The organism is Rhizobium sp. 57MFTsu3.2 (genome assembly GCF_012932765.1).
Taxonomy (GTDB): domain Bacteria; phylum Pseudomonadota; class Alphaproteobacteria; order Rhizobiales; family Rhizobiaceae; genus Rhizobium; species Rhizobium altiplani.
Genome location: NZ_JDWI01000005.1, coordinates 1 through 57,671, shown reverse-complemented (window position 1 = coordinate 57,671; position 57,671 = coordinate 1). Strand labels below are relative to the sequence as shown.

Here is a 57,671-nt window from a genome sequence, read left to right as displayed (position 1 = left end):
AGTGCGTAATCCGCACACTGTGAACCCGTGGCAGCCTAACGCAAACAATTGTCTTCGGGCAGCAAGATTTTGACCGGTCGAAAACGGTACTGGTTTTGCGCGGAGACGAAGTAATTGAGTGTCAATGCACGGCAATGCGACCGGAGGGCTGGGATCTGGTTGCATTGCCGGTCGTACTGTGGCCGGATGGGTGCTTCCGTTCAATCAAAGTGCAACTTGCAAAAGTGCCCCCGTGCAGAACGGCTGACGGTCGAGGATGCGGCCAATGTGCTGCCCCGAGGAGACCGGGAAGTCTCGCCATCGCGCCCGCCCGCAAAAACGCCTCTGGAGGAGGAACTGATGTCAGCGAGAACGCTGCGGGAAGAATTCGAGCACCTGTCGCGCTTCGTGTGGGTGTCGTGGAACAACAGCGGTCGCGAGCAGGCTCTGCTCGTGGCCCGCAGCTTCGCCGCCGACTTCCCCTCGGTCGGCACGGCCGAAGACTTCATGCGCCGCGCCGAAGCAATGCGACAGGAGCCCGGCAGGCTGACCCAAAGCTCGACGCAGCCGCCCTCCACGCTGTCCGCCATCTGCGCGAAAGCAACGGAATAGCTGGGCCATTGCGCAAGCAGATCAGATGGCGACGTCGGCGCCATGCGACAACGGCACGTCACAAGGGCCGACTGGCATGTCGCGCGTATGTCACCGGGATGAATGAGCCTGACAGGAACGAGAGGTGCGGTCCGAGTTTGCGTATAAAAAGAAGAGCATCATGCTGTTGCTTCGACTGTCGGGATTTGGACAGGAGCGCGCCGAAATTCAAGCGGGCTCTTGCCTGTCCAACGGCGGCAAGCGTGACTGAAGGAGCTCGGATGGTGAAACCCCAACAACCAGGCAATCTGGGACGCCTGAAGATCGTCTTCGAGGTAACGCATCGCAAGCTCACGGCGCATTTGATCCAGGACCTCACTGAAGCTTAGGCCCTCGGCCGCCAATTTACGAGCAAATGTCCTCTCGCTCAAACCAAGTCGTTTTGCAACGGTTCCTATGGACGCCTCGGCATGCGGCAACAGAGGCGCAATATTGTTTTCCACGATCGTTCGGAACCGGCTGGTATTGGCCATGCGGGTTGTCATCGCCTCGTCGCACATCTTCAGTATCAGTTCGTTGAGAAATGGGTCGTCTCCAACGACCGGGAGCTCCAGCGTTCCGGCGTTGAAAATGATTTCATCCGTTTCTGCTCCGAATTCAACCTCACATCCAAATACTCGCCGGATATAGGTCAGGTCGCCAGTTCTATGATGAACAAATCTCACCTTGTGCGGCGAAAGATCCCGTCCGACGAGTTTGCGGCAGAGGCGCACAAGGGCAAATAAAAGCAACTCCATGTTGTGCTGGTCGCGATGCCTCTGCACCCCCGTGTAGGAGACTTCGACAGAACATGCGGGCTTCTCCTTAAGCCGCACGACGAGTGCCTCGTTTCCAAGGCGGACATATCTTCCAAGGCGCGTGAAAGCGTCATTCAGATCGTGTGACGAGGCCATCACGTAGTAAAGCATCCCCATTTCACGCAAGTCGCATTCCTTGGCCAAGGCAAGACCCATCCAAGTATTCTTCGAAACATGCGCGACCAACTGCAGGAAATGCATTTGCGCGGTGACATGAATTCGCCGGCGCTCTGCGATCGCTGCGCTTGAAAGGCCAGACCGCGACAGCAAAGGCGCAACCTCAATTCCAACTCGTTCCAGATGCTGAACTGCCAGGCGCGTGGCCAGTCCCCATGAAGTTGGTCCATTGATCAGGTTTTGAATGTCAGGTTCGCGTTGCCCGGCCATGAGCGGTGTCCCCCGGAAGCTGTAATGCTACCATTGTTTGTTCTTGTTCGCAAACTTCAACCGGTGGCATTTCCGTTTTCTCGCACCTGAGAAATGTGGCAGCTGCCCGCAAATTAATGTCACCAGATCACAAGTCGAACGCTTCTCAACGCAATATAACCGCCGACAACGGGTAAATGTCGATCGCACGATTGAAACGCCGCCTCACAGTCGAGGGGTACCGGTTTCGTGCGCTGCTCGTGGGTTGGATTGATAGATGCATCTGGCAGTCCATCAGTTTTCCCGGCGGACCAGGTGGGGGGTATGGTCGCCGCCGGGATGTCGCCGCCGCTCGTGTCGTCATCGCAGCGTCCACGGTGAGGCGTTCTGGGAGGAACGCGCAGACCGAGTGGCGGCGGCTCCGAAGCACCCCCCAATCGACCGCGAAGCGCCCGACAGCATCCATTTTCGTCCGCAAACAAACGGCAAAGTGCGATTACGCGACCGCCTTCGCACCAGTAATTTTAACGAGCGACCCGCACATGAAAGCTGCTTCTTCCGAAGCCAGGAAGGCAACCAGCGCCGCTAGAGGCGATCCGTGAGCGCAACGTCGAACTTGCCGATGAGCTTGCGCATGCGCACACCCGTCAGTTCCAGCAGAATTTCATCAACTTCATGCGCGAGAACTACACGACCGACGTGGCACTGGGGCCGCTCAAAGCTGCTGAGTGATCACGACGATCTCAAGCATAGCGGCTATCGGACCGGGTCATAATATGACGCATCCGCCGGCATCATGTGTTCGGAGCCCGCAAGCCCCAGGAGCTTGTCAGCACAGCCCCATGTCATGGCGTGACCTGTTTGCCATAGAGCCTGCTTGCCCGCAGCAGACGCTGCGAATACGGATGCTCGACCGCACCTTGCCGCAAGCGCTCGATCTCGACCTGTTCAACAATTTCGCCAGCTTCCATGATTGCGACCCTGCTGCACATGTGGGAGACGACAGCCAGGTCATGGCTGACGAGCAGATAGGTCAGGCCGCGATCTTTCCGCAGATCGTCCAGAAGATTGAGAATTTCCGCCTGGACCGAGACATCAAGCGCCGAGGTCGGCTCGTCGAGAAGCAGAACGGCCGGGTCAAGAACCAAGGCGCGGGCAATCGCAACACGCTGGCGTTGCCCACCAGAGAGCTGATGTGGGAATCTGTAGCTGAGTGACGGGTCGAGCCCAACCGAGCGGAGAACTGCATCGACATCAATCGAATTGGTGGCAAGCCCCTGATTGCGGAGCGGCTCCTTGATCTGTGAGCGGATCGTCTTGCGGGGATGGAGTGATCCGTAAGGATCCTGAAACACCATCTGGACGCGCCGGAAAAATGGCCGGTCGCGCCGGCGGTCCAGCGTTTCGCCGTCCAGTCTTATCCGTCCCTCGTATTGTGGATTGAGGCCGGACATGGCGCGTAGAACCGTTGATTTTCCACAGCCAGATTCGCCAACGAGCCCAAACGCGGCGCCCTTTCCAACAGCCAGGCTGAGATTTTTGACGACCGGCCTTAGGCTGGCGCCGAAGCGGACTGTGAGGTTGCTGATTTCAATCACTGCGGCAACTCCAGCACGTTGTCATTTAACCAAGCCGGGTCACGCTTCAGGATCGGCAAGCGGGTGGGNGGGTTGTCGATCGAGGGCAGAGATGCAAGCAGACCCTGCGTATAAGGATGTTTTGCGGATTCCAGTTCGCGGGCCTTGAGGACCTCGACGACCCTGCCGGCATACATGATAAGGACACGGTCGCAGAAATTTCGAACGAGGTTCAAATCGTGGCTGATGAAAATCAGACCGAGGTTACGGCGCGCAACGAGCTCATCCAGCAATGCCAGGATTTCAAGCCGCACCGTGACATCAAGCGCCGAGGTTGGCTCGTCTGCGATTAAAACCTCGGGCTCGGCAATCAGCATCATGGCGATCATCACGCGCTGGCCCATGCCGCCCGATATTTCGTGCGGATAGAGGCGAGCCACCTTTTCAACATCTCGGATCTTGACCGCATCCAGCATCGCGAGCATCTGCTCGAAGGCCTGTTTCGCCGTGGCTTTGGGATAGTGAAAGCGATAGGTTTCGGCGATCTGCTCGCCCACCCGCATGACCGGGTTCAACGAATATTTCGGGTCCTGCAAGATCAACCCGATCCGCCGTCCTCTGATCGTCATCATCGCGCGCTCGTCGGCCTTGAGCAGATCCACGCCTTGAAAGGTCATCTGCTGAGCGCTGACGATTGCGGTCGGTGGCAACAGTTTCATTATCGCGCGACCAACCGTGGACTTTCCCGATCCGGACTCGCCAACGATGCCGAGTTTTTCCTGTTCGAGTGAAAAGGTGACGCCGCGCACGGCCCTCACTGTTCCGTGCCCGAAGGCGATCTCGAGATTGCGAATATCGATAAGTGACGTACTCATTGCGAACCTCTCGGATCAAGAACGTCGCGAAGCGCGTCGCCGACGAGGTTGAACGCAAGGCTGACGAGCGCGATTGCAATGCCGGGTGCTGCAATGACCCATGGGCTGTCGAGCATGAATTCGCGGCCGGTCGCCGCCATTGCGCCCCACTCGGGCCAGGGGGGCTGCGCGCCAAGGCCAAGAAAGCCGAGGCCGGCTGCCGTAATGATGATGCCCGCCATATTCAGTGTCACGCGCACAATGACGGAGGGAATGCACATCGGCAGGATGTGACGGGTGATGATCGTTGCAGGCGTTGCTCCCTGGAGCCGCACGGCGGCGATGAAGTCGGCCTTTCGCAGGCTGAGCGTTTCTGCGCGCGCAAGGCGTGCAATCGGTGGCCAGGCCGTGAGCGAGATCGCGATGATGGCATTGGTAATGCCCGGACCAAGTGCTGCCGCAAACCCGAGCGCCAGCACCAACCCCGGAAATGACAGGAAGATGTCGGTGATGCGCATCAGCACTTCATCGACAATTCCGCCGAAATAGCCCGAGCAGGTACCGATTAAAAGTCCCATTGGAGCGACGATGACGGAGACGAGAATGATGATATAGAGCGTCGTGCGGGCGCCGTAGACAATACGGGCGAAGACATCCCGGCCGAAATTGTCGGTCCCGAGCCAGTGCTCCGCGGATGGTGGCGAAAGGCGTCCGGCCATGTCCTGGACGATCGGATCGTAAGCCGTCAGGAGTGGCGCGGCGAGCGCAACAAGGATCAAAAGGACAATGATTGCCAACCCTGCCAGGCCGAGCGGGTGAAGGCGAAATTTCAGCCAGCCCTGATGGAATTGCTGCGCGCTCGATTGAAACCAGCCCTGGGGTTCGGGCGCGCGCAGCCATTTGCGAAAGCGGCTGCCGTCGATGCGGTCGGCTTGTTCTGTGGACATCGTCATCGGCGTCACCGTGTTCGCGGATCAAGGATGCGGTAAAGCACATCCGAAAGGATGTTGATCGTCAGGAAGACGGCGCCGATTGTCAGCACTGCTCCCATCACGACGTTCATGTCATTCATCTGAAGCCCACGCGTCAGATACTGGCCAAGTCCCGGCCATCCGAAAACGGTCTCTATGAGCACTGCGCCTTCCAGAAGGCCCCCGAAAGTCAACGCCATGATCGTCAACAGCTGCACGCGAATGTTCCTGAAGGCGTGGCGCCAGACGACCTTGCGGCGCCCGAGCCCCTTTGCCCTGGCCGTGACGATGTATTCCTGACTGAGCTGCTCGAGCATGAAGCTGCGCGACATGCGGCTGATATAGGCCACTGAATAGTAGCCAAGGATGGCGCCGGGAAGGATGATGTGACCAAGCGCACTCTGGAACACGTCCCACTGCCCCTCGACCGCAGAGTCGATCAAAAGAAAGCCGGTTATAGGTGTGACGAGCCCCTCATAGAATACGTCGACGCGTCCCGATGCGCCGACAAGCTGAAGCTTTGCATAAAAGACGAAAAGCGCCATCAGGCCGGTCCAGAAGATCGGAATGGAATGACCGGCCAGCGCAACGATCCGTGCAACGTGATCAATGACGGTGCCGCGCCTGACGGCAGCGGTGATGCCGAGTGGTACACCGACGAGCGCTCCGACGATCATGGCGATGACTGCAAGCTCGATTGTCGCAGGAAAGATCGCCAATAGGTCGGTGAGGATCGGCTGTCCGGTCGTTGCCGATGTTCCAAGGTCGCCTGTCGCGACCCTTCCGACATAGCTCAGGAATTGCACGAGGATCGGCTGCCCTAGTCCCAGCTCGTTGTAGACACGATCATAGACCTCCTTGCTGACCTCCGGCCCGGTGATGGCAAGCACCGGGTCGGCGGGAAGCAACCGCCCCATCGAAAAGGTAAGAAAGAGCAGGCCGAGCAGCGTGGTCACGATCGCCACCACGCGCCCTGCCAAACGTCTTAGAATGATTGCGAGTGGATGCGGCGCGACATAGGCCACTTCTTCTTCGCTAAAAGTGGTGTCGGAATTTCGCTTGGATACTAGATCGGCATTCGCCACGACCCCTTACTCCTTGGTTACGTCGTGCCAGCGCGTCGACCAGGTCGTGTGGCCGTGGTAACCCTTGACTGCGGAACGCATGACATAAGGGTCCGTCCGCTGGAAGAAGATGACGAGCGGGGCATCCATTCCGGAATAAACGCTATCCATCTTCTTGAAGATTTCCGTGCGTTTGCCGGTGTCGCGTTCCTTCATCGACTGATCGACGAGCGTGTTAAGTTCGTCCACCTTCATTCCGGCCCGCCATAGATAGTAACTCCCAAGACGTGCCTCATCGCTGTTGTCGGGATTGTAGGCGTACTGGGTGGCAACAGCGAAGGGGTCGGGAAGACGGGCTCCCGAGTTTCCGAGCAGGACTTCGTATTTCCGCTCCCTGAACGCTGGCGTGAATTCGCCAGGCACGAGATCAAGGTCAAGTCCGGCGACGCGCGCACTCGCCTGCAGCGCCTCGGCAAACGGCAAGGTTGCCGCTCCGGACGGATTGAGGACCTTCTTCAATCCATTGGGATACCCTGCCTCTGCAAGCAGTTGCTTGGCTTTGGCGGGATCGTAGTCATAGCGGGACGCCGCTTCATCGGGAGCGCCAATCATCCCGCGCGGGATCATCGACTGCCACGGGAAGCCCGTGTAGCGCATGATATTGCCGGAAATCGCCTTCCAGTCGAACGCATGTTGGAAGGCCTCGCGAACCTTGGGCTTTTGAAGATCCGGATCTTTCTGATTGAGGGCAATGTAGTAGAAGCCGAGGCCCGGAACGTTGTCGATCACCATCTCCTTGTTGTTGGACAAGGCATCGAGATCGCCGCTTGCCAGATATTGCCCGACATCGACGTCACCTGCTTCAAGCTGCAGTCTGAGATTGCCGGATTCGGGAATATGACGTGCAACAACTCGCGCCATGGCCGGGGCACCACCCCAATAGGCCTTCTGCGCGTTGAAGATCGCAACATCGTTTGGACGCCATTGAGCAAGCGCAAACGGCCCGCTTCCCGCCGAGTTGGCCGACAGCCAAGCGCCCCCAAGGTCGCCGTTCGCCTCGTGCGACAGTACCGTCTTCTTGTCGACGATGCCGATCGACGATCCGGCAAGGGAATAGAGTACCAGATCCGTATTGACGGGTCGTGGAAGTTCAATCTCGAGCGTGCGTTCGTCCTTGGCTCGTACAAGCTTCTCGACGTTGTCAGGCGTAAAGCCCCATAGCGCGATATCGGTCGAACCGACCTGACCCATCTTGATGACGCGTTGGATCGACCAGGCAGCATCTTCTGCCGTGACAGGATTGCCACTTTGGAAGACAGCGTCGTCGCGCAACGTCAGGCTGATGACCTTGGCGTCGTCCGACACGCTCCATTTCGTCGCGAGCATCGGCTTCAACGTTTTCAGATCGTCCGGCGACAACTGCACGAGATTATCGTAGAGGTTGGAGATCAGTTCGGAGACTGTCCGCGCATTGTTCTGCGCCGGATCAAGCGTTCTGATGCCGGTCAAATTGGTACCGATCACCAGCATGTTCGGCGGGGATGCCGCAAGTGAAGGTTGCGCGACAATCAATGCGCTGGCCATTGCGGCCGTTGCCAACAGGTTCCTCAGCATTTCAAGACCTCCCAATCTTGGGGCGTCAAATCGCCCTGGCTAAATAGATGAATGTCGAACTCAGCCCGCCGCCCTCGCGTCGACCGGCGCTTCATGCCGCTGGATGTCGCCGGCAGCCTCCCACGCGCGAAGCAGGCGAAACAGTTCTTCACGATCGCTCTCGTCCAGCATCGGCAATCCCGGCACGCGAACCGGACCGACGTTCAGGCCGGAATGGGTTACCGCCTCCTTGACGACCGTCACATTCGCACCGTTGCGGTATTTCGTGCGCATGCGTTCGAACGGCTCGAGCTTGTTGAGGATGGCGCGAGCACCGTCGTAATCACCGCTGGCAAGCGCTTCGTGCACTGCAAGCGAGAGCTTTGGCGCAACGTTGACGAGTCCGGAGGTAAAGCCCCGTGCGCCGGCAGCGGTAAACGACAGAGCCCAGCTTTCAGCGAGGCCGCAGACAAAGAGGGCGCCTGCGGGATCGGAGGCTGAAATCGCCCGCGATAGCAGCATTAGATCCGGTGTTGCGAACTTGATGCCGGCGATGTTTTCATGGCGGGCAAGGCGGACCATGTCTTCGACATTAAAACCGTCGGCTCGCACATAGGCAATCATTGGCAGGGGCGAAGCATCCGCCAACTTGCAGAAATAGTCGATCTGCGCCGATGGTGCCGCAAAGGGATCGACGGGCTGATGCGCCATGACGGCAGATGCGCCGATCGCAGCTGCGTCCCTTGCCATTCGGACTGCCTCGCGCAGTGATCTGCCGATCGCGGCCGTCACCGGCGCCTTGCCATCGACACCTGTGACCGCAGCCTCGTGTACGCTGCGGATCTCCTCCACGGTCAAGGCATAGAACTCGCCGGTGTTTCCAGCCGCGACGATGTTGTGGATGCCAGCCATCGCCACCCGGCGATAAATGATTGCAGTCGAACGGGGTTCGACCTCACCGTTTTTGTCATAGGCCGTCACGGGAACGCCGGACACGCCCGTCAGGGCCTGGCGCATGGTTGCGATGCTCATTTTCTCTCCCCTACCTGTCGATCAATTCGTAAAGCGGATAGGCGCCAGGCGCTCGCCATCAACATCAAGAGCAGTGGCGGCACCGGCCTCGAAACAGCCACTGCGGTCAGTCGGCTCATCAATCGACTCCCTGGAACATTCGAGCGCGTGCGTTCAGGATGTGGCGCTTCATCGCGTCGTGGGCCTCGGCTTCGTTCCGCGCAAGGATCGCCGCCACGATCACCGCGTGCTCATCCTGGACGCTGCGTATCTGCGCAGGCGTGCGCTTGAGACTAAGACTTCGCGTCACGGAATGACCGACAGCAAAATGTGGCCTGAACCACTCGCGGACCGTGATGTGGAACTGGTTTCCGGTGGCAATGGCGATCGCGTCATGCAGCGCCTCATCCTCATCGGCCCCGAGCTCGCCATTGCGCAAGCATTCCTCGATTGCCTGCAGTGCGGCCATGATCCGCTCCTTGTCCTCCGGCTGCCAGTTGCGGGCGGCAAGCTCGGCTGCCTCCGCTTCGAGACCTGCGCGAAATTCGAAGAAGCGCTGAACGTCGGCGAGCGATCCGACCGGCACCATCTTCAGCATTGATGAGTCCGGCCGCTGTCGGACATAGGAGCCGGAACCCTTGCGTGAGACGACAAGGCCATCGGTCCTCAATCGTTCAAGTGCTTCGCGCACGACCGGTCTCGAAGCACCGAACATGGCGGCAAGCTTCGATTCCGGCGGCAACCGTTCGTTCACCGGAAAGTTTCCGTCTGCGATCATCCCGACGATCTTCTCGTAGATGATGTCGCTCAAGCGGGTTGCACCCTTGCTAGGCTCCATGGCGGCGGAAAGTTTCGTCATCGTCCCTTTTCTTTCCTCCAGACCGCAAATTCCGCAGCGGTGCCCTCGTTGGGCGGATAGAGACCAAATATCCCCTGCCCGGCGCGCACCCGTTCCTCGACAAAATCCTCGAAAACGGTTTGCTCGAAAGCCTCGTTGGCGACCTCTTCTGCCATCGCTGCCGGGATGACGACCACGCCTTCATCGTCGCCAACCATGAGATCGCCCGGATAGACGGGCACATCACCGCAGCCAATCGGCTGATTGATATCGAGGGCATGGTGGCGCACCAGGTTCGTCGGCGCCGAGGGTGCTGCGTGATAGGCTGCAAACGGCAGGGAGGCAATGCCTGGCGTGTCGCGAAAACCCCCATCGGTAACAACGCCTGCCGCACCGCGCTTGAAGAGACGCGTAATCAGGATTCCACCGGCAGAAGCGGCCGAATGATCCTTGCGGCTATCGATAACAAGCACGGCGCCTTGCGGGCATTCTTCGATGGCGCGGCGCTGCGGGTGATTCAAATCGCTAAAGACGCCGAGATGATCGATGTCTTCCCGCGCAGGAATGTAGCGCAGCGTGAAGGCAGGCCCGACCAGGCGAGGCGCTTGCGGATTGATCTTGTGGATGCCGCGGATGAAGACATTTCTCAAGCCGCGCTTCATCAACACCGTCGTCAGCGTTGCGGTCGAGACCGCTCTCAATTTGGTTCGCACAGCATCTGACAGATTCATATCCCCATGCCTTCCTGGGCGGTCGTTTAGAGATGACAGCAGGCGTTTCCTCATCACCATCGCTACAAAATCTGTAATTATCTGTCAACTCTTGTAATTATTTGAAACCATGCCTATCGTCAGCGCCGGCGCCAGGGAGAGCGCTTTGAGGCGGGGCCGGAGCTCGTCCTGCCGTCCGCCTTTTGGGCAATGTGGGAGGAAGTGATGCGGAATCAGTCTGCGCGACATCGCATGCCGGAGTTTGCCACCTTGACGGACATGCCTAGGGATCAGACGGGAAAGCGCTGCATGTTCGTCGAGGTCACGAAGGAGACAAGGGCTGCAGCGCCGCTGTTTGGCGTCGGACAATCAATCCCATCAGAGCGCGCCTCGATCCGCGACAGCGGGATCGCTTGCGGCATTTTCGCTGCATCTAACAGACATCTGAGGCACTGGAGTTTCTTACAATGAAGATTACCGGGATCAGAACCTTTCTCATGCATGCCGGCCAGCCCGATCCCTCCAAATGGGCTTCCGATGAACGGTCAGGCGATGGCGCCTCCAGGCTGCCAGGCACAAGAAACTGGCTGTTTTTGAAAATCGACACGGACGAAGGCATAACAGGTATCGGCGAATGCTCCGGATGGCCGCGTGTCATCGAGACCGCGATCCACGATCTTGCGCCGCTCCTCATCGGCGAGGACCCGGCCCATATCGAGCGGCTATGGCAGAAGATGCATGTCGCCATGATGGGTCACGGCATGTTGGGAACGGTTGGCGCCGGCGCCATGACCGGCATAGACATGGCACTGTGGGACATCAAGGGAAAGTCGCTCGGTGTGCCAATCTGGATGCTGCTTGGCGGCAAGGTTCGTGACCGGATTCCGATCTACTCCCATGCAAACACGCCCGAGCGGGCACTTGCCGTCAAGGAACGCGGGATAAAGGCGATCAAATGCGGCGGGGTTGCCGACCCGGTGCGCAAGGTTGCCGCATTGCGCGAAGCAGTCGGCAACGAGATCGACATTGCAATCGATCTTCATGGCCCGCCCTGGCTAACACCGGCCGATGCCTGCCGACTGGTCAGGGCGCTTGAGCCTTACGAACTCTTCTGGGTCGAGGATCCGATCGCACCGGAAAACATCGATGGCTACCGACGCATTCGCGATGCCGCCCACGTTCCCTTGGCAGCCGGCGAACGTTCGGCGACGATTTTTGGGGAGCGCGAACTGATCGAAAACGAACTGGTCGACATCATCCAGCCCGATACCGGCCGGGCCGGTGGCATTACGCAGATGAAGAAGATCGCGGCCATGGCCGAGGCCCATCACATCCAGATGGCGCCGCATTCAGGCTCGCTCGGTCCTGTCGCCGAATACGCTGCGTTGCACGTGCTGGCGGCTATTCCGAACGCGCTCATCCTCGAACGCATCGATGACGATTGGGACGGTCGAAAGCTGACGATTTTGCCCCATCCACAACAGGTCGGCGGATCGATTGCCGTCCCGGACGCGCCGGGTCTTGGTTGTGATATCGATGAAGCATTCGTGGCGCGCTTTCCAAGCGGCGGCAATGTCTCCGTGCCGGTGCCCGAGAGTGCCGGCTCCTACAATCCCGGAACTTATAACGAGCATCTTTACGTCCAGACGCGCCTGTCGCGTCACCGCTATTTCAATCGCTAGAAGGAAAGAGAAATGAAGATCGACCGCATGCGGGTGTTCATGACCCGCGACAAGGACCGTCCCCGCGTCATCGTCGCACTCGACACCGACGACGGTCTGACGGGCTGGGGCGAATGCTACAACCACGGTCCCGACAAGGCGCTCCCTCCCCTCCTCGACTACCTCTATGGTTTTCTGTCCGGTCAGGATCCAACGCGTGTCGACTATCTGGTCAATCTGTTGATCCAGCAAAGCCGGTTCCCACCGGGCGCCCTTGGGTTGGCTGCGATCTCGGCGCTTGATCACTGCCTTTGGGACCTCGCCGCAAAGGCTGCCAACCTTCCCGTCTACAAGCTGCTTGGCGGTGAAGTTCGCGATCGTGTCAAGGTCTATGCCGGCGTCTATACAGCACCCGATGCACCAGCTGCGCGCGATGAGTTCGATCGGCTGAATGAAGAATGGGGCTTTACCGCATTCAAGCTCAGCCCCTGGCGCATCGACATGCACGCACATCGCTGGGGCAACGTGGTCAAGGCGTCGGCGGATTATTTCCGCTCTCTGCGGGAGACCGTGCGGGACGAGTACGAGATCGCATTTGACGCACATGCAAAGATCTTCGAGCCTGTCGCCGCACGCCAGCTCGGCAATGCGCTTGCTCCCTACGATCCGCTGTTTTACGAGGAGCCCCTTCGCCCCGAAAACATCGAGGCCTGGGGCGATCTCAAGCAGGGGCTGAACTGCGTGCTCGCAACAGGTGAATCGCTGTACAATCGAAACGAGTTCCTGCGCCTTCTGCAGGTCAAGGGCGCCGACTTGATCCAGCCCGACATCTGCGTGGTCGGCGGCATCAGCGAGATGCGGCGCATCGCAACACTTGCCGAAGCGCATTTCGTCGGCGTGGCGCCCCACAATCCCATGGGACCACTCGCCACGGCCGTGAATGTTCACTTCTCCGCCGCCGCACAGAATTTTCGTATTCTGGAGTATCGGCTGCCTAAGGGGCAGGCGTATGTCTACGGCGGCCTTGATATTGAGAGCCGACAGGGCGAAACGCGTTACGTCATCGATCCCTATTTGCCCAAGGGCGGCTATCTCGAGCTGAGGCCGGACAGGCCAGGCTGGGGCGTTGAGATGGACGAAGAAGCAATGGTTCATGAAGGCTATGTGCACTGGCAACGCCGCGTTCCCAAACGGCCGGACGGCTCTTACGCTTTTGCGTAAGTGCTCATCGAGCGCCGTCCAGCCCTGAAGGGCAGACTGTCAATGGCATCGGCGGTATTTGACGCCGCCGATGAAAGCGGTCAGCCAATCGATAGTGGATTGGTTGTGTAAAGTTTGAGTTGGCCGTCGTCGGATGCTGCGACTGAATGATGCTGTTATCCGCGAAGCAATGCCCGACTTGAAAGGAAAGGAAAGAAGAGCAACGCATCCCACGTGTCAGGAGAACCGATGCTCCTTTCCGTTGACAGGGGACGCGAAGAGGCTCTCGCCGACCGAAATTTGCCGGTCGCCGTCCGTGCGTACGACGAGCACCTGCAATTCCGGTACATCAAGATGGATGACCGTATCCGCGCCGAGCCGCTCGATATGACGCACTTTGCCTTGCCATTTTCCTTCCGTGGATGAGAGCGCGATATGTTCGGGCCGGATACCATAGATCCGGCAGCCTTCCCGCGCGGCAATCTCCGCTTCAAACAGGTTCATCTTCGGCGAGCCGATAAAGCCCGCGACAAACGGAGTGGCCGGATTGTTGTAGAGCGCCATCGGTGTCCCGACCTGCTCGATGGCCCCGCCGTTCAAAACGACGATCTTGTCGGCCATTGTCATCGCCTCCACCTGATCGTGCGTGACGTAGATCATAGTGGCGCCGAGCTTGGCATGAAGTTCGGTCAGTTCGATGCGCATCTGCGAGCGGAGCGACGCGTCGAGGTTTGACAGGGGTTCGTCGAACAGGAAGACTTTCGGGTTGCGCACGATGGCACGGCCGATCGCGACGCGTTGGCGCTGGCCCCCGGAGAGCGCCTTTGGCTTGCGGTCGAGCAGATGCGAGAGCTGCAAGATATCGGCAGTCTGCTTCACCCGTTCGGCGATTTCCGCCTTGGGCCGCCTGGCAAGCGAGAGGCCGAAGCCGATGTTTTCTGCGACCGTCAGATGCGGATAAAGCGCGTAGGATTGAAACACCATAGCAATGCCGCGCTTGGAGGGTTCGGCATCTGTGACATCCTTGCTGTCGATGAAGACCTTGCCCGATGTCTGTGTCTCCAGTCCGGAAATGATGCGCAGCAACGTCGACTTCCCGCAACCGGACGGACCGACAAAGACGCAGAATTCGCCGGCATCAACGGTGAGATCGACACCCTTCATCACCTCCAGGCTGCCAAAGCTCTTGCGGACTTTTTCGAGAACAACGCTTGTCATGGCTTATCCCTTGACTGCACCGGCGGTCATCCCTGCAACGATCTGCCGGTTGAAGAAAATGAAGACGATCAGGGGCGGAATGGTCACGAGAACGATATTCATGAACAGCAGGTTGAACTGCGTCTGGAACTGTCCCTGAAAGTTATAGAGAGTCAGCTGTACCGTGACGTTTTCGCGGCCCGGCAGATAATAGAGCGGGTTGGTGAAATCGTTGAAGATGGCGATTGACTGGACGACGATGACCGTAACGGTGACCGGCTTCAGCAGCGGCAGGATGACGCGAAAGAAGATCTGTAACGGTTTTGCACCGTCAATGATTGCAGCCTCGTCGAGATCCCGAGGAATGGTTGCGATGAAACTGCGAAACAGCAAAACCGTGAAGCCAAGGCCATAGGCAATCTGGATCAGAACCATGCCAGATAGCGTCTTGAAGAGACCGAGCATCTGCAACACCCAGATGGTCGGGACAACGGCCGGGGGGATCATCAGGCCGGCTAGCACGCAGCCGTAGATGACCGCGTTCCAGCGTGAGGGGCGGCGCTGCAGCACATAGCCGACCATGGCGCCGAAGAGCACCAGCAATGTGACGGCGGCCACAGTGATGACGGTCGAATTGAAATAGGCAAGCAGCAGCATGTAGTTGCGCGTCTGGACGACCTCCATGAAGTTCTGCCAGAGCTGCCAGTCGGCCGGCCAGCTGAATTTCAGCGTTGCCGCATCCTGTTTCGTCTTGGCGGCCGTGATGAAGATAAACATGAATGGCAGCACGAAGATCACGCCGCAAGCAGCCAAGGCCGCAATCCCGGTATAGATCTGGCGGCGGTTCATAGATCCACCTCCTTGCGATTGAACCAGGCCGTCAGCGGCAGGACGATCAGCCCGATGAGGAGGAAGAGGATCACGTTACCGGCAGTCGAGAGACCGTAGAAACCCGCCTGATATTGCTTGTAGATGACACTTGCCAGCACATCCGACGAAAAGCCCGGACCGCCGCGCGTCATCGCCCAGACAAGATCGAAGCTTCTTAGCCCGCCGATGAGGGACAGCGTCACGACGGTGACGGTGGCGGGTCTGACAAGCGGCACGGTGACACGAAAGAACATCTGGCGGCCAGTCGCCCCATCAATGCGGGCGGCCTCATAATAGTCCGGGCTGATTGATGCGAGACCTGCGATATAGATGACTGTCGCAAGCCCGATCCCTTTCCAGAGGTCGACGAAGATGATGGAGTAAAGCGCAAGCGCGGGGTCGGTCAGCCAGCCCGGACCATGGATACCGATCGCAGCAAGTGCCACATTGATCAGCCCGCGTGTCGGATGCATGAGCACCGAGAAGGTGATGCCGACGCCAATCGTCGAGACGAGAACCGGAAAGAAAATCACGGTACGCAGCAGGCCTTGTCCCCAAAGCCCGGAGGTCAGCAATACGGCGAGCAGCAGACCGAGAACGGTTTTCGTGCCCGAGGTCAGGACGGCATAAATGATCGTGTTGACGAGACCCTGTATCAGAAAGGGCTCGCGAAAGAACTGCCGGTAATTTTCCAGCCCGATGAACTGTGTCGTGAACAGGTCCCAGCGCGTGAGGCTGAACCAGAAGGACGCGATCGTCGGGGCCAGAAACAGAACAGTGAAGACCACTGCCGCTGGCAGCACAAACCAATAGGGATAGGCAGACTTTCGTGTTGTCATACGGATACCTTGAAGCGTCCCCCATCCAGATCGGTTGACCTGGATGGGGCATCGGCTGGGAGGTTACCAGTTCGGCAGGCCAAGCTGCTTGGCCTGCTTCTCGACATCCTGGTCGTAGAGCGCAGCCGCGTCCTTGGCGGAGCGGATGCCGGTTCCGACTTCAACCGTAATCTGCTCTAGTGCAGGTCCCTTGACGGGCGAGAGGAATTCGAGTGCCGGGCCGTTGCGGCCCTCAGTGTCAAAATAAGGGAGCATGTCGGAAACAGCCGGCGGAATATCTTTCGGGAGCTCGCACCCCTTTACGAGATACGGACCCGACGGGACGGCCTTTGCCATCAGGTCGCAGGCTTCCTTGGAGCCAACGAAGTCAAGGAATTTCTTGGCTTCCTCGACATTTTCAGATTTGGCAGAAACATAGAGCGCTGAAGGCATCCAGACCGTCAGGCCATTCTTTCCGGCATCCATGCCCGGTTGAGCGAAGAAGCCGAGATCTTTCAGATTGTCCGGAAAATTCTGCTGGACATTGCCGATACCGAAAGTGAGGTTCGGATAGTGCGCGGCCTCACCCGTCGCGACCATGCGCATGCCGTCGTCAAATGTCGCAGCACCGAAGTCGGCATTGAGGTACCCTCCCTTGGCCACTTCCTCCAGGTGTTCGAAGCCATGCAGTGCCGCAGGCGTGTTGGCATATTTGACCTTGTTGGCAGTGTAGTCGTCGGCGAAGTTCGGGACCTCGGCCTGAACATTATAGAAATCGGCAAGCACGAAGAGCTGCGACGTCCAGGTCGTGCCGTAGGTCTGGGCGACCGCGACCTTTCCGGCCGCCTTGATCTTCTCATTGTTGCTCATGAACTCCGCCCAGGTCTTCGGCGGGGTGAGGCCGAGATCGGCGTAGATCTTCTTGTTATAGAATATGCCGCCACCCATGGCCGGACCGAAGGGAATGCCGCGGACATGGCCGTCCGGGCCGCTAACAACCTTCTTGAACGTGTCAAGAATACCAGCTTCCGAGGGAAGGTCGGCAAGGTCGGCTATCGTTTCCTGCGGCTTCAAAGCCTGGAAAAGCGAACCGCTATTATACTGGAAGATATCCGCCATCTCGCCGGTCGCGAGCCGGGTCTTGATGATGTTGTCGCCTTCGGAGCCGCCCGCGCGCTGCTCGACGTCGAAGCTGACGTCAGGATGCTTTTCCGTATAGGCCTTTGAAACCGCATCGAACGAGGCAATGGATTCCGGATTGGTATCGATCAGCACACTGAGGGTCACATCCGCATGTGCCACTCCAGCGGCAAGAGCCATGATGCTGGCTGCAAGGATGCTGCACTTCGTCATTCGCATAGTCATTTCCTCCTCTTGAAGACCGGAATGCGTAAGCTGATTGCCCGCAAATCGAAGACCTGCAGGCAAATTGCATCAGTTGGAAAACGTAATCTTATGCTCCCCCGCGCCGAGCTTGATTTCCTTGCCTTGCTCTACATTGGCGCCATTGGCCTGTAGCGACTTGCGCTCGCTTTTCCCCTCGAGACGCGCAGTGACACCTTCCGGCAGCACCAGGCTGCATGTGACGAAACCTTCCTCCAGGGTCCATCCAGCCTCGATCCGACCAAAGCGCGTATCATGCCATGCCGAAACCGGCGAGAGAGCAGGCAAGATTGCGGGATCGAAGAGAATTTCCTCGAAACCGGGCTTGTCTTCCAGCGGCTTGATCCCGGCAACGTCTTCGAAGAGCCATTGGCAGACCGCGCCATAGGCATAGTGGTTGTAGCTGTTCATGTCAGGATCATAGATCGTGCCATCTTCGGAAAGTGCATCCCATCGCTCCCAGATCGAAGTCGCGCCGCGGTCGACCTGATAGAGCCATCCGGGAACCTTCCGGTTCAGGAACATCTTCTCGGCAACGTCCACCATACCAAGCCGGGTCAGCGCCGGCAGCAGGGCGGGAGTGCCGATAAAGCCCGTACCGATGACGCCATCCGTTTCCTCCGCCACCCTACGGAAGTAGCCTTGCGCGGCTTCCTCGTATTCCGGCGGAACGAGGCCATAGAGGAAGGCCAGGGCCCACGAGGTCTGGTCATTATGGGCAATGCGGCCGGAGGGTGCGAAGAACTCGTGTCTGAATGCTGTCTTAATCTCCTCGGCACGCTTCTCGAGCCGAGCGGCTTCGACGGTCTCACCGAGAATACGGGCGATCTTTGCCGTCAGTTGCGTTGAGATGAAGTGATAAAGGGTAGCTGCGCAATCATCTGCTATGGTCGGGCGGGGCTTTCTGTTATCCCCGACCGGCTGAAGCCAGTCGCCGAAGGTGAAGCCGTGCGCGCCCCAGACCGCGGGCGGCCGGATGATCGGCCCATCAGAGATGCCCCAGAGATAATCGAGCCAGCGCAACATTGCGGGGAAGCACTCTTCCAAGGCAGCGCTGTCACCGTAATGCAGGTAAAGCTGCCAGGGAATGATGACGATCGCATCGCCCCAGCCGGTCGATCCCGCCCAGTCACCGCGGCCATCGATTGGATGGAGCCGCGTCGGATCAGGTGAAAAATGCGACACTGCCCCATTGGCCCGTTGATCGTGGATGACATCGCGCAGGTATTTCTTGAGGAAGGAGTGGCTGTCGGCAAGCCAGCAGGCCGTTCCGGCGAAAACCTGCGCATCACCGGTCCAGCCGAGGCGCTCGTCGCGCTGCGGGCAATCGGTCGGCACTTCGATGAAATTCGAGCGCTGCGACCAGATCGTGTTTTCGATCAATCGGTTGACGCTCGCAACACCTGAGGTAAACCCGCCGGCAGTCAGGGGTACCGAGGTTATCGGAACCATCGTGATGGCGGTGAGTTCGGCCTCACCTGTCACAGTGATGCGCGCGTAACGGAAGCCGAAGAAGGTGAAGAGCGGCGCATAGACCTCTTCGCCTTGCCCGGAAAGCGTATAGGAGACTTCAGCACGCGCACTGCGATAATTGCGATTGTCGAAGAAGCGATCGGGGCCGAGCACTTCGGAATGCTCGACGCGCACCTTTGCACCGGCGACACCCTTAAGGCGCAGCCGGACATAGGCGCCGGCATTCTGTCCGAAATCAAAGACAGTGCGGCCATCGGCCTCCGTCCAGCTGTCGGTCGGTGAGAGAGCGTCCAGTTCCTTGACCGCACCAGTCTCATGCGGGACGAGCAAGGCCCTGTCGAAGGAGAGCACATCGACGCCATAGCTGTCCTTTGGACGAATGCGGGCGTCATAATCCTCGCCATAGTAGATGCCGTTGCGAACTACGGGTGTGAAGCCGCTCTTCCAGCTCTCGTCGGTTTTCACGAGCACCTCGCCGCCGGCGCGCAGTTCTGCGATCGCCCCCGTCCGGTCGCCCCAGCAATTGAGTATCGGGTTGGATGCCCACATCAACTGGCCGCGATACCAGCCGTCGCCAAGCCAGATTTCGATGCGATTGTTGCCGGGTTGCAAGAGCTTAGCGACATCGTAGGCCTGATAGGCAATCCGGTCGTCGTAGCAGGTCCAGCCGGGGGTCAAGAGATCGGTACCCACGCGTTTTCCATTGAGGAAGGCGCGGTAGAGACCCAGGGCCGAGATGCTAAGAACTGCTTCGGCCGGAACCACATCGAGCGAGAATTCCCGCGCGACGAATGTGCCCTGTGTTGCCTGGCCACCGTCGCAGGCGGGTCCGATCATCGACGCTGTAAAATGGAACGCAGAACCGGCAAGGCCGTCTTCCCCGGCAAGGCCGTGGGCCGAAACAGTCTTCATCTAGAACCTCCCCCAATCGCCAATTCCTCCGGCGATTGCTTTGTGTGTATCGTTCTATGTATATCATTCTACACTATCGATTGCCGCGCAAGAGCTTTTGTGTCTATAATTTTCCGAACACCGGGGAATGAGGCGATTTGGAATGAAAAATCAGACCGTTAACGCGACAAGGGACAGGGTCACTATCCGTGACGTGGCCCACGATGCCGGTGTCTCCGTCGCTGCGGTCTCGAAAGTTCTGCGTAATGCTTACGGAGTGAGCGAGGTCTTGCGAACCAAGGTCGAGATCTCGATCGAAAAATTGAACTACCGGCCTTCTGTCGCAGCGCGAGCCATGCGTGGCCGCACGCAGACGGTTGGCGTCCTGGTGATCGAGTTGTCGAACCCGTTCCTGGCGGGTGTCATCGAGGAGGCCAATGCCACGCTGGCGAAAAGCAGCTTCAAGGCACTGATCGGCATCGGCCGTTCCACGAGCCCGATCGAAGCTTCCATGATCGAATCGATGATCGACAACCGCATGGATGGCGTTCTGATCATCGCTCCCAGGATATCGAGCAAGGTGCTGGAGCGCTATGCGCGCCAGATCCCGATCGTCGTCATCGCGCACCATGAGCCGCACGCGCAGACCTATGACACGGTCAATTCCGACGATCGACGGGGCGCCTGCCTGGCCGTGGAGGCAGCGTTGCGGTCCGGCTACACCGACATCGCGATGCTCGGCTATGACCTTGCCGATTCACCGCCCACCATCGTCGCCCTCCAGCGCGAGAAGGGCTATCTTGACGGCATGAAGGCTGCGGGCCTGGAGGCCCGCATCATCCGTCTGCCGCTTGTGGGATCCGACCGCCGGGCCGCTATCAATGATTTTCTGGCCTTGAATGACCGTCCCCGCGCGGTTTTCGTCTGGTCCGATCTCGATGCTGTGCCACTCATCAATGCCGCGCGCATGAGTGGCATACGGGTCCCAGAAGATCTTGCAATTGTCGGCTACGACAATTCGCCGATGGCGGCCATACCGCTCGTCGGCCTGACAAGTGTAGACCAGAACGCCGCTGAACTCGGCAGGACCGCGAGCGAAGCGCTGCTTAGCCGAATAGAAGGACGCAAGGACGCTCGCCACGTCCTGATCGAACCCCGTATCGAATGGCGCGGCAGCACATGACTGGCTCCCAGGAATAGTTTGGGGTCTCGTTCAATTGGTGCCCAGGCTCCGCTAGCGGCTGCAGCAACCACTGCGATTTCCGTTGGCGCTGAGACGTATCTCAGGACGGACTGGGAACGGGCGGCAAATCTGGCGCCTCCAATCCGGAAAACGGATCGCGCCAGGCATCGATCTTATCGAGACGGTCGGCCCACCGTTTTATTGCGGGATACCGATCAATCGGGAGGCGCGCGGCGTCGTTGAACGGCAAGAAAGTCGCCATCCGAAAATCTGCAAAGGAAATCGTCTCGCCGACCAACCACGATCGATCAGCAAGCTGGCTTTCGAGGATGCCGGCGGCCTTGTGGAATTGTCCAAGACCCTCTTCAACCATCCTCTCGTCACAGGTTCCGATGCCATAACGCAACTTCGTGCCTCGCTCCCAATGCACGACGTCACAGGCCTTGACGAAATTCTCCTTCGCCCAGCTGATCCAGCGTATCATTTCCGGCTCATGATCGTCGGTTCTCCAGAAATTCGAGCCGACACGACGGGAAAACCAGCACGCGATCGCATCGGTCTCCCAAAGTGTGCGACCGCTATGCTCCAAGATAGGCAACAGAAGGTTTGGGTTGAGTGAAGAAAATCGCTCCGACTGCCCTGGGGCCATTGGTGCGGCAAACTCGAATTCCACGTCCATTTTTAAGAACCGCGCCACGGCGACAGCAAGTCGCGGATTGGGGTTTCTGCTGAAATACATCTTCATTAGGTCTTTGCCTCCACCGTCTTCATAGCAAAAGACGAACGACGACCGAGCCTTTCGACATGGCAATGAAAATTCTGCTGGGCCCGCGACATAGCTATCCCACAGAAGGGTAGTGACGGCGCGAAGCACGTTTTCTCCTCCGCCCGCCCTGGGTAGCCAATGGCACAAGGGTCTTGTCCTCGTCCGGCGAGGCGCGGCCCAGGTCACGTTTAGCGCGCTAGGCCTATCGCCCGCGCTGTTGCACATTAAGAAAAGAATCCGATTATACCTTGCAGAGTATATTTAAGGGCATTAAATGAAGACTAAGCAAGAGCGATTCACGCTCCTCGTTGAGCGGCTTGCCGACGCGGAGGCAGCAGGAACACATGATGAGGCGTTTGAACTTATCCGCGAGACCCTCGGCGGCGTTGAAGACGAGTTCCGGCATTTGCCTCCAACCCGTCAGCTTTTCAGACGGATGGACGAATGTACCCTCCACAAGCTGACAACGCCCGGAAAGTACCGGGCCATCCAGGCACCATCCGGTATCGATCCAGAGCACACAACACGATCATCGGAGCAAATGGCGCTATACGGATTGAAACAATAGGGTTTCTAAAAACTGTAGTTCTCGAAAAGCTGGGCGCGAATGGAGAAGGATTGGGAATATGACAGCAACTAGCCTTTTGACTGATACAGTCGCTCACCTCCAAGAGCTTGGATTCGCCGTTGAAACTGACGCTCCTGATGATCCGAATGGCGAGACATTTCTGGACATCACAAGGAACGATTTCTCCACGCAAATCTCCTTCCGCCCGCATGCTGGACTAGGGTTATTCATTTCCGACGATGCGTACGGACAGAGACCTGATGAGGTTTACCGAAACGCGGAAAAGGTTGCCAATCGGGTCGATCAGTTATTCAGACAATTCGAAAAGTCGGGATCTATTGGATACCTCACTCTCGTGGACATGCGGAAGCTCAACAACCTGTCGCAGGTAGAGCTCGCTAAGGCTCTTTCGATCAAACAACCGTCGGTCAACAGAATCGAGAAGCGGGAAAACATCAAGTTCGAAACTCTGGCGAAGCATGTGGCCGCGATGGGTGGCCGCCTTGAGATGCGCGTTGTCTTCGACGAAATGGAAGCCCGGCTAGAGATTCCAACTTCCCAGGTAGGATGATGCCAATGCAGGCTCCAACTTTAAATCTAGTCGTCCTCAGGGCAAGCGACCCTGGTTCTCTCGCTTCGTTTTACCAAACTCTTGGTTTTCAGTTCCAAAGGGAGAAGCACGGTTCAGGCCCCGAACATCTCGCGTCGAAGACAGGTGGCTCGGTCTTTGAAATCTATCCCAAAGGCACCGAGAGCTTAGACACGACCGCGGTTCGCCTAGGGTTTCGAGTCCCATCGATCTCAAAAGTCTTGAGTAATCTGGGCAGCGCCGTGGATATAATATCTCGGCCTTCCAAATCCGATTGGGGCACCCGTTGCGTTATTAGGGACCCTGAAGGACATAAGATCGAACTACTTGAGGCGTAGAGTTCGAGTAACGTTCGCCCGCGCAATGAACGCCTGCGGGAATCCCAAGAGTTCGGCTGGATTTTCGCGATATTTCACATGCGCGAGCGATATCTCGTCCATTTGATAGTGGCGGCCAACGCGGCTAGGCACCGTGCCGGTAAAGTCCGGGCGCCATCCCGAGACGCCGAAACCTAAGCTTTCGGCCTCGACTTCAGAAGAAAACGCGCAGCATCCTCTTTGCTGAACCATCTGTCAGAACGTGTTTGTATTCGAAGGTGCAGCGGATTGGCTAATTTGTACATTTGCGGTTATAGAGCCCCCAGTTTGTGAAGACCAACATCTGAGAGCATAGCATGACAAGCCAACATGCGGGCCGCGCAGGCGCTACATACGCCGCGCCGGACGGCCAAACCGGAAGCGATCCGGTCGCCGTGGCACATTCGGTACCGATGGTCGCCTTCCAGGGCGCCGGGAAGCGTTACGGGCCCGCGGGCGAAGGTGGTTTCACCGCCGTCGAAAGCGTCGATCTGACAGTTGAACGCGGCGCCATCACCGGGATAATCGGTCGCTCTGGCGCCGGCAAATCGACGCTCATCCGCATGGTCAACGGGCTCGAGAGCGTGACGTCGGGCAAGGTGCTCGTCGATGGTGTCGACGTCGGCGCGCTTGGTGAGGACGGTCTGCGTGGCCTGCGCCGCCAGATCGGCATGATTTTCCAGCATTTCAATCTGCTGTCGTCGCGCACCGCCTTCGACAATGTGGCGCTGCCGCTGGAAATTGCAGGCGTCGAAAAGAAGGCGATCCGTGCCAAGGTCGGGCCGCTGCTCGACCTCGTCGGCCTCGGTGACAAGGCCGGCAGCTATCCTTCCGAACTCTCGGGCGGCCAGAAGCAGCGCGTCGGCATTGCCCGCGCGCTGGCGACGGACCCCAAGCTGCTGCTCTCCGATGAAGCGACCTCGGCGCTCGACCCGGAGACAACGCAGTCGATCCTCGAGCTCCTGAAGCGGATCAATGCCGATCTCGGTCTCACCGTTCTCCTGATCACCCACGAGATGGAGGTGGTGAAAACCATCGCAAGCCATGTGGCTGTCATCGATGCCGGCCGCATCGTCGAATCCGGCCGTACCTTCGACGTCTATACCAACCCGCAGCACGAGACGACGCGCACGCTGCTCGCCTCGGCCCTGAAACTGCCGAACTGGCTGCGCTCCGCCGTCAAGTCGCAGCCATCGGCCGGCGACCGTGTGCTCGTCCGGCTGGTGTTCTTCGGCGACACGGCCTTTCAACCTCTGACCGGCCGGCTTGTCGCCGAGCTCGGCTCCGACGTCAATATTCTCGCTGGCGCGATCGAGGAGATATCGGGCGAGCCCTTTGGCTCACTTGTCGTTTCCTATTCGGCGGAGCCGGATGTCGTCGCCCGGGCTAACCGCTTCTATGCCGAAACGGGCCTTACCACGGAGGTGCTCGGCTATGTCGCCTGATATGATTTTCGGCCTCCTCTCCAAGGCGCTGATGCAGACCCTGCAAATGGTCCTCGTTGCCGGCATCGTCGGCTCGATCATCGGCCTGCCGATCGGTGTCTTTCTCGCCACATCAGGCAAGGGTGAGCTGTTTCCGGCACCGAAAACCAATCGCGTGCTTGGCCTCGTCGTCAACGCCGCTCGTTCGACGCCGTTCATCATCCTGGTCGTTGCCATCGTGCCGCTGACGCGCCTTTTGACGGGTACCTCTATCGGTACTTGGGCAGCGATCGTGCCGCTGACCATCGCCACCATTCCGTTCTTCGCGCGCCTCGTTGAATCAGCCATCCGCGAGGTCGACAAGGGCCTGATCGAGGCCGCCCGCGCCATGGGAGCGACGCCATCCCAGATCGTCTACAAAGTGCTGCTTCCAGAGGCGCGACCCAGCATCCTGATGGCGCTGACGATGACCATCGTCAGTCTGATCGGCTACTCGGCCATGGTCGGGGCCGTCGGCGGCGGAGGCCTGGGCGACCTCGGCATCCGCTTTGGCTACCAGCGTTTCAATCCGGAGATGATGGTACTCGTCGTCGCGGTGCTGATCGTGCTCGTGCAGGTCGTGCAAAGCGCCGGCGACGGGCTCGCCCGCCGCTTCGACAAGCGTAACCGGAAGAACTGATCTCTAATTCGCATATCCGATAAACATACCAAGGAGACTCCCGTGAAAAAGTTCATCATCGCCGCCGCGATTGCGGCCTTTGCAGCCGGCTCGGCCTTCGCCGAGGATATCAAGGTCGGCGTCACGCCAGGCGAGCACGCCCAGATCATGGAAAAGGTCGCCGAAGTCGCCAAGACCAAGGGTCTGAATATCGAAATCGTCGAGTTCTCCGACTATGTCGTGCCGAACCAGGCGCTGGCCGACGGCGACATCCAGGCCAACTCGTTCCAGCACCAGCCCTATCTCGACAACCAGATTGCCGACCGTAAGTTCGATCTCGTCAGCATCGGCACGACCATCACCACGCCGATGGGCGTCTACTCCAAGAAGGTGAAGAGCCTCGACGAACTGAAGGACGGCGCTACCGTTGCCATCCCGAACGACCCGACCAACGGCGGTCGTGCGCTGCTGGTTCTGGCTAGCAAGGGCCTGATCAAGTTCAAGGAAAACCCGGGCATCAAGGTGACGGTTGCCGATATCGTCGAGAACCCGAAGAACATCGAGTTCGCCGAAATCGATGCCGCCCAGCTGCCGCGTTCGCTTGAAGACGTCGATGCCGCCGTCATCAACACCAACTACGCCATGGAAGCCGGCCTGCATCCCAAGACCGACGCCATCGCCATCGAAGGCGAAAAGTCGCCCTATGCCAACGTCATCGTCGTCCGCGCCGCCGACAAGGACGCGCCCTGGGCCAAGACACTGGTCGAGTCCTACCATGATGAAAGCATCCGCAAGTTCATCAACGAGCAGTTCAAGGGCGCCCTGATCCCGTCCTGGTAAGATCCTGCTTTATCGGGCCAACACAGTGAAACGGCTCGGCTCCGCCGGACCGTTTTTCGTTGATCAGGGGCATTTTGTCTTCGCCAAAATCGGACGGCGTTCACCGAAGGCTGTGTTACCGTGACGAAGATCGGTGTTGGGCGGTAAAGCCCGATCACATTTAAGGAAGCCGCGATCGCCGACATTACAGACTGTCTTGAAGATGATGCCTGCCGCCCGATGATCGGGCTCACTCTACCGCTGGACCAAACGGCGCAAGCTCATATCGCTCTGGAGCGGGGAACTGTCGTTGGGAAGATCATCATCATCGGACATGCGAAACCTTGAAACGGTCCCCATAGTTGCCGGTTTGCTAGCCGGGGGGATCGCCCCCCACCCCGACTGGTCATCGGGTCGATCTTCGCCAGAGCTCAGGTATCGTGAGGCGGATCGCAGGTCACGCCCAGAATGTCCGGAAAACCACCTACTTAACAATGTCGTGTTTCACAGTTTATTAAGACACTTGTACTGAAGCTTCGGCGGGATTGGCAGCGGATTCTTGTGCAATGGTGAATGGAGCAGTTTTCTTCCTTGTGGTGAATTTCATCATCGCAATCTGCTTTGCGCTGGTGTTCGCCGTCGTGGCGGTGCGCAGCCAGTCGCGCCAGGCTGCGCTATGGTTCTCGGCAGGTTTTGCTGTCGCCTCTCTTTCTGCCATCAGTGAACTCTTCGTTGCGTATACAGATTTGTCGAAGCTCTTCGCCGTTTTGGCATTTGCAACTGTGCTTGGTGGCATGATCCTGCTGCGCTTTGGTATTGGCGAGCTTTACGGCGTGCGGATCGCGCCATTCTGGGCGATATCTTTTTTCACCCTTTGCATCTTACTTGATCTGTTTATCTATGGCCTGCCGCGTAGCACGCTTCGGCACGCCTTATCTTATCAAACACCTTTTGCGCTGGTCATTCTCACCAGCGCTGCTGCGGTCTTCGCGTCACGGCGCCGCGCAAGAATCGATCGGGTCCTCGGCTATCTGCTTACCGCAACCGGTCTACATTTCTTTGCAAAGGCTGGTCTGGCAGTGACCGCCGGTGCCGGCGCGGCGGCAACTGACTATATTCATACAAACTACGCATTGATTTCACAGGGATCGACTGCCGTATTGATCGTGGCAGTTGGTCTGACACTGCTTTCGGTCCTCGTCCTCGATATCATGGCCGATGAACGCAGCAATTCCGAAAGGGATGTACTTTCGGATCTTGCCAACCGCCGCGGTTTCGAGAACGGTGTCGCCGCTGCCCGCCTTGTCGCCCCCGCCGTCCGGCATTCCGTCATGACCTGCGATATCGATCGCTTCAAAAGCATCAACGACACGTTCGGTCACCATGCCGGAGACAAGGTGATCCGCGCCTTTGCTGACCTCCTGAAATCCGGCGCCGCGCCGAATTTCATCGTCGGGCGCATTGGAGGCGAGGAGTTTGCCGTGTTCATGCCGAACACAACGGTCGAAACGGCCATGCTGTTTGCCAGCTCTGTACGACGCGGAGCGACGGGGATCACTGTGGAGGGGTTGCCTCCAACACTGACCGTCAGTGCCAGCTTCGGTGTTGCCGAAATTCCCGTCGGAGAAAGCCTTGACGACGCAATGCGCCGGGCCGACATGGCGCTTTACGAAGCAAAGCGAGCCGGGAGAGATTGCGTTAGACAAGCCCGCTCTGCGTCGCCGGATATTCGGTTGGTGACATGAGAACAGGCCTTCGGACCGGACGGATTTTCAGTTTACTCGGCATCCAGAGCAACGGCTGCTTCACCTCCTCCGTGAGACTATATCGCAAAATCCGAGGAGGCGCGGCCCCCCACCTCATACGCTCTTCGTTGAAGGATCCGGGCTTGGCGGAAAGACTGTCTTTTTCTTCCCGTTCATGAAGAGACTGTGATGGAGGTGCATGGATTGCCCGCGCCAGGAACTGGCTCTCGCAGGGCGGCCGATCACTACCTGGTCGCACGACGATCCGGCATGGGATGACGCGGCGGCATCCTGTTCGATGATCTGCCCCTCGTCGGGTAGTCGAGTGTGGTTCGACACGACGCCAACGATATCAATCGGCAACGCGCCAACTTCCACCGGTTAGGCTTCGTAGCATCCTCCGGTGACAAACCAGCGCGCAGAGCCTGCTCCAATTACACGTGTAGACACAATCAAATTGGATAGTCGTCCCATCAGAAAACAAGTAACGGTGCTTGAGCGGGCACATAGCCCCGCGTGCTGTTTTTCATATTTGACCGCTTCGGTAGTCGGCGCCAAGCCTCGGAACGACCCGCCGCCCGATCTCGCTGGCGAGCAGTCATAGAGTATCGATTTTGCCGTGTTTCGCGCTCACAAAATACAGGTCATCGCTTGACGGTCGCGACGATGGATACCGGACGTGAATGGACCGTAAAGGAGGAACAGGTCCACTCAGTCTCAAAATTCAAGCTTTCCGTCCTTCTTCCAGACGCGCAGGCCGAACAGTGCCACCACAAGTGTGCCCGCGATGACGAGTGTTACCAAGGCGTTGATCTCTTGCGTAAAGCCGACGCGTAGCATCGACCAAAGACGGATGGGAAGCGTCATGCGATCCCCAGACAGGAACAGTGTAATCAGGGTTTCGTCGATGGAGATCGCCGCTGCGAATAGCACGCCCGACAGGATGGCAGGCTGAAGGTGTGGGAAGATAATATGGCGGAAGGTCTGCCAGCCATTGGCGCCGAGATCCATTGACGCCTCGCGCAACGAAGGTGACAGATTGGTGAGCCGCACACTTGTCAGGCGATAGGCTATTGCCAGGACGAATATCGTGTGCCCGAGAGTGACTGTCGCCAGGCTGAGCGGCACCTTCAAAGCGGTGAAATAGATGAGAAGCGCCAGCCCGGTGATCATCGACGGCATGATGAAGGGCAGATAGATCAGCGTCTCGATGGCCCGGCGACCGAAAGCGAACCTGCTGTCGAGATAGAGCGCCATCACGACCGCGATCACGCTCGACAGGACCGAAGCCGAAACCGCGACGATGACACTGGCAAACAGCGATTGCATGAGGTCAACGTTGCCGAAGAGCTCAAGATAGGCACCGCCGCCGGCTTCCGCCCAATGCAGCGAGCCAGCTTTGCGCGGCACCACCGAAAGCAACGCGTTGACGAGGATCGGCGCATAGAGAACCAACACCGTCAATGCAAACAGGACCGCGCAAAGCCCGTAGACAAATTTCTCTCCTCCGCTGGACCTCATTGCTATGCCTCACCCTTCTTGGAAACTAGCCCTGCCGACAGGATGGCCGCACCGCTGACGATCACCAGGACGACCGCGAGTGCAGCACCCAGCGGCCAGTTATAGGCGGCACCGAACTGAGAGAAGATCACGCGTCCGAAGGTAAAGCCGTTCGGACCACCGACCATCTGCGGTGTCACGTAATCGCCGAGCGACAGGACGAAAGCGAAGATTGCTCCGGATATGACGCCAGGAACGGAGAGCGGCCAAACCACGTGGCGGAAGGTAGTCGCCTGCGTGCCGCCGAGATCGGCCGATGCCTGTACAAGAGATTCGGGAATGCGTTCCAAGGCCAGATATATCGGCAGGAACACGAACGGCAGGTACATCGCGACCATCGTCAGGAGGATAGCGTTTTCATTAAACATAAACGCCGTCGTCGGCTTGGCGAGAAAACCGGCGTCGAGCAACAGCTCATTCATTAACCCGGTTACCGCTAGAAGCGAGCGCATCGTGAACAGCTTGACAATATAGCTCATGAACAGCGGCAAGATGATCACCAGCAACAATGGAAAGCGTTTGGCCTCCGGTTGCTGCCAGACGTACCAGGCCAGCGGATAGGCCAGCAATAGGCAGATTAGGGCGACACGGCCGCAAAGCCAGATCGTGTGCCAAAGGACCCCGACATAGGCCTTGTTGTTGGCGAACTCGGCGTAGTTGCCGGCCGAAAAACCTCGCACGATTTCGCTGCCGTTCATCGAATAGAACGAATTCAAGACAAAGCCACTGAGCGGCAGCAGCACCAACAGAACCGGTCCTGCCGCGGCGATCAGAAACAGGAAAAGGCGTGCTCCCAACCTCATCTCGCACCTTCCGAAGCCGCGACAAGTTTAAGATGTCCGGGAGCGGATGCGGCTTCGTCACCGTCGACCGGAACAATTGCCAGATCCTTCGCAGAAAAGCGAAGTCGAACCGAAGTCCCCGGCACGCTCGACACCGGCAAATCGCCGCTCGTGACCTTGACCAGAAATTCGATCTCGGGATGATCGTCGCAGGTTGCAACGACGCGTGTCAGCGGGCCTGCGAAGATGGTTCTCTGAATCCGCGCGGAAATACAGATTCTCTCGCCTTCGCGCTGAATACCAGCATCCCTTCTGCCTGCCGCGCTAAGCTGGATGGCCTCTGGGCGCAGGGAGGCGATTACCTTTCCCTTGCGCGGTCCCCTTGCGGCGACGTCGGCAAGCAGTCCAAGCGGCGTCTGAAGGCCACCATCGGGAGTCAAGGTCCCGGCGATTAGATTGGTATCGCCGAAGAAGCTCGCGACAAACGGCGTTTTCGGCGCGTAGTAGACTTCGCGATGGTCGCCGACCTGTTCTATCCGGCCTGCGCTCATCACCGCAATGCGATCGGACATCGTGATCGCCTCCTCCTGATCGTGTGTGACGAGAATGAAGGTGGTGTCAACACGACGCTGCAGATCCTTGAGGAAGGTTTGCATCTGATAGCGCATTTCGGCATCGAGGGCGGAAAGAGGTTCGTCGAGCAGCAGCACCTTAGGTTCACAAACGAGTGCACGGGCAAGCGCGACACGCTGTTTCTGCCCGCCAGAGAGCTGCGACGGCATACGGTCGATCATTTTCTGCAAGCCTACGATCGACAGCGCCTCGTTGACCTTGCGGGTGATCGCCTCGCGCGGCTGGCGGCGGATCATCGGCCCGTAACCGATGTTCTCGGCTACCGTCATGTGCGGAAAAAGCGCGTAGTCCTGGAAGACCGTGTTGAAGGGGCGTTTGTGGGTCGGCACATTGGTGATGTCGCGTCCCTGAAAAAGAATCTCCCCGGAGGTATTGTTGGTAAAGCCTGCGATCATCCGTAAGAGGGTCGTCTTGCCGGACCCCGAAGATCCCACGATCGTCAGGAATTCACCCGATCGGACATGAAGCTCGGTCGGCTGCAGGACCTGCAAATGTCCATATCTTTTGCTCACTCCGCGCAGGACAAGATCCTGCTCTCCTTCAAGAGACGACATCGCGCCGCTTTCCCTTCTTGCGTCTAACGACCACGTGCACCGCCGAGCGGTATTGCGAAAGAGGATCGGGGGCGATGCATGAGCATCACCCCCCGTCGATTTTCTAAGCCGCCTTGATCTCGTTCCACAAGGCTGTTCGCGCCTCCTGGTTTTCCGCCTGCTGCGCGAAGAACAGTTTGTCGGCGTAGGTCAGGCCATTGTCCTCATTGGCTTTCTGGTTGGTCGTGTTGCCGTATTTCAACTTGGTGGAAAGTACCGTGCCAACCTCGTCGGCCATGCAGTTGTTGATCCAGGCGTGCGCGAGATCGACGTCCTTGACCCCATTGCAAACGACCCAGCAGTCGAGCCAGCCGGTTGCCCCTTCCTTCGGGATGGTGAGCATGGCGTCCACACCGAGCTTCTTGAGGTTGACGAGCTGCAGCTCTCCGATCGACAGCATCGCCTTGATCTTATTCTCGGCAAAAATTTTCACGCCGTCGTCGAAGCCGGTGTAGTAGGTCATTAGGAGCTTTTTCTGCTCGATGAGTTTCGCCTTGCAGGCCTGCAACTGATCGGGCTCGAGCTTGTAAGGATTCGGAAAGCCGAGCAGCAACGCAGCGAGTGTGATTGTACCCGGATCGTCGAAGTTAATGAGCTGCCCAGCATTGCCCTCATCCCACATCACGTGCCAGCTGTCGGGAGCCTGGTCGAACTGCGCTGTGTCGTAGATTAGCGGCTGCGAGCCCCAGGCAAAGGGAATGCCCCACAATTGACTGTCGATGTTCAAGTCAGTGACGTTCTTGTAGACCGGGCTCAGGCGGTCCATGCGCGCAACCTTGGTGGGGTCGATCGGCTTGACGAGACCGAGTTTCTGATAGCGCGGCACCAGCGACGTGTTGATGGAGAAAGCGTCGAAACCCGCTCCCTGCGATCCGCGCATCTTGGCGAAGAACTCTTCGTCGGAGGTCAAGTAGGTGATGTTGACCTTGACATCGTTTGCTTCTTCAAAGGGCTTGACCCATTCGGGCTCGGCATAGCCTTGCCAGACCGCGATCCGAAGCTCCCGCTGGGCAGCTCTGGCTACAAACGGGCTCGCGAGCAGCGCAAAACCCGCCGTGGAACCGAGAAATTGTCGTCTATTCATCATGCTACCCTCCCAAGTATCTGCGTGACTTCAGTTGGACTTCGTTCATCTCGATGCCGGTACTTTAGAGGCATCGCATTCGCAGCAAAGCACCGCTTCCATCAATCCTGATGGTGCCACTTTGCCGACCCTCAGATTGCCACTCATGGCGCGACCGCAATGGTGCGACGTTCCGCAGCGCTCCGAATTGCGGCTTCGACGAGACGCAAGCCCCGCAGCCCATCCTCGAAGCTTGGAAATTCCGCAGGCTTTCCCCGCATGCCGCGCCATGCTTGCGAAATGACGTTTCTGAACGCCTCCCCGTGTCCCTCGGCGTGGCCCGCCGGCAGGAACGTCATGTAGGATTTGTCAGGCGAAAGGTCGTTAGGCGTACGGAAGCGTTTCAAAAGGCCCTCGCCTCGCCGCTCCAGATACCACTCCGGTTCCTGTTGCGTCCAATCCAAACCGAGATTGGTGCCGTCCACCGAGATCGCCAGCCGGTTGGGGTAGCCGGCCGACACCGTGCTGATTGTGGCACTGCCGGAGGCGCCGTTATCGAAGCGCACCATGATCTCGGCGTGATCCTCCACTTGCACGTCCACTTCAACACCGTTCTCGAGCTCCCGTCCGGGTGGGCGCGGTCCCTGCCCCGGGTGGCCGGACCAGACGCGTTTCGGGTGATGGGTGCTGAACTGTGCGGTCACCTCACAGATAAAGCGGCCGGTCACATGCTCGACTAGATCCAGCCAATGGACGCCGATATCCATCATCGCGAATGAGCGCCCGACCTGCTTCGAAACGAAATGCCAGGTGAACCGATCGGGGGACAAGCCTTCGTCGTTCATGTAGCATCCGCCGACGCGAAGCAGCCGCCCGACCTCCCCAGAGGCAATGCGCTCGCGCATCAATTGCACGAGCGGATATCCACGATTGTGATACATGATGGCACCGACGCGGCCCGCACGTGCGGCAGCTTCGATCATCAGCGAGGCGTCGTCGATAGAAGCAGCGATGGGCTTTTCGCATAGAACGTGCGCCCCCGCTTCGAAAGCAGCGATCGCCTGAATCTTGTGGAGGTGGTTCGGCGTGCAGATGTGAACGACGTCAGGCTTTACCTCGGCTAGCATTTGTTCGATGTCGCCGTAAGGCCGGCCATGGCCGAAGGACTTGGCCGAGTCCAGTGAACTGCCGCAGACGCCGGCGATTTCTCCACCAAGATGCAGGATCGCACGTGCGTGGACCTTGGCAATGCCGCCCGTCCCGACAATGGCTACTTTCATTTTGTACCCCCCGGCTTTGCCGACCCGGCTCGGCGCTGGGCGGGACCTGAATAGTTGACGTAGAAAATTTAACGTCGATAATGACCCCAGCAAAAGGGACAAATTCGCGATTTTTGATGGTGCCACTTCATGCGAAAGCGAATGCAGTTTTCCCTAGATCTGCTGACGCTTGACGCCGACGCCGAGACGGCGCTCCACCGCCAGCTTTACAACGAACTAACCCGTCTGATCCTGAGCGGGAAGCTCAAGGCTAACACGCGGCTGCCCTCCAGCCGCACGCTTGCCGACGAGCTACACATCAGCCGCAATACTGTGATCGCCGCCTATGACGCCTTGCTGGCGGAGGGTTATGTCGAATGCAGGTCAGGCTCGGGAACGTGGATCAGCGATCTGCCGGAACCGACCAAGAAACCGGACTCCCAGCAGGACGAACTGCATCTTCCGCAACTGTCGCGGCGCGGCAACGTCATTGTCCGCCAGCCGAAGGATCAGACCGTTCCCGGGCAAATCGCTTTTCATCCGGGCTTTCCCGATATTCGGGAGTTTCCGTTTTCCACTTGGGCCCGCCTGTTGAAGAGGCATGCCCGTTACCCCCACGAGGAGATCTTTGGCTATCATTCGCTCTCGGGTCACCCGAGACTACAAACGGCAATTGCCAACTATCTTGGGGTTTCGCGCGGCGTCGAGTGCACGCCGTCGCAAGTTATCATCGTTACCGGGGCGCAGTCGGCCTTCGACCTCTGCGCGCGCCTTCTCCTCGATGAAGGTGACGCCTTCTGCTACGAGGAGCCCGGATATTCCGGCGCCTTCAGCGCGATGCTGGCGGCCGGCGGTGTTCCGATCCCGCTCTACGTCAACCGCGATGGATGGTCCGTTCGCACCGCCTTCGAGCTGAATCCGAGGCTCTTCTTTGTCACGCCATCCTGTCAATGGCCGATGGGGCTCGCGATGCGTCTTGAAAATCGCCTCGAGTTGTTGAACGCGGCAGAAAACCTGAACGCGTGGATTATTGAAGACGACTATGACGGCGAGTATCGCTATCGCGGCAAACCGATCCCTGCCATGCAGGGCCTCGACAAAAACGGCACGGTTCTTTACGTCGGCACTTTCGGCAAGACGATGTTCCCTGCTCTCCGCATCGGTTTTGTCGTCGTGCCGGCGCGCCTGAGCCAAGCGTTCGACGCGGCCGTCAGCATTACCGGCAAACACCCGCCTCTTCTGCTGCAGGCGACACTTGCGGATTTTATCGAGGAGGGCTTCTTTGCAAAGCACCTCGCAAAGATGCGACGCATTTATGCCGAGCGTCAGGCCGAATTCGTCCGGGAATGCAACGCCTATCTCGGCGAATGGCTGTCGGTCGAACAGATCGATACCGGCATGCAAGTTGTGGGCCGGTTCAAGATGCCGATGTCGGACGTGGAATTCTGCGGGTTGGCGGCCGCGCACGCGGTCGACGTCAGCCCGCTTTCGCCGCATTACCGTCATTCGCCGCCGGAACAGGGCATCATCATGGGCTATACCGGTGTTGGCTCAACCGAACGGCAAAAAGGATTGGAGCGGCTTAGGGCCGCGTTCCAGGAAAGCCTGCGGTCAAAAGACAGGGGCTGCGTTGCATGAATGTGATTAAGCAACGCAGCCCCGCTGGAATGCAGCCCCGTCAGGTGTATTTCTGAATGTCGACGGCGCCGGACGTGCGAACGGTGGCAGACGCCGGGGCAGCGTTGGTGAGTGCGATACGTGCAGCTTCCGCAATGTCATGGATGATATCGGCGGTCTTTTCCGGTACTCGGAGCGGATCGGTCGGGACCATGACCGTGCGAGCCAGGATATCCAGCGACGAGGCACACATGTCTCGCGAATATTCACGACGGCATTCGCGGTTTTCAATCAGATTGTAGGGGTTGAGGACCGGGTGGAAAGCGCCCTCGTGCTGCAGTACCTGGTCCCATTCGGTGTAGGTGTGGCGGCCGGTCTTACCGGCGATTACGGCCGGGAAGACCTCGACGAACCGGTTTGCTGCCTCGGCGTTAGGCAGAAGATACATGACGTGTGTTGCGCAATCGTGGTCCGGACTGTTCATCGGGCTTAATCTGAGGCCGAGATTGTCGAGGCTCGCAGTACCGGCGATGATGCGTTTCTTCTCCCTGCGCATGCTCGAGATCAACCCGTCGATGCGGTCGAGTTGAACGTTGAGGAGCGCCCCCATGAATTCCGAGGCACGGGCGCCATTACTTGCAAACGGCTTTATGCTGTCGGTTCGGCCCTGCCAATAGTAGTGGCACGGATCGATGGCGCATCGCACCCTTTCGGCGACCTGGGGATCGTTGGTGGCAAGACCACCACCCTCGCCGCAACTCATGTTCTTGAAGTAGTTGAAGCTGAATGCGCCAGCATGGCCGATCGAGCCGAACTTTCGTCCTTTGTAAGAGCCGCCGACGCCCTGGCACGAATCTTCCAGCACGAAGAGGTTGAACTCCTCCGCGATAGCCATGATCTCATCCATGTTACAGGCGGCGCCCCACATATGTACGGGGATGATGGCCTTCGTTCGCGGCCCAATGGCTGCGCGGATGGCCTTAGGGCTGATCGTCACGCTCTCGTCGATGTCGACGATTACCGGGATCGCGCCAACGGCGAGAACCGACGTTGCGGTCGCCATATAGGTGTGGGCGGGAATGATCACCTCATCACCCGGACCGATGTTGAGGCCCATCAGTCCGGCCGACAGCGCATAAGAGCCACTCACCGCCAACGAGAAATGCTTGACCCCGAGAAAGTTGGAATAACGGCTCTCGAACTTCTCGCACTGGCTACCTTCGTGATACCGAAAAAGGACGCCGGATCGGATGACATTTGCCAGTGCATCGATTTCTTCCTGCCCATAGTAGTACATCGCAACTCTCCCATGTAAGCGACTGCTGTTGAAGGAAAGCTACTCAGATTTCGGTATCTTCAGAAGTGCCGTTTCAAACAAGTTTGATGGTACCACTATCACTAGGAATGGGACGGAACGCCGACATGTTCCTCGAACGCTCGTTCCAGCTGGCCGATCCCCAGTTCCGTTTGCGACTTGTTACAGGCGGCGTATCCCAGCACGAGCCCTTGGATGGGTGTCTCATGCTGATAGTATTTCGACAGCGGTGATACATTGATGCCGAGCCTTGTCGCGGCTTCGCCGATCTGGATGTCGCTCAGGCCCTTGCGCAAGTGCCCAACGACCTGAATGCCCGCTTCGGCGTTCAGCAACTGCATGTAGTCGGAAAGCCGCTCCTCGCAGATCCAATAGAAGAATTGCCGGCGGCCAGCATAGATCCGCCGCATGCGTTTCAGGTGTCGGCTCATGTGTCCCTCGACGATGAAGTCAGCGAGCGCTGCCTGCAGGAAGAGCGGCGGAAACTGTCCTGTTGTGCTGAGGGCGGGGTGGATGCGATCGCAGAGGCCCGGTGGTAGGACCATGAAGCCGAGACGAAGCGCCGGAAAGAGTAGTTTTGCGAAGGTGCCGACGTAGATGACGTTGCCGGAGCGATCCATTCCATGCACGGCGGGAACCGGTCGGCCCTGGAACCGATATTCGCCGTCGAAATCGTCCTCAATGATCCAGGCATTGCTTCTTTCCGCGAGCTCCAGCAGCTGCAGCCGCTGCTCCATGCGCATTGACGTTCCAAGGGGATGCTGGCAGGCCGGTGTCACATAAATCAACCGGATGTTTTTCGGAGGCCGGCCCATCTGCCATCCCTCGAGGGTGACCGGCATGGGACGGACATCGGCGCCAGCGACAGTGAAGGCCGCCTTGGCACCGTAGTAGCCTGGCTCTTCCATCCACACCCGATCGCCGGGATCGAGCAGCAGGCGCGCCAGAAGATCGAAGGCCGCTTGTGCGCCTGTGGTTATGACGATCTGCTCCTTGGTACAGATGACACCGCGCGAGGAGGCCAGGTAGCCGACGATCGCCTCCTTCAGTTCAGGCAAGCCTGTTACGTGGTAGGTCCCGAACAAGCTGTCTCCGGCGAAGCTGGCCCGCCGCGCCAGCAGGCGACCCCAGACGCCAAAGGGAAAGTTATGAGCGTCGGGCATGCCCGGATGAAAGGCGAAGCATCCCGGCGATCCATGGTGGAACGGCTGGTGCATCAATGCCATGCCTCGCACCGACAGAGTCCGCTCGCTTGGGATGATCAGCGACGGGGTCTGCAATTTCGGCAACAGAGGGAGATCCACTACGACATAGCGAGCGCCCTGTCGATTGACGAGATAGCCCTCGGTGACGAGCTGGTCATAGGCCGCGATGATAGTGTTGCGGGCCAAAGCCAGATCGGCAGCGAGTTCGCGCGTCGACGGCAAGGCCGTACCGGCGGCAAGCGTCCTGTCCTGGATCATCTTCACCAGCGCGCGGTGCAGCTGCCGATGCAGGGACATCTCGCTGGTTCGATCGACAGCAATCATGTCGAGGGGAAAAGATTGGCGGAGACAGCGTGCGGATGACACAGGCGTTTCCTGACGTGGACCAGACGATGTGCCACGCTACGTCTTCCGACGACCACTGACAACTGGTTCCTAATTTTTCCGCCAAACTGGAACTCGTGCAGGTTACAGATAGGTGTAGTCTAACCGCAGATCGAGGGTGATTTCTGGAGGGGGATCTACACTCGCATTGAGGTAGCGCGGCTGGGAGGGTTCGGCGTGCACCTTCAGATGTATCTCCCCACCATCCTTGCCTGCAGTTGGTCGAATCGCACCGGGTTTCGATATGCGGCGCTCCGGCCAGCGTAGTAGGGCGACCCTCAACCGCGAGGAAGAGGGAGCGTCAAGTGAAGCATCTATTATTGGAAAGACAACTCGTATGACAGTAAGGCTTGGCATCAATCCGATCACGTGGACGAATGACGACGTGCCGGAACTCGGTGGAGACACCCCCCTGGAGGTGTGCCTGTCGGAAACCCGCAAGGCGGGTTTTGCGGGCACGGAGCTCGGCGGCAAGTTCCCGCGCAAGAGCGCTGAGCTTGGCCCGATCCTCGAGCAGCATCAGCTCGACCTCGTCTCCGGCTGGTACGATGGCCGCATCCTCGACCACGACATCGATCAGGAATTCGAGGCGATCCTACCGCATCTGACGCTGCTGCGCGACCTCGGCGCCAAGCATGTGGTCTACGCCGACACCTCGCGTGGCCGCCACGGCGCCATCCACGACCCGATCTCGCAACGTCCGCATCTCGCCGACGACGAGTGGAAAGCTTACGGCGCCAAGATCACCACGCTGTCGGAACGCTTTGCCGATTTCGGCGTGCGGATGGCCTTCCACCATCACATGGGCACGATCGTCGAAACCGACGACGAGATCGGCAAGTTGATGGCCAATACCGGCGAGGCCTTCGGCCTGCTCTACGACACCGGTCACTGCGCCTTTTCCGGTGGCGACCCGAAAGCGTTGCTGCAGCGCCACGTCGCCCGCGTCGTCCACGTGCACTGCAAGGATGTCCGGCCAGAGATCCTGAAGCGCGCCCGCGCCGAAGACTGGAGCTTCATGCACGCCGTGATGGAAGGCATCTTCACGGTGCCGGGAGACGGCGCGCAAGATTATCCGACGCTACTCAAGATCCTGGCCGATGCCGGTTACTCCGGCTGGCTGGTTGTCGAGGCTGAACAGGATCCCGCCAAGGCCCATCCCCTCACCTATGCAACGATGGGCTACCGCAACCTTCGCGCCATGGCGATCGAGGCCGGGCTTACCGTCGCGGATCGAGGTATCCCGGCTTCCAATTGCCAAACAACCTGACGAGGTGGCCATGAGTTCCGTTCGCTACAACGGTGTCGTCAAGAGCTTCGGGGCGTTCAACGTCCTGAAATCCCTCAACCTCAGCGTGCCCGACCACGCCTTCCTTGCACTGCTAGGTCCGTCGGGCTGCGGCAAGACTACGGCGTTACGCATTCTCGCTGGCCTCGAAATGCCGACCGCCGGCCAGGTGCTGATCGGCGAACGCGATGTCACGCGGTTGCAGCCGCGCGATCGTGACATCGCCATGGTGTTCCAGAGCTATGCGCTTTACCCGCAGATGACAATTGAGGAAAACATCGGCTACCCACTGTGGCTCCGCGGCATGCCCGATCACGAGCGCAAGGCCAAGATCGCTGAGGTTGCCGCGATCTTGGAGATCGACCATCTACTGACCCGGCGCGCTCGCCAGCTTTCCGGCGGCCAGCGGCAACGTGTTGCCCTTGCCCGTGCAATTGTCCGCAATCCGACGGCATTCCTAATGGACGAGCCATTGTCCAATCTCGACGCCCGTCTGCGCCTGACCATGCGCGGCGAGATTAAACGGCTCTGCCAGCGCCTCGGCTCAACGACGATATACGTTACCCACGACCAGGCCGAAGCCCTCACGATGGCAGATCTGATCGCCGTCATGCACGGTGGTGATTTGCAGCAGCTGGCGGCGCCAGCCGAAGTCTATGACCGCCCGGCCAACCGCTTCGTCGCCACGTTCGTCGGCAATCCGCCGATGAACGTCCTGCCGGTCAAGGCGGACGGAACAGACATCCGGGTCGGCGGCGCCCGCCTCGCGATCAGGGGTGAGCGCTTTGAGGCCTGCCGCGCAGCCAGTGTTACCGAACTCGGCATTCGGCCGGAAGATCTGCATTTAACTGAGCCAGGTGTCACGGGCTCGATGGCCGGTGAAATCTACGTGGTCGAACCGATGGGCAACGAAACCCTGGTCGATGTGCGTGTCGACGGCGGGCGGCTGACAGTGCGCGCCGATCGCGGCTTCCGGGCGTCGGTGGGAGACCACATTGGCGTCTCCTTCGATGTCGGCAATGCCTGCTTCTTCGATACGGCTGGCAAAACCGCTGTTCATAGAGTGGAAAAAACAGAGAGGAACAGAGCATGACGGACGATAAGAAATCCTACCTGACGACATCCCGCCGTTCCCTACTCAAGGCAACGGTTTTGCTGGCACTCGCCTCCACCAGCATCGGTACCTTGATCATTCCGGCGCCTGCTAAGGCTGCCGGCAAGAAAGTTATTATCGGCGCGTTCGCCGATGGCGGCCTGACCCCCTTCAAGCAGAAAATCATCCCGCTTGCCAAGGAAGCAGGCTTCGACATCGACTTCCTGGAAGACGAATACGGCGTGACCCTCGAGAAGTGGTTCGCCGACGCCCAGAACGGCGCGGGGCAATACGACCTCTATCTGCTTGACGATCCGTGGGTACCGCAATTCGGCGCAGCCAATGTGCTCGAGGATCTGGGCGCCGCCGGCCTTGGCGTCGATGACAAGGACTGGATCGGCCCGCTAATCGATATGGGTTTCTGGCCGCCACGAAGCGGCCCGCGTGTCGCCGCATTCAAGGATGCAACGCCGACCCTGATCTGCGCGCCCTTCATCGGCGATCTGCAGACGCTGACCTATCGCAACGATGTCTATACCAACGGAGCGCCGAAGACCTGGGACGAGGTGATCTCCAAAGGTAAGGAAGGCGTCGCGTCGGGCAAGATCAAGTATCCGGTCGTCTTCCGCGGCGTCGCCGGCAACTCGATCGTCACCAGCTGGTATTCGATCTTCCTGTCGTTCGGCGGCGAGTTCTTCGATGACAAGTGGAACCCGACGTTCAACTCGGAAGCCGGTAAGGCCGCCTCTGACTTCTTCGTCGGCACCATGAAGCAGAACGCTCCGGCGGGCGTGGTCGAATTCGACTCCGATCAGGAAGGGGCGGCCATCCTTGGCGGCGATGCCGGCGCGATCATCCAATATTCCGGCAATGCACTGAAGTCCGACGATCCGGCCCAGTCCAAGGTGGTCGGCAAACTCGACTTCGGGGTTGTTCCGAAGCAGGTGAAGGCCATTTCACAGCTCGGGATCTTCATAGCCGGCGTACCGAAGTCGGCGCCGAACAAGGCGAACGCGATCGAATTCCTCAAGTGGTATACGAGCGCAGATACCCAGGCGAAGGTCGCCGAAGCCGGAATGATCCCGGTCAAGCGCAGCGCGTTTGGCATCGCCAAGCCCGGCAATCGTTTGATCCCGGTCGCGCTCCAGCAGCTTGACGCCGGCGCGCTGCCCCGGCCGCGTATGCCGGAATGGGCAAAGGTTGAGGAGCTGCTCGGCATCGAGCTCAACAAAGCGCTTCAGGCCGGCTCTGGCGGCGGAGCCGCGATGGACGCAGCGGCCAATGAGGTCAAGGAATACCTCGCTCAGGCGGGATATTATCAATGAACCCGAAGGGCGGGATACTATCAATGAACCCGAAGGGCCAGATCCTGACCAAACAACGGCTTCAGGGCGCCGGACTAGATCTTGCCTTGCCCTACCTGATGCTGGCACCCGCGGTCCTGGTCGTGCTCTGCGTCCTGGTCTATCCATTCTGGGACGGCTTGCGCGCCAGCGTGCAAGCCTACCGCTACGGCACGGCGGTTGGCTGGGCCGGGCTGGATAACTATGTGCGCCTCTGGAGCGACGACCAGTTCCTCAACGCTCTGTGGGTGAGTATCAGGTTCGTCTTCCTGGCGGTGGCAATCGAGACCGTGCTCGGCTTTGCGCTGGCATTGTTCTGCCTCCGCGAATTCAAAGGCATCCGACTTCTCAGAACGGTACTCATCATACCGATGGTGATCACACCTGTCGTGGTGGCGATCCTGTTTCGTCTGATCTATGCCAGCGACGCCGGCATGATCACGGCCCTCTCCGTGGCGATTGGCGGCGGTCAGGTCCAGATCCTTGGCGATCCGGTCAACGCCTTCATCGGTCTTGTTGTTCTCGACGTTTGGGAATGGACGCCGCTGATGTTCCTCATCCTGCTCGCAGGTTTGCAATCCTTGCCGCAGGAACCGTTCGAAGCGGCCCGCGTCGACGGTGCGGGCGCTTGGCGCAGCTTCGTCGATCTGACGCTGCCGATGATGCGACCGGTGCTAGCTATCGCCATCGTGCTCAGGACGATCGACGCCTTCGGGACCTTCGACCAAGTCTTCGTGCTGACCCGCGGCGGCCCCGGCGAAGCGACCAAGCTCGTCTCGATCTACGGCTATGATACCGCCTTCAAGTTTCAACAAACCGGATACGCCTCGGCAATGTTCGTCACTGTCGGACTGATCGTGCTCGCCATGGCGCTTACGGCCGTTCGTCTTCTTCAGAAGGAGGCTCAGGAATGAATTCCCGTCTCGCAAGGGCCAGTGTGACGTCGTTCATCGTGTTCATCGTCCTGGTGCCAATCTACTGGCTGGTCTCGACATCGCTTAAGTCCAACAAGGAAATCACGCAGGAAGGCACGCTCTACCCCCATGTACCGACCTTCGACAATTATCTGCGGCTCTTTTCGGAGAAGAACTTCGGCGCCTATTTGACCAACTCGCTGGTAGTGACAACCGTGTCGGTCTCCATCGCTTTGGTTCTCGGCACGCTGGGCGCCTATGCGATGGCCCGCTTTCGTCTGCCTTTCTTGCTGGAACGCAAGATCGGCCTGCTGTTGCTGACGCTGCGCATCGTGCCGCCGGTGGTAATCCTGATCCCGGTCTACCTGCTGATGCTGCGTCTTGGCCTGCTTGACCAGTGGCTCGGCCTGATCATCACCTATACCGCCTTCAACGTGACCTTCTGCGTCTGGATGATGGAAAGCTTCTTCCGAGAAATTCCGGTCGACCTCGAGGAGGCCGCCATGGTCGACGGCGACTCCCGGTTCGGTGCCTTTCGCCGAGTGACCTTGCCGCTGGCGGCTCCTGGCATTGCCGCAACCGCCATCTTCGCCGTGATCGTGACCTTTAACGAGTTCATGTTCGCCCTGGCACTGACCGCCACCCCAAAGGCCATGACCATGCCGCGCGGCACGGCGACTTTGATCGGCCGCATCGACACCGATTGGGCATCCATGGCGGCGGCCGGCGTGATCGGAGCGTTGCCCATCGTCGTCTTCGCCCTGCTCGTACAACGCCACCTAGTGCGTGGCCTGACCATGGGAGCGGTCAAATAGCCGCGGATCGAGGTCCGCATTGTCCATCAATGGCCGGTCGAACCGGCCCGAGGAGAGAGTAACTGAAATGATCGACATTTGTTTGTTTGGCGCCGGCCTGATCGGCAGCGTCCATGCAGGAAACCTTGCGCGCCATCCGAAGGCACGGCTTCGTTATATCGTCGACCCGCGCCCCGAAGCGGCGCAACGCATCGCCGCGCAGACAGGCGCGAAGATCGTCGACACCGAGACGGCGCTTTCGGATCCGACCATCAAGGCGGTGATGATAGCCTCGGCCACCAAGACCCATGCCGAGCTTGCCATGGTGGCAGCGGCGAAGGGCAAGGCGATCTTCTGCGAGAAGCCGATCGATCTCGACATCGGCCGTACAGATGAATGCCTCGCGGCAATCGAAAAGGCCGGCGCGCTGTTCCAGATCGGCTTCAACCGCCGCTTCGACCCCAGCTTCCGCGCTCTCAAGGAGCGTCTCGATGCCGGCGAGATCGGTTCCGTTGAACAGGTGATCATCACCAGCCGCGACCCTGAGGCGGAGACCGAGGAAGCGCTTGCCGGCGGCGGCGGTGTTTTCCGCGAAATGACGATCCACGACTTCGACATGGCGCGCAACCTACTCGGCGAGGAGCCCGTCGAGCTGTTTGCGACCGGATCCTGCCTGGTACTGCCCTACTATGCCAAGCACGGCGATTACGACACCGCGATGTTCGTCCTGCGCACCGCCTCCGGCCGCCAATGCCATATCAACAACAGTGTCCGCGCCGTTTATGGGTATGACCAACGCATCGAAGTACACGGTTCGAACGGCATGCTGCGAGCCGGCAACCGCATGCCGACCTCGGTTGAAGCCTTCGGCTCCGAGGCCGTATCGCGCGACAAGCCGCTCTACTTCTTCGTCGAGCGCTACATGGACTCCTACTACGCCGAGCTCGATCACTTCATCGAGTGCGTGCTTGCCAACAAGAAGCCGGATGTCGGCGCGAGCGACGGACGCAAGGCAATGATCCTCTGCGAAGCCGCCCTTGCGTCGGCAAAGTCCGGCCGCTTCGAACCGATCAAGTTCTAAGACTGGGATTGATACGATGAAAATAGGAATGATCACCGACAGCCTCGGCGGCTTGTCGTTCAAGGACATGCTGCGGGCGTCGGCCGAACTCGGGCTGGAGACCCTCGAATTTGCCTGCGGCAACTGGTCGAGCGCACCTCATATCAACCTCGATGCCATGCTCGATAGTGACACGACGCGCCGGGAATTCGTCGCTGCCGTCAAGGATCACGGCATGACGATCGCCGCCCTGAACTGCTCCGGCAATCCGCTGCATCCGGGGGCGAAGGGCGCCGAGCATCACAAGGTGACGGAGAAGACTATCAAGCTCGCAAGCCTCCTGGGCATCGACCGCGTCGTCCTGATGTCGGGGTTGCCGGGCGGCCCCGGCGATGCCAATCCAAACTGGATCATCACCGACTGGCCGCCGGAATGCCTCGAAATCCAGAAATACCAATGGGAAGAAAAGCTGATCCCCTATTGGCGCAATCTAGTCGCCTATTCCAACAACCTCGGCATCCACAAGCTGTGCCTCGAACTGCATGGCCACCAGGCCGTCTACAACGTCCACACGCTGATAAAGCTGCGCGATGCAGTGGGCGAGACCGTAGGCGCCAACTACGATCCGAGCCATCCGATGTGGATGGGCGCCGACCCGATCGCCGCGGTCCGCCAGCTCGGTTCGGCCATTTACTATGTCCACGCCAAGGACACCCGCGTCGAACCGGTGCCCGCGGCCATCGACGGCGTGCTCGACCCGCGTCCCGGCGACCGCTACGCCGAACGTACCTGGAACTACATCACACTTGGCTATGGCCATGGGGAAACCTGGTGGCGGCAGTTCTGTACGGCGCTCAAGCAGGTCGGCTACGACGACGTGCTGTCGATCGAGCATGAGGACTTGATGATGTCGCCGATGGAGGGAATGCGCAAATCTGTCGAGCTGTTGCGCAACGCCGCCATCAACCTCGGCGAGCCAAGGCGTCGTCCGGATGCGAGCGCCTGACCAGGGCGCGATGGTGGCGGAAGCGACCGCACAGCAGCGTTTGCGCTTCCGCCCCACAAACCCCACGAGGTCAACATGATAGACATTTCCGCACGGCGGACGGCGCCGCACAATTATCATCATCTCAACCAGTTGATTGCGAGCGGCCAGTTGGATTTTCCCGATCAGCTTCGACAGGTGGCACGCTTCGCGCTGGCGAATCCTGAGATTGTCGCCTTCGAGAGCAGCAAGACGCTTGCAACCTTGTGTGGCGTATCGCCGACATCAGTCTCAAGATTTGTCCGCCATGTGGGCTTCAAGGATTTCCGCGAGATGAAAGTGCTGTTTCAAGCGCGGCTGCGCGAAATGGCGGGCCCGGAGCCATTTTTCTGGGCATTGTAAACTGTCGCCGTGTTTGCGGAAACCATTTGAAGAACTCAATGCGGTCTTACGACCATCGCTTCCGTGATCGCCGCCGCAGGAAGCAGCCAGTCGTCCGGCGACCACGGTCGCTGTCGCCGGCCCCGGCGGCGGTCGGTGTCAATCCGAAACCGGAAACGTTGCACTGCCCCCGTTCGCGATGCGTAACGCACAGTGCTGGAGGTTAGGCAGGTCGGTGCGTCGCTCGCGCTTCGGCAAGAAACAGATGATCGGGAGACGATCCTTTTGGATGCACCGGGACGAATTCGACCGTAAGCGCAAGGGCGAACTGGTCGCACTGGCCAATCTGCGTGCGACCCCGACCGTGGCTCACACTCTGCCTGAACTGAACCTGCACTGGAATAGGATGCCGGGAACCTGTTGTCGCGTACCTCCCCTTACAACGCTCCCGAATTGCCACCCTCGCGACTTGCTCCAATCGTTTCGCCACCCCAGTTGGCAGCGAAAAAGGCAGCAGAACATAAGGTCCGAACCTCGAAGGTTGGTTCGAAGGCTACGTGCCTGACAGGGCGCTTTGTCACTTGATCGCGCCTGCGAGACGTGGGGGGCGGTAGAGTGACCAAATCGCCGTCGGTTCAATACGCATGGCCACTGGCAATTGCGATCAACACAGATAGTAGCTTTTTGGGATACCCGTTAATTCGCGACGATGTTGACGATCAAGGTCCCCCAGGTCGTGAGGAGAATATGGCCGATGGGTACAGCCGGTGTGTATCCGAGAACCGCAACGGTACTTCCCGATCGATCCTGGACGGCCGCCATGCCGGCAGTCATCGTCTGCGCGCCGGCCAGCCCCCCGAGTAGCAGGATGGGGTTCATGCGAAGCACGTAGCGGCCGAAATAGAGCCCTACAATCATCGGGGCAATGGTGACGATCATGCCGCCAAACAGAAGCCCCACACCCGCTTCGGCGATTGCAGCAACAAACAGCGGTCCAGCGTGCAGCCCCGTCATTGCGACGAACGCGGCAAGGCCGAGCGCAGTCATAAGCGATACAGCAGCATCTGGAATCCGCCCGAAGAGGGGGAAGCGCGTGCGCAGATGCCCAACCAGCAGCCCCGCCAACAGCGTGCCCACACTCGTGCTCAACGAAATCCGCATGTCGCCGATCGGAAAGGTGACGAGGATGCCGACAAGTCCACCAAAGAATATCGCAAGACCGAGAACGAAGAAATCCGTCGTCGTTATCGGTGCGATAACGACACCGATCTGCTTTTCCGCACGCGACACCGTCGCCTCCGGCCCGACCAGGCGCAAAATGTCGCCTCGCTCAAGGCGGATCCCCGGCCCCACGGGGATCGCCGCGCCGCCACGGCTGATGGCACGCAGATATAGACCACGTGTCCACCCCTCCTTGGCAATGTCATCGAGCTTTCGGCCCGCAAGCTCACGGTTGGTCAACAGCACGTCTGCCCCGAGTATCGGGACATCAAGAAGTTCACGATCCTCGACCTCTTCGGCGCGTGGGCCAAGCACGGCCACGAGTGCCTCCCTCGGCCCTGAGACGGCCACGACATCGCCGGCAGCAATCACCATCTGCGTCTCCGCCTCGATGATCGTGCTCCCCCGTCGCAGGCGCAGGACAAAGAGCCTGTGCTCGGGAAATTTCGCCTCCGCGGCCGTCAATGTCAGACCAGCGATCGGCGCAGCGTCCGCGATCCGATAGGCGCGCAATTCGAAGCGATGCCAGGCAGATGCCACGCCGGGCGTCTTGCGAGATATCCCGAGTTCCTGTTCCAGCTTAAGTGCCTCTGCACGCAAATCGATGCGCATCAGCCTCGGACCGACGACGCTGCAGAACAGGATCACTCCAACGGCGCCGAAGATATAGCACACCGCATCCGCGACTGCGATATGTGCCACCAGCCTCGCGCGATCGGCTTCCGTCAGTGCCAACCCATTGATCGCCTCGGTTGCCGTGCCCATGGCCGGGCTTTCGGTCAGCGCGCCCGAAACGAGTCCCGCCGCGAAGCCCGGATCAAGACCAAGAGCCTTGGCAACCGCTACCGCCGTCAGCAACCCGGTCACGCATACAACGACGGCAAGCAATACTGGCTTGAGACCATCTCGTTTCAAGGCTTGCATGAACTGAGGTCCGACAGAGTAGCCAATGCCGAAGAGAAACAGAAGGAACAGGAAAGATTTGGCCATGGCGGCAATCGGGACGTCGGCGAATTGACCTATCAGGATGCCCGCAAAAAGCGAGCCTGTGACGGGTCCGAGGGTAAAACCTCCGAGTTTGATGCCCCCGACCAAATATCCGATGCTGATCGCAAGAAACACTGCGAGTTCCGGATACTTCACGAGGAATTGCGCGACCCAAGACATGACCAGATTGCCCCCTCTCCCCTTCTTCAGGCCAGATATGATCGCCAACTATCCGCACGCCAGAAGTCAGCAGTGCCTCGCTAAGGCATGCCGTAGCGAGGCGGCATTAGGGAGCGCGAAGCCAGCGCTCCTGAAGCAATGACTCAGCGCTTTGCGCCTGCAGCCTTCGGTTTGAGCAATTTTAGCCCCCTGGCTCTCTCGTAACCGTGAATCTCTTTCACATCCAATTTGCGCATGAAATCGATCGTCTCCTGCGTCAGCACTTGACCCGGCACCATGATCGGAAACCCGGGCGGATAGGGTATGACGAAATTGGCCGAAATCATTTCCGGTCCCTCCCGCAGTCTGCGATCGCACTCAGCACCGAGCAGCGGCACATACTCGCAACGCGCGGCGTCGTAGGCATTGAAGAAGGCGGTCCGCATGTCGCCTTCGGGTGTTGTTTTACCCGCATCACCCCGAAAGGTTTCGTGGAAATGGCTGAAATTGGGCAGGTCCGGCACGTCAGTCATCAGGGATTTGACCCGCGCATCAAAGGCGGCTCTTTCTGCCTGTCCACCGTCGGCGAGGCGCTTCTCAATGCCGAGACAAATCTCGACGAGAACGCGGATAAGGTGGGCCACGTCGCTACGCGTGTTGTTGATGTTCGACTGGAGTAGCACGCTATTGCGCGACGTCTTGTTGAGCTGGATCCCGTACTCGCTCGCCAGCAATCCCTTGAATTGCGTTCCGTCGAAACCAGCGGTTCCGCAGACAAGCGTCATGCGCGTCGGATCAAGATAGAACTCATCCTCCTGCATCGCTTTGACCGCGGTGGCCCAGTTCGAGCCGGGCGCGAGGTAGTCCTGGAAGCCCGACTGGCGGTACGCAGCTGGTATCATCTCGTCGGCACCGAGGACACGGAAGTATTTCGAGATCAGCTGATGCTCATTGATTGCCCGACGGATCTTCAACGCAATCTCGATTGCGTTCATCACCAGGCCATAGCCTTCAAGTTCCATCTGTCGACGCGCGACGTCCAGGCTGGCGATCAGTTGCTGGTTGGGGCTCGTTGATGCATGCGTGAATACTGCCTCGTGGAACTGAGCTTCAACCGTATGAAAGTCCACATCCTTGACGAGGAGCATGGAGCCCTGCCGGATCGCCGACATCGACTTATGCGTCGAGTTTGTCTGATAGACGCGAAGGCGTACAAGCCGCGGATCGGGGATCAGCCGGGTGGCCAGAAGTGTCTCGTCGGAAGGGTTATCTCCGAGATTGGCGCTTTGCTTCTCATAGGCACTGATGGAGGCGGGATCGCGCAACCATTCCTCGATATCGGCCGCGGCTCCCATGGCGGTTCGAGGTCGCAGGAAGGGAGAGAACCGGGCAAATCCCGACCACGCCTCGTCCCAGAGGAAGATCAGATCCGGCTTTATGGCAAGGCACTCCTCCATCACCCGCCTGACATTGTACATGTGCCCATCGAAGGTGCAGTTGGTCAGGTCAAGCAGCTTTAGGCGATTGAGCCGCCCCTCCGCTTTCAACGCCAGCAATGCACGTTTGATGGTTGCGAGTGGTACTGCCCCGTACATCGAGTATTCCGTCATCGGGAAAGCCTCGACGTAGTATGGCTGCGCACCCGTTAGAACCATGCCGTAGTGATGCGATTTGTGGCAGTTGCGGTCGACCACCGCGATATCGCCCGGGGCCAGCAGCGCCTGGACGGCCATCTTGTTGGAGGTGGACGTGCCGTTGGTAACGAAAAAGACGTGGTCGGCACCGAAGGCACGGGCAGCCATTTCCTGCGATCGCTTGATGTTGCCGGTAGGCTCCAGAAGGCTGTCGAGGCCGCCCGTTGTCGCGCTGCTCTCTGCTAAGAACAGGTTGAGGCCATAAAATTCGCCCATGTCGCGGATCCAGTCCGACTTGAAGACAGACTTGCCGCGAGCAATGGGCAGGGCATGGAACGTACCAATGGGTCGCCGTGCATATTTTTTCAGGTTGTCGAAGAAGGGCGTCTCGTACCGTGCCTGCACGCCTTCGATGATCGCGAGATGCAGCTCCAGCGGTTCCTCGACGGAATAGAAGATGCGCCGTATCGAATCCGCCGCCGGATCACCGGCAATTTTCTCGACCTGCCGGTCGGACAGCAAGTAAATGTCGAGTTCCGGTCGGATCCGCTTCAATATGCGTGCCAAGTGCAGCGCCGAGACCTCGGGGCTTTCCGCCTCGCCAAGCAGCGGATTTAGGACGGAGCGCAACACTGGCGCGTCGTGGCGCGAGCGGTAAGGGAATCCCTCCGCAAGGACGACGGAGATGATAGATGGGTTCAATGCCGCAGCGCAAACCGCATCCTCGAAGGAGCCGACAAAGATGGGCTCGTAGATGAAGGAATCCTCGTGACGGCGCATCCTGCGGAGCTCACCGGCCAAGGCGGGCCATCGCGCCGCCGGTTGGCTGTTGACAAACAGGACCTCGAAATAGGGGCGATGAGCACGAGCCTCACCCGTGGCTGGCGGCATAATATCGACCACCTCGTTTGGCGACAGGTGGTCATTGACATCCCACTCCTCGGGACGGCTGCGATAGGCATCCGTCAGAAGGCCGTTGGAGATGCGCCGAGCCAGTCTGGCCGCGCCGCTGGGGTCGTTTGAAGCAATGCGCTCGGCCAGGGCTTGGCGCAATCGCGCACCGGGATAAGCGTGGTATTCCTCTACGGCTTCTATGGCGGCGAGCGCTGCCTCCAGCGCCTCCCGCCCTCCCCGTTGTGCGGCCCACGCGTCGGCCAGAGACGTGACCTCGCGCCAGTTGTCGGCACGCCCCGAATGCATCAGCAGAGACTGATTGTCTGCGGTTTTTTTTGGCATCTGATGCTCCCAACACCCTTTTATTGAAGATTCGCTACAGTTGACGAATTGTCACTGCACAGACGATTGGAGTGGCCTGCTGGAGGTCGCCAGCTTCTAAAAGCACTGCAAGGCGAGGGGAGCCGTATACCGACCCCCATCCATTTCAGGCCAACGTCAGCATTAGTCCCAGGTCGCGAATGGACTATTGTCGCCAGTGTAGCCTAGACTCGGTATCTGGCATTCCGTCCCGTTAGCCCTTAAGCGGAGCCGTAGCTAGCCGGCGTCGTGCGCGACGGGACAGCATCACAGCCCTAGCGGGCCGAACTCAGGATCACTCAACGGCTGCGACATGCGAAGTAAAATACGGTAGTTTACCGCAGACCGTCTGTAGCCTACTCACTTCCTCCTCGACCGATGGTTTTCGAGCTGCAGCCTCCCCCGGCCTCTGTCTTTCCCGACATCCTATTCTACCGGTCCGGTGGCCAAACGACGCGCGCAAGGTCCCTGACGATATCAGCTTCCAATTCAGCGACCATCGTCTCGTACTCCTCGATATAAAAGCGGTCAGCACCATCACGCCGGAAGGCTTCCAGTGCGACGCAACCCTCATCGTAGGCTTCAAGAAGATTGCAAAAGAACGGCCATGAACTGGACGCGGGCAGTTTCTGGAGCAGTTGGCGTTGCGCAGGCAGCTTGAGCATCAACCGACGCAATCCAGATTGCGCGGTCCCACGGCAGCCGTCTTCCTCTATCCAATCCTTCCCCATTGGCGATCCTCTACCCGATAACAGTGTAACAACCGCGCGCCCACGCGGAAGTAAATTACGGTATGTTCTGTTTCCGTGCCCGTTCTGGCCGCCGTGAAATTGCGCGGCCTTTTTTTTGGCGTGTTTAAGGAAGCCAATTGCCATGTCACGACATGTCGATAATCTAGCATCGACATGCCTTTAGTTGTCCACTTGTCGGAAGGACCCAGATGAGAAGTCAACCCGACGGCGTACACTCGCACCCCTCTCCCGGCGAGGTCCGAGAACAGTTGGATCGCATACTGTCGAGCCCAGACTTCATTCTCCCCGATCGCGGGCGCAGATTTTTGCAGTTCATCGTGAACGAGACCCTCGAAGGACGCGCCGCCTATCTGAAGGCATTCACTATTGCAACCAGCGTTTTCGGACGTGATGCGTCATTCGATGCGATGAATGATCCTTGCGTGCGAATGGCAGCACGCCAGCTTCGTAGTGCACTTGAGCGGTACTATCTGACGAGCGGCTCAATGGATGAGGTACTGATTGCCGTTCCGGCTGGCGGTTACGTTCCAACTTTCGCAAAACGGGCGATTGAGGGTGGCACCAGGACTGAAGATGAAGCGCAAACGGTCTCTGCCGCAGGCGTGTCATTGCCCGAGAAGCCGCCAACCGAGCCGCCAAAGCGCGAAAGCAGATTGCCTCGTTGGATTATGATCACCGCTGGAATGATTGTACTTGCCGCCGTGGTGATGGCGTCGTTCACCGAAAGAAATAACACTACATCGAAGCAGCCAGTCATGGGCGGCGGCAGGGCAACGATTTTAGTCAAGCCCTTTGCGACCAACGAAGAAACGAGGGTCTCGAATGAAGTCCTGAGTGGGCTGAAAAATGAAATCGTCGTCAATCTCGTGAAGTCCAAAGAACTGGTCGTGGTCACTGAGGGCGCAAAAACCAACGCCGACACGACATACACTCTGCAAGGTAGCATACGCCTGGAGGCTGATGATGTGCGAGCAATCGCACGCCTGGTCCGGGGGGCAGACAGTGCAGTCGTGTGGTCGAGCGACTACGACGTCAATATAAAGGGTCGAAGCATTCTCGACGCCCAGATGGCCATCGCGCGATCAATCGCGGCGGCTGTGGCAGCCCCATTCGGAGCGGGTGCGACGTCGCGGCCCCAAGAATAGGCTACGCCCTGGAGATATCGGCTCTCGGAAGCGAGTGGCCAGGCTAACCGTCTCCAGCCGGCTTCTGCTTCCGATGCTTGGTCAATGCATGTGCGCTCCTTACCCGCTCGAAAACCAGTGCCGGCGAAATGGCTTCCCGCTTGGTCCGGGGCGCGTGTCTCGTATTAGGACGAAGCTTGCAGACGGGAGAAACCCTTCATTGCGTCGTCGAAATCGTCCGGATCAATATCGTCGACTGTCGCCGTGGCGTCGAGGTTGTCGGCGCTCTTATTGGTATGCGGCAGTGATAAAAGGGTGAGAGCACATCGGTGATGCATGCCTTAAAGGGTGTAGGATACCGTATACTACCCCACTTGAAGGTGTAACATTCTTTGCCGTTGCAATCTCATCGGATACCTTTCCAACTAGCAGAACTCGAAGTCCGCATTTCGATGTGTCCAGTGCCCGGCAGGCATACCACAGTGGGAGGAATGATAATGACGGAAGCGGGAATCTACGCAAAATTTGTCGATCTCAGCCCCTTTGAGATCAAGGACGAGCTCATCAGGCTGGCTCAGGCCGACAAGTCGGGTCGTGCATATCTCAACGCCGGGCGAGGCAACCCCAACTGGATCGCAACCAAGGCGCGCGAAGCTTTCTTCCTTCTCGGTCAGTTCGCGCTGACCGAGGCCAAGCGTGTTTCCTTCGATGAAGAAGCGGGTCTCGCGGGAATGCCGCCCGTCGACGGATGCTACAAGCGGTTGAAGGCATGGGTGGAAAAGCGCAAGGGCGATCCGGACACGCCCGGCGCTGAGACGCTCGACGCTGTGGTGGATTTTGCCATCAAGAAATTCGCCTTCGAGCCTGACAAGTTCGTCAACGAACTCACGGATTCGATTATCGGCGACCACTATCCGGTTCCCGACCGCGCGTTGGTGCACAACGAAGCGATTACTCATGAATATCTGATGTGGGCCATGTGCGCTGGCCACCGCCCGACCGCAAAATTCGACCTCTACCCGGTCGAAGGCGGCACCGCGGCCATGTGCTACATCTTCAAGGCGCTCAAGAATGCGCGCCTTCTGAACTCCGGTGATACGATTGCGCTCGTCACGCCGATCTTCACGCCCTATCTCGAGATGCCGCATCTCGAGGACTATTCGCTGAAGCAGATCCATGTTTCGGCGGAGGCGGAAGACCGTTTCCAGTTGACCGAGGAAGACCTGAAACCGCTCGAGGACAAGTCAGTCAAGGCGCTGTTCATCGTCAATCCCGGCAATCCCTCCGCGGTCGCGATCGATCCGGAAAGCATGGACCGGCTGGTCAAATTCGTCAAATCAAAGCGCCCAGACCTGATGATCCTGACGGATGACGTCTACGGCACCTTCGTGCCGAATTTCGAATCCGTCATGGGCCATCTGCCTCACAACACGATCGGCGTCTATTCCTATTCGAAGTATTTCGGATGCACCGGCTGGCGCCTCGGCGTCGTCGCCGTCGCCCAGGACAACATCTTCGACAAGATGCTCCGAAAGATGCCCGAGGCCACGCAAAAACTTCTCGACGCGCGCTACAAGGCTCTGACGCCGCATCCCCGCGATCTCAAGTTCATCGATCGCATCGTCGCCGATAGCCGCGATGTGGCGCTGAACCACACGGCCGGCCTGTCGCTCCCGCAACAGGTGATGATGTCGCTGTTCAGCCTCGTGGAAATGATGGACGAGGAAAAGATCTATCAGAAGGCGTGCATGGCCATCTGCCAACGCCGGTTCGACAAGCTGATGAACGGAATGGGGATCGAGTTCAAGGCTCGCCCCTATTTCGACCGCTACTACGGCATCATCGACTATGAATACTGGGCGCGCAAATATGTAGGCGACGAGGTGACGGACTGGGTGAAGGAGAACGTTCATCCGCTCGATATCGCCTTCAAGCTAGCCGAGGACCATGGCATCGTGGTGCTGAACGGATCGGGCTTCGAGGCGCCGAACTGGTCGGTGCGCGTGTCCTTTGCCAACCTGCCGGACGAGGCCTACGATTCGATCGGCAGGGCCATCCGTGCGGTGGCGCGAGGTTATCTGCAGGCCTACCGCGCCGCCAAGGGCGAGACGGCTCAGCCGTAGGGCGGGTCGCTATTCGATTTGTAGAAGACGCAGCCGAAGAGATCCTACGCCGGAGATCGCCACCATGCTTCAATGGTTTGCCGCAACGCTTCAGAAATATCCCGAAATCGCCATCTTCCTGTCGCTTGCGATCGGCTATTTCGTTGGCAAGTTCACCTATAAGGGTCTCGGTCTCGGTGCCGTCACCTCGACCCTGCTCGCCGCCGTGGTCATCGGGCAGCTCGGCATCGTCATATCGCCAAACGTCAAATCGGTCTTCTTCCTGATGTTCCTGTTTGCGGTCGGCTACGGCGTTGGACCGCAGTTCGTGCGCGGTATCGCTTCCGACGGTCTGCCGCAGGCGATCTTTTCCGTGGTCGTCTGCATCTACTGCCTGATAGTTCCGGTGATCGTTGCAATGATCGCCGGCTACGATGTCGGCTCGGCCGCCGGCCTCTATGCCGGCTCGCAGACAATCTCTGCCTCCATGGGCCTTGCCACCGACGCGATAAACCGGCTCGGACTGGCGGCAGAACAGACCCAGGCGACGCTCAACGCGATGCCTATCGCATACGCGGTGACCTACATCTTCGGTACCGCCGGATCGGCGGTCATTCTGGCGTTGGTTGGCCCGCGGCTCCTCGGGATCGACCTCGTCGCCGCCTGCAAGGATTACGAGGCGCGCCACAGCGCCGCGGCGGAGTTCGGCGGAGCGGGATCGGCCTGGCACCGCTTCGAACTCAGGGCCTACCTTATCAAGCCGGAAGGCCGCGCCGTGGGCATGACCGCGAAGCAAGCCGAGGCGATGGTGCCGGACGCGCGCGTTTTCGTCGAGCGCATCCGCCGTGACGGCCGGATCGAGGAGGCGACCGCCGATACGGTACTCAGGGCCGGAGACGTCGTCGCCGTGGCCGGTCCGCGTGACGTGCTGGTCGAGGTGCTCGGCCAGGCCGCCGAGGAAGTAAACGATCCCGAGCTTCAGAATGTCCGCGCCGAGGGCGTCGACATCTACGTCACGTCCAAGGCGGTCGACGGCAAAACGCTGTCCGAACTCGCCAAGTCGCCTACGGTGCGCGGCGTCTTCCTGCGCAAGATCGTTCGCGGTGCGACCGCGACCGTGATCCCGATCCTGCCGGATACCAAGATCCATCGCGGCGACATTCTCACCCTCGTCGGGCGCCCGCAGGACATCACCGCGGCGACGAAAGACATCGGTTACCCCGATCGCGCCACCGACGTCGCCGACGTCGCCTTCATCGGCGCCGCGATCGTCCTCGGCGCGTTGGTCGGGGCGTTCGTCCTCAACGTCGGCGGTGTGCCCCTGACGCTGTCAACCGCCGGCGGCGCACTGATTTCCGGCCTTGTCTTCGGTTGGCTTCGCTCGGTGCATCCGACCTTCGGACGGATCCCGTCCTCGACCGTCTGGTTCATGAATTCGGTCGGCCTCAACGTCTTCATCGCCGTGGTCGGCATCAGCGCCGGCCCCGGCTTCGTCGCTGGGCTGAAGGAGCTTGGAGTAAGCCTGTTCCTCTGGGGTGTGGTTGCGACGTCCGTTCCGCTGTTCCTGGCGATGTACACCGGCAAATACCTGTTCAAGTTCGACCCAGCCATCCTGTTCGGTGCCTGCGCCGGAGCGCGTACCACCACGGCGGCGCTCGGCATGATCACGGACGCGGCAAAGAGCCAGGTTCCCGCGCTGGGCTACACCGTGACCTACGCCATCGGCAACACGCTGCTGACGATCTGGGGGATGGTCGTGGTCCTGTTGCTTGGCTAGTTTGCCGTAGGTAAGGTAGCGTGTCTTGCCGAGGTGACCGCTTGGGCCCAAGTGGTCACCATCGTCATCTCTGGGTCTGATATCAGTCCTGTGCACATGGAAGCAGCATTATTGACTAAAGCGCGTCGCCCGTTTTTTGATTCAGGTTCTCGAATCGGCCGATTTGTGATTCCTTCGTAGCTGGAAGGAGACCGGTCATGGGCAAATCACATCCGATCGAGTTGCGTTCCCGTGTTGTTGCGTTCGTTGAAGAGGGTAACACCCATCGCGAGGCGTCTCGGCATTTCCGTGTGTCGCCTCGGTTTGTGAATAACCTTGTTATCCTGAAGCGTGAAACGGGCTCTCTGTTGCCAAGACGACAGGGCCATGTCGGTGGCGGC

At 59.1% G+C, this 57,671-nt stretch carries 48 protein-coding genes and 2 pseudogenes; 24 read left to right on the top strand and 26 right to left on the bottom strand.

Annotated features, from left to right (window positions below):
* The first annotated feature begins 339 nt into the window (after positions 1-339).
* Positions 340-591 (top strand): hypothetical protein, encoded by a 252-nt coding sequence (locus AF71_RS07590; protein WP_169680724.1) that lies wholly within the window; start codon positions 340-342, stop codon positions 589-591.
* Positions 592-749: 158 nt separating this feature from the next.
* Here AF71_RS07590 and AF71_RS07585 read toward each other — a convergent pair whose 3' ends face one another.
* Together AF71_RS07585 and AF71_RS31545 are read right to left on the bottom strand one after the other, a co-directional pair.
* On the bottom strand, positions 750-1,814 hold the full coding sequence (locus tag AF71_RS07585; RefSeq protein WP_169680722.1) for an AraC family transcriptional regulator: 1,065 nt from the start codon (positions 1,812-1,814) through the stop codon (positions 750-752).
* Between the two features lie 475 nt (positions 1,815-2,289).
* A pseudogene (locus tag AF71_RS31545) lies at positions 2,290-2,382 on the bottom strand (short-chain dehydrogenase); the annotation flags it as partial.
* Between AF71_RS31545 and AF71_RS31540 the strand changes: the two are divergent.
* Positions 2,379-2,525 (top strand): annotated as a pseudogene (locus AF71_RS31540) (GntR family transcriptional regulator); the annotation flags it as partial. The pseudogenes AF71_RS31545 and AF71_RS31540 sit on opposite strands and share 4 nt — an antisense overlap.
* Before the next feature lie 113 nt (positions 2,526-2,638).
* Here AF71_RS31540 and AF71_RS07570 read toward each other — a convergent pair.
* The 8 genes from AF71_RS07570 to AF71_RS07535 form a co-directional block, all read right to left on the bottom strand.
* Positions 2,639-3,391 (bottom strand): ABC transporter ATP-binding protein, encoded by a 753-nt coding sequence (locus tag AF71_RS07570; RefSeq protein WP_169680721.1) that lies wholly within the window; start codon positions 3,389-3,391, stop codon positions 2,639-2,641.
* Positions 3,388-4,245 (bottom strand): ABC transporter ATP-binding protein, encoded by an 858-nt coding sequence (locus AF71_RS07565; protein WP_169680719.1) that lies wholly within the window; start codon positions 4,243-4,245, stop codon positions 3,388-3,390. The genes AF71_RS07570 and AF71_RS07565 overlap by 4 nt, the downstream gene beginning before the upstream one ends.
* On the bottom strand, positions 4,242-5,177 hold the full coding sequence (locus tag AF71_RS07560; protein WP_169680717.1) for an ABC transporter permease: 936 nt from the start codon (positions 5,175-5,177) through the stop codon (positions 4,242-4,244). Before AF71_RS07560 ends, AF71_RS07565 begins: the two co-directional genes overlap by 4 nt.
* Positions 5,178-5,182: 5 nt before the next feature.
* The gene (locus AF71_RS07555; protein WP_169680984.1) at positions 5,183-6,220 is read right to left on the bottom strand and encodes an ABC transporter permease; all 1,038 of its coding nucleotides are present in this window, start codon (positions 6,218-6,220) and stop codon (positions 5,183-5,185) included.
* A gap of 66 nt (positions 6,221-6,286) precedes the next feature.
* Positions 6,287-7,873, bottom strand: coding sequence for an ABC transporter substrate-binding protein (locus AF71_RS07550; protein ID WP_169680715.1), 1,587 nt, complete (start codon positions 7,871-7,873; stop codon positions 6,287-6,289).
* Positions 7,874-7,933: 60 nt separating this feature from the next.
* The gene (locus AF71_RS07545) at positions 7,934-8,884 is read right to left on the bottom strand and encodes a dihydrodipicolinate synthase family protein (protein WP_169680714.1); all 951 of its coding nucleotides are present in this window, start codon (positions 8,882-8,884) and stop codon (positions 7,934-7,936) included.
* Positions 8,885-9,002: 118 nt separating this feature from the next.
* On the bottom strand, positions 9,003-9,722 hold the full coding sequence (locus tag AF71_RS07540) for a FadR/GntR family transcriptional regulator (protein ID WP_169680712.1): 720 nt from the start codon (positions 9,720-9,722) through the stop codon (positions 9,003-9,005).
* On the bottom strand, positions 9,719-10,432 hold the full coding sequence (locus AF71_RS07535; RefSeq protein ID WP_210258191.1) for a ribonuclease activity regulator RraA: 714 nt from the start codon (positions 10,430-10,432) through the stop codon (positions 9,719-9,721). Before AF71_RS07535 ends, AF71_RS07540 begins: the two co-directional genes overlap by 4 nt.
* A 446-nt stretch (positions 10,433-10,878) precedes the next feature.
* On the opposite strand from AF71_RS07535, the gene AF71_RS07530 reads away from it, so the two are divergent.
* Positions 10,879-12,093 (top strand): mandelate racemase/muconate lactonizing enzyme family protein, encoded by a 1,215-nt coding sequence (locus AF71_RS07530; protein ID WP_169680710.1) that lies wholly within the window; start codon positions 10,879-10,881, stop codon positions 12,091-12,093.
* A gap of 12 nt (positions 12,094-12,105) precedes the next feature.
* Positions 12,106-13,293, top strand: a complete 1,188-nt coding sequence (locus AF71_RS07525; protein ID WP_169680708.1) for a galactarate dehydratase — start codon at positions 12,106-12,108, stop codon at positions 13,291-13,293.
* A gap of 216 nt (positions 13,294-13,509) precedes the next feature.
* On the opposite strand, the gene AF71_RS07520 is transcribed toward AF71_RS07525, so the two are convergent.
* The 5 genes from AF71_RS07520 to AF71_RS07500 all read right to left on the bottom strand — a co-directional run bounded on the left by AF71_RS07520 (position 13,510) and on the right by AF71_RS07500 (position 19,850).
* Entirely contained in the window at positions 13,510-14,490 is a 981-nt protein-coding gene (locus tag AF71_RS07520; protein ID WP_169680706.1) for an ABC transporter ATP-binding protein, read from the bottom strand.
* Positions 14,491-14,493: 3 nt separating this feature from the next.
* A complete protein-coding gene (locus tag AF71_RS07515) occupies positions 14,494-15,318 on the bottom strand; it encodes a carbohydrate ABC transporter permease (protein ID WP_169680704.1) in 825 nt (274 codons plus the stop codon).
* A complete protein-coding gene (locus AF71_RS07510) occupies positions 15,315-16,178 on the bottom strand; it encodes a sugar ABC transporter permease (protein WP_018856326.1) in 864 nt (287 codons plus the stop codon). Before AF71_RS07510 ends, AF71_RS07515 begins: the two co-directional genes overlap by 4 nt.
* A 63-nt stretch (positions 16,179-16,241) precedes the next feature.
* Positions 16,242-17,516, bottom strand: coding sequence for an extracellular solute-binding protein (locus AF71_RS07505; RefSeq protein WP_113161887.1), 1,275 nt, complete (start codon positions 17,514-17,516; stop codon positions 16,242-16,244).
* Positions 17,517-17,591: 75 nt separating this feature from the next.
* Positions 17,592-19,850: an alpha-L-rhamnosidase gene (locus AF71_RS07500; RefSeq protein ID WP_246733616.1), complete on the bottom strand. Its 2,259-nt coding sequence runs from the start codon at positions 19,848-19,850 to the stop codon at positions 17,592-17,594.
* 217 nt (positions 19,851-20,067) lie between these two features.
* Between AF71_RS07500 and AF71_RS07495 the strand changes: the two genes are divergently transcribed.
* Positions 20,068-21,087 carry a LacI family DNA-binding transcriptional regulator gene (locus AF71_RS07495; RefSeq protein ID WP_113557200.1) on the top strand — a complete coding sequence of 340 codons (1,020 nt, stop codon included), beginning with the start codon at positions 20,068-20,070 and terminating at the stop codon, positions 21,085-21,087.
* A gap of 100 nt (positions 21,088-21,187) precedes the next feature.
* Here the strand turns inward: AF71_RS07495 and AF71_RS07490 are convergent, their stop codons facing one another.
* A complete protein-coding gene (locus AF71_RS07490) occupies positions 21,188-21,832 on the bottom strand; it encodes a glutathione S-transferase family protein (RefSeq protein WP_169680980.1) in 645 nt (214 codons plus the stop codon).
* Between the two features lie 295 nt (positions 21,833-22,127).
* Between AF71_RS07490 and AF71_RS07485 the strand changes: the two genes are divergently transcribed.
* The 7 genes from AF71_RS07485 (at position 22,128) to AF71_RS07455 (ending at position 28,012) form a co-directional block, all read left to right on the top strand.
* A complete protein-coding gene (locus AF71_RS07485; RefSeq protein ID WP_169680700.1) occupies positions 22,128-22,421 on the top strand; it encodes a hypothetical protein in 294 nt (97 codons plus the stop codon).
* 58 nt (positions 22,422-22,479) lie between these two features.
* The gene (locus AF71_RS07480) at positions 22,480-22,992 is read left to right on the top strand and encodes a helix-turn-helix domain-containing protein (RefSeq protein ID WP_169680698.1); all 513 of its coding nucleotides are present in this window, start codon (positions 22,480-22,482) and stop codon (positions 22,990-22,992) included.
* The gene (locus AF71_RS32220; protein ID WP_348644117.1) at positions 22,989-23,348 is read left to right on the top strand and encodes a VOC family protein; all 360 of its coding nucleotides are present in this window, start codon (positions 22,989-22,991) and stop codon (positions 23,346-23,348) included. The genes AF71_RS07480 and AF71_RS32220 overlap by 4 nt, the downstream gene beginning before the upstream one ends.
* Before the next feature lie 431 nt (positions 23,349-23,779).
* Entirely contained in the window at positions 23,780-24,811 is a 1,032-nt protein-coding gene (locus AF71_RS07475) for a methionine ABC transporter ATP-binding protein (RefSeq protein WP_169680978.1), read from the top strand.
* Positions 24,801-25,469 (top strand): methionine ABC transporter permease, encoded by a 669-nt coding sequence (locus AF71_RS07470; protein WP_025659220.1) that lies wholly within the window; start codon positions 24,801-24,803, stop codon positions 25,467-25,469. The genes AF71_RS07475 and AF71_RS07470 overlap by 11 nt, the downstream gene beginning before the upstream one ends.
* A 42-nt stretch (positions 25,470-25,511) precedes the next feature.
* The gene (locus AF71_RS07465) at positions 25,512-26,288 is read left to right on the top strand and encodes a MetQ/NlpA family ABC transporter substrate-binding protein (RefSeq protein WP_062375259.1); all 777 of its coding nucleotides are present in this window, start codon (positions 25,512-25,514) and stop codon (positions 26,286-26,288) included.
* A 545-nt stretch (positions 26,289-26,833) separates the two neighbouring features.
* Positions 26,834-28,012, top strand: coding sequence for a GGDEF domain-containing protein (locus tag AF71_RS07455; protein WP_169680696.1), 1,179 nt, complete (start codon positions 26,834-26,836; stop codon positions 28,010-28,012).
* A 717-nt stretch (positions 28,013-28,729) separates the two neighbouring features.
* Here AF71_RS07455 and AF71_RS07450 read toward each other — a convergent pair.
* The 5 genes from AF71_RS07450 to AF71_RS07430 all read right to left on the bottom strand — a co-directional run bounded on the left by AF71_RS07450 (position 28,730) and on the right by AF71_RS07430 (position 33,923).
* A complete protein-coding gene (locus AF71_RS07450) occupies positions 28,730-29,533 on the bottom strand; it encodes an ABC transporter permease (protein WP_169680694.1) in 804 nt (267 codons plus the stop codon).
* A gap of 2 nt (positions 29,534-29,535) precedes the next feature.
* Positions 29,536-30,375, bottom strand: a complete 840-nt coding sequence (locus AF71_RS07445; protein WP_169680692.1) for an ABC transporter permease — start codon at positions 30,373-30,375, stop codon at positions 29,536-29,538.
* The gene (locus AF71_RS07440) at positions 30,372-31,541 is read right to left on the bottom strand and encodes an ABC transporter ATP-binding protein (protein WP_169680690.1); all 1,170 of its coding nucleotides are present in this window, start codon (positions 31,539-31,541) and stop codon (positions 30,372-30,374) included. The genes AF71_RS07445 and AF71_RS07440 overlap by 4 nt, the downstream gene beginning before the upstream one ends.
* 103 nt (positions 31,542-31,644) lie before the next feature.
* Entirely contained in the window at positions 31,645-32,667 is a 1,023-nt protein-coding gene (locus AF71_RS07435; RefSeq protein WP_025659226.1) for an extracellular solute-binding protein, read from the bottom strand.
* Positions 32,668-32,807: 140 nt separating this feature from the next.
* Positions 32,808-33,923: a Gfo/Idh/MocA family oxidoreductase gene (locus AF71_RS07430; RefSeq protein WP_169680688.1), complete on the bottom strand. Its 1,116-nt coding sequence runs from the start codon at positions 33,921-33,923 to the stop codon at positions 32,808-32,810.
* A 141-nt stretch (positions 33,924-34,064) separates the two neighbouring features.
* Here AF71_RS07430 and AF71_RS07425 point away from each other — a divergent pair, with 141 nt between their 5' ends.
* Complete coding sequence (locus AF71_RS07425; protein ID WP_246733607.1) at positions 34,065-35,540, top strand: PLP-dependent aminotransferase family protein; 1,476 nt, start codon at positions 34,065-34,067, stop codon at positions 35,538-35,540.
* 40 nt (positions 35,541-35,580) lie between these two features.
* On the opposite strand, the gene AF71_RS07420 is transcribed toward AF71_RS07425, so the two are convergent.
* Both AF71_RS07420 and AF71_RS07415 read right to left on the bottom strand, forming a co-directional pair.
* Positions 35,581-36,816: an aminotransferase class I/II-fold pyridoxal phosphate-dependent enzyme gene (locus AF71_RS07420; RefSeq protein WP_169680684.1), complete on the bottom strand. Its 1,236-nt coding sequence runs from the start codon at positions 36,814-36,816 to the stop codon at positions 35,581-35,583.
* A gap of 101 nt (positions 36,817-36,917) precedes the next feature.
* A complete protein-coding gene (locus AF71_RS07415) occupies positions 36,918-38,405 on the bottom strand; it encodes a PLP-dependent aminotransferase family protein (protein WP_169680682.1) in 1,488 nt (495 codons plus the stop codon).
* A gap of 355 nt (positions 38,406-38,760) precedes the next feature.
* Here AF71_RS07415 and iolE point away from each other — a divergent pair, with 355 nt between their 5' ends.
* The 8 genes from iolE (at position 38,761) to AF71_RS07375 (ending at position 46,302) form a co-directional block, all read left to right on the top strand.
* Positions 38,761-39,693, top strand: a complete 933-nt coding sequence (gene iolE, locus AF71_RS07410; RefSeq protein WP_025659231.1) for a myo-inosose-2 dehydratase — start codon at positions 38,761-38,763, stop codon at positions 39,691-39,693.
* 10 nt (positions 39,694-39,703) lie between these two features.
* Positions 39,704-40,804 (top strand): ABC transporter ATP-binding protein, encoded by a 1,101-nt coding sequence (locus AF71_RS07405; protein ID WP_025659232.1) that lies wholly within the window; start codon positions 39,704-39,706, stop codon positions 40,802-40,804.
* A complete protein-coding gene (locus tag AF71_RS07400; protein ID WP_025659233.1) occupies positions 40,801-42,129 on the top strand; it encodes an extracellular solute-binding protein in 1,329 nt (442 codons plus the stop codon). Before AF71_RS07405 ends, AF71_RS07400 begins: the two co-directional genes overlap by 4 nt.
* Before the next feature lie 23 nt (positions 42,130-42,152).
* Positions 42,153-43,061: a sugar ABC transporter permease gene (locus tag AF71_RS07395; RefSeq protein WP_169680680.1), complete on the top strand. Its 909-nt coding sequence runs from the start codon at positions 42,153-42,155 to the stop codon at positions 43,059-43,061.
* The gene (locus AF71_RS07390; RefSeq protein ID WP_025659235.1) at positions 43,058-43,876 is read left to right on the top strand and encodes a carbohydrate ABC transporter permease; all 819 of its coding nucleotides are present in this window, start codon (positions 43,058-43,060) and stop codon (positions 43,874-43,876) included. The genes AF71_RS07395 and AF71_RS07390 overlap by 4 nt, the downstream gene beginning before the upstream one ends.
* 67 nt (positions 43,877-43,943) lie before the next feature.
* Positions 43,944-44,936 carry an inositol 2-dehydrogenase gene (iolG, locus tag AF71_RS07385; RefSeq protein WP_169680678.1) on the top strand — a complete coding sequence of 331 codons (993 nt, stop codon included), beginning with the start codon at positions 43,944-43,946 and terminating at the stop codon, positions 44,934-44,936.
* A gap of 16 nt (positions 44,937-44,952) precedes the next feature.
* Complete coding sequence (locus AF71_RS07380) at positions 44,953-45,921, top strand: sugar phosphate isomerase/epimerase (protein ID WP_169680676.1); 969 nt, start codon at positions 44,953-44,955, stop codon at positions 45,919-45,921.
* A 75-nt stretch (positions 45,922-45,996) separates the two neighbouring features.
* Complete coding sequence (locus tag AF71_RS07375; RefSeq protein ID WP_025659238.1) at positions 45,997-46,302, top strand: MurR/RpiR family transcriptional regulator; 306 nt, start codon at positions 45,997-45,999, stop codon at positions 46,300-46,302.
* A 675-nt stretch (positions 46,303-46,977) separates the two neighbouring features.
* Here the strand turns inward: AF71_RS07375 and aspT (AF71_RS07370) are convergent.
* The 3 genes from aspT (AF71_RS07370) to AF71_RS07360 all read right to left on the bottom strand — a co-directional run bounded on the left by aspT (AF71_RS07370) (position 46,978) and on the right by AF71_RS07360 (position 52,201).
* Positions 46,978-48,717 carry an aspartate-alanine antiporter gene (aspT, locus tag AF71_RS07370; RefSeq protein WP_246733606.1) on the bottom strand — a complete coding sequence of 580 codons (1,740 nt, stop codon included), beginning with the start codon at positions 48,715-48,717 and terminating at the stop codon, positions 46,978-46,980.
* A 95-nt stretch (positions 48,718-48,812) separates the two neighbouring features.
* A complete protein-coding gene (locus AF71_RS07365) occupies positions 48,813-51,518 on the bottom strand; it encodes a decarboxylase (RefSeq protein ID WP_169680674.1) in 2,706 nt (901 codons plus the stop codon).
* Positions 51,519-51,967: 449 nt separating this feature from the next.
* A complete protein-coding gene (locus AF71_RS07360) occupies positions 51,968-52,201 on the bottom strand; it encodes a nodulation protein (RefSeq protein WP_246733615.1) in 234 nt (77 codons plus the stop codon).
* A 335-nt stretch (positions 52,202-52,536) separates the two neighbouring features.
* Between AF71_RS07360 and AF71_RS07355 the strand changes: the two genes are divergently transcribed.
* The 3 genes from AF71_RS07355 (at position 52,537) to aspT (AF71_RS07345) (ending at position 57,291) form a co-directional block, all read left to right on the top strand.
* Positions 52,537-53,433 carry a hypothetical protein gene (locus AF71_RS07355; RefSeq protein ID WP_246733605.1) on the top strand — a complete coding sequence of 299 codons (897 nt, stop codon included), beginning with the start codon at positions 52,537-52,539 and terminating at the stop codon, positions 53,431-53,433.
* Between the two features lie 476 nt (positions 53,434-53,909).
* On the top strand, positions 53,910-55,535 hold the full coding sequence (locus tag AF71_RS07350) for a bifunctional aspartate transaminase/aspartate 4-decarboxylase (RefSeq protein ID WP_169680671.1): 1,626 nt from the start codon (positions 53,910-53,912) through the stop codon (positions 55,533-55,535).
* 64 nt (positions 55,536-55,599) lie between these two features.
* Positions 55,600-57,291, top strand: a complete 1,692-nt coding sequence (gene aspT / locus AF71_RS07345) for an aspartate-alanine antiporter (RefSeq protein ID WP_169680669.1) — start codon at positions 55,600-55,602, stop codon at positions 57,289-57,291.
* The last annotated feature ends 380 nt before the right edge of the window (positions 57,292-57,671 follow it).

Excerpts from the sequence above, each read along its gene's own strand:
- AF71_RS07525 (WP_169680708.1), top strand. The coding sequence starts at position 12,106 with ATGAAGATCGACCGCATGCGGGTGTTCATGACCCGCGACAAGGACCGT.
- AF71_RS07510 (WP_018856326.1), bottom strand. The coding sequence starts at position 16,178 with ATGACAACACGAAAGTCTGCCTATCCCTATTGGTTTGTGCTGCCAGCG.
- AF71_RS07450 (WP_169680694.1), bottom strand. The coding sequence starts at position 29,533 with ATGAGGTCCAGCGGAGGAGAGAAATTTGTCTACGGGCTTTGCGCGGTC.
- AF71_RS07540 (WP_169680712.1), bottom strand. The coding sequence starts at position 9,722 with ATGACGAAACTTTCCGCCGCCATGGAGCCTAGCAAGGGTGCAACCCGC.
- AF71_RS07500 (WP_246733616.1), bottom strand. The coding sequence starts at position 19,850 with ATGATCGGACCCGCCTGCGACGGTGGCCAGGCAACACAGGGCACATTC.
- AF71_RS07560 (WP_169680717.1), bottom strand. The coding sequence starts at position 5,177 with ATGACGATGTCCACAGAACAAGCCGACCGCATCGACGGCAGCCGCTTT.
- AF71_RS07530 (WP_169680710.1), top strand. The coding sequence starts at position 10,879 with ATGAAGATTACCGGGATCAGAACCTTTCTCATGCATGCCGGCCAGCCC.
- AF71_RS07490 (WP_169680980.1), bottom strand. The coding sequence starts at position 21,832 with ATGAAGATGTATTTCAGCAGAAACCCCAATCCGCGACTTGCTGTCGCC.
- AF71_RS07475 (WP_169680978.1), top strand. The coding sequence starts at position 23,780 with ATGGTCGCCTTCCAGGGCGCCGGGAAGCGTTACGGGCCCGCGGGCGAA.
- AF71_RS07535 (WP_210258191.1), bottom strand. The coding sequence starts at position 10,432 with ATGAATCTGTCAGATGCTGTGCGAACCAAATTGAGAGCGGTCTCGACC.
- AF71_RS07445 (WP_169680692.1), bottom strand. The coding sequence starts at position 30,375 with ATGAGGTTGGGAGCACGCCTTTTCCTGTTTCTGATCGCCGCGGCAGGA.
- aspT (WP_169680669.1), top strand. The coding sequence starts at position 55,600 with ATGCTTCAATGGTTTGCCGCAACGCTTCAGAAATATCCCGAAATCGCC.
- AF71_RS07520 (WP_169680706.1), bottom strand. The coding sequence starts at position 14,490 with ATGACAAGCGTTGTTCTCGAAAAAGTCCGCAAGAGCTTTGGCAGCCTG.
- AF71_RS07455 (WP_169680696.1), top strand. The coding sequence starts at position 26,834 with ATGGTGAATGGAGCAGTTTTCTTCCTTGTGGTGAATTTCATCATCGCA.
- AF71_RS07505 (WP_113161887.1), bottom strand. The coding sequence starts at position 17,516 with ATGCGAATGACGAAGTGCAGCATCCTTGCAGCCAGCATCATGGCTCTT.
- AF71_RS07350 (WP_169680671.1), top strand. The coding sequence starts at position 53,910 with ATGACGGAAGCGGGAATCTACGCAAAATTTGTCGATCTCAGCCCCTTT.
- AF71_RS07470 (WP_025659220.1), top strand. The coding sequence starts at position 24,801 with ATGTCGCCTGATATGATTTTCGGCCTCCTCTCCAAGGCGCTGATGCAG.
- AF71_RS07440 (WP_169680690.1), bottom strand. The coding sequence starts at position 31,541 with ATGTCGTCTCTTGAAGGAGAGCAGGATCTTGTCCTGCGCGGAGTGAGC.
- AF71_RS07480 (WP_169680698.1), top strand. The coding sequence starts at position 22,480 with ATGACAGCAACTAGCCTTTTGACTGATACAGTCGCTCACCTCCAAGAG.
- AF71_RS07390 (WP_025659235.1), top strand. The coding sequence starts at position 43,058 with ATGAATTCCCGTCTCGCAAGGGCCAGTGTGACGTCGTTCATCGTGTTC.
- AF71_RS07550 (WP_169680715.1), bottom strand. The coding sequence starts at position 7,873 with ATGCTGAGGAACCTGTTGGCAACGGCCGCAATGGCCAGCGCATTGATT.
- AF71_RS07360 (WP_246733615.1), bottom strand. The coding sequence starts at position 52,201 with ATGCTCAAGCTGCCTGCGCAACGCCAACTGCTCCAGAAACTGCCCGCG.
- iolG (WP_169680678.1), top strand. The coding sequence starts at position 43,944 with ATGATCGACATTTGTTTGTTTGGCGCCGGCCTGATCGGCAGCGTCCAT.
- AF71_RS07485 (WP_169680700.1), top strand. The coding sequence starts at position 22,128 with ATGAAGACTAAGCAAGAGCGATTCACGCTCCTCGTTGAGCGGCTTGCC.
- iolE (WP_025659231.1), top strand. The coding sequence starts at position 38,761 with ATGACAGTAAGGCTTGGCATCAATCCGATCACGTGGACGAATGACGAC.
- AF71_RS32220 (WP_348644117.1), top strand. The coding sequence starts at position 22,989 with ATGATGCCAATGCAGGCTCCAACTTTAAATCTAGTCGTCCTCAGGGCA.
- AF71_RS07425 (WP_246733607.1), top strand. The coding sequence starts at position 34,065 with ATGCAGTTTTCCCTAGATCTGCTGACGCTTGACGCCGACGCCGAGACG.
- AF71_RS07400 (WP_025659233.1), top strand. The coding sequence starts at position 40,801 with ATGACGGACGATAAGAAATCCTACCTGACGACATCCCGCCGTTCCCTA.
- AF71_RS07435 (WP_025659226.1), bottom strand. The coding sequence starts at position 32,667 with ATGATGAATAGACGACAATTTCTCGGTTCCACGGCGGGTTTTGCGCTG.
- AF71_RS07430 (WP_169680688.1), bottom strand. The coding sequence starts at position 33,923 with ATGAAAGTAGCCATTGTCGGGACGGGCGGCATTGCCAAGGTCCACGCA.
- AF71_RS07585 (WP_169680722.1), bottom strand. The coding sequence starts at position 1,814 with ATGGCCGGGCAACGCGAACCTGACATTCAAAACCTGATCAATGGACCA.
- AF71_RS07365 (WP_169680674.1), bottom strand. The coding sequence starts at position 51,518 with ATGCCAAAAAAAACCGCAGACAATCAGTCTCTGCTGATGCATTCGGGG.
- AF71_RS07380 (WP_169680676.1), top strand. The coding sequence starts at position 44,953 with ATGAAAATAGGAATGATCACCGACAGCCTCGGCGGCTTGTCGTTCAAG.
- AF71_RS07375 (WP_025659238.1), top strand. The coding sequence starts at position 45,997 with ATGATAGACATTTCCGCACGGCGGACGGCGCCGCACAATTATCATCAT.
- AF71_RS07590 (WP_169680724.1), top strand. The coding sequence starts at position 340 with ATGTCAGCGAGAACGCTGCGGGAAGAATTCGAGCACCTGTCGCGCTTC.
- AF71_RS07545 (WP_169680714.1), bottom strand. The coding sequence starts at position 8,884 with ATGAGCATCGCAACCATGCGCCAGGCCCTGACGGGCGTGTCCGGCGTT.
- AF71_RS07405 (WP_025659232.1), top strand. The coding sequence starts at position 39,704 with ATGAGTTCCGTTCGCTACAACGGTGTCGTCAAGAGCTTCGGGGCGTTC.
- AF71_RS07495 (WP_113557200.1), top strand. The coding sequence starts at position 20,068 with ATGAAAAATCAGACCGTTAACGCGACAAGGGACAGGGTCACTATCCGT.
- AF71_RS07420 (WP_169680684.1), bottom strand. The coding sequence starts at position 36,816 with ATGTACTACTATGGGCAGGAAGAAATCGATGCACTGGCAAATGTCATC.
- AF71_RS07395 (WP_169680680.1), top strand. The coding sequence starts at position 42,153 with ATGAACCCGAAGGGCCAGATCCTGACCAAACAACGGCTTCAGGGCGCC.
- AF71_RS07515 (WP_169680704.1), bottom strand. The coding sequence starts at position 15,318 with ATGAACCGCCGCCAGATCTATACCGGGATTGCGGCCTTGGCTGCTTGC.